This is a genomic window from Roseateles sp. (assembly GCF_036404855.1).
Classification (GTDB): Bacteria; Pseudomonadota; Gammaproteobacteria; order Burkholderiales; family Burkholderiaceae_C; genus Pelomonas.
Window position 1 is genome coordinate 1 of sequence record NZ_DASWYS010000071.1, and the last position, 45,718, is coordinate 45,718.

42 protein-coding genes and 1 pseudogene are annotated in these 45,718 nt (G+C 68.6%); 29 read left to right on the forward strand and 14 right to left on the reverse strand.

What is annotated here, in order from left to right; genetic code table 11:
* Positions 1-878 (forward strand): BON domain-containing protein (locus tag VGF12_RS04910; RefSeq protein WP_331174928.1); only part of this gene is annotated, 878 nt, incomplete at its 5' end.
* Between the two features lie 63 nt (positions 879-941).
* On the opposite strand, the gene VGF12_RS04915 is transcribed toward VGF12_RS04910, so the two are convergent.
* The 4 genes from VGF12_RS04915 to ttcA all read right to left on the reverse strand — a co-directional run bounded on the left by VGF12_RS04915 (position 942) and on the right by ttcA (position 4,517).
* Positions 942-1,370, reverse strand: a complete 429-nt coding sequence (locus VGF12_RS04915; RefSeq protein WP_331174929.1) for a hypothetical protein — start codon at positions 1,368-1,370, stop codon at positions 942-944.
* An 83-nt stretch (positions 1,371-1,453) separates the two neighbouring features.
* Positions 1,454-2,833: a bifunctional UDP-N-acetylglucosamine diphosphorylase/glucosamine-1-phosphate N-acetyltransferase GlmU gene (glmU, locus tag VGF12_RS04920; protein WP_331174930.1), complete on the reverse strand. Its 1,380-nt coding sequence runs from the start codon at positions 2,831-2,833 to the stop codon at positions 1,454-1,456.
* Positions 2,834-2,898: 65 nt separating this feature from the next.
* Positions 2,899-3,522 carry a DUF4136 domain-containing protein gene (locus tag VGF12_RS04925; protein WP_331174931.1) on the reverse strand — a complete coding sequence of 208 codons (624 nt, stop codon included), beginning with the start codon at positions 3,520-3,522 and terminating at the stop codon, positions 2,899-2,901.
* Between the two features lie 62 nt (positions 3,523-3,584).
* The gene (gene ttcA / locus VGF12_RS04930; RefSeq protein WP_414710001.1) at positions 3,585-4,517 is read right to left on the reverse strand and encodes a tRNA 2-thiocytidine(32) synthetase TtcA; all 933 of its coding nucleotides are present in this window, start codon (positions 4,515-4,517) and stop codon (positions 3,585-3,587) included.
* A gap of 186 nt (positions 4,518-4,703) precedes the next feature.
* On the opposite strand from ttcA, the gene VGF12_RS04935 reads away from it, so the two are divergent.
* From VGF12_RS04935 to VGF12_RS05060, 26 genes are all read left to right on the forward strand, one after another.
* Positions 4,704-4,991, forward strand: a complete 288-nt coding sequence (locus tag VGF12_RS04935; protein WP_331174932.1) for a DUF2249 domain-containing protein — start codon at positions 4,704-4,706, stop codon at positions 4,989-4,991.
* Positions 4,992-5,025: 34 nt separating this feature from the next.
* Complete coding sequence (locus VGF12_RS04940) at positions 5,026-7,302, forward strand: nitric-oxide reductase large subunit (RefSeq protein ID WP_331174933.1); 2,277 nt, start codon at positions 5,026-5,028, stop codon at positions 7,300-7,302.
* A gap of 18 nt (positions 7,303-7,320) precedes the next feature.
* A complete protein-coding gene (locus VGF12_RS04945) occupies positions 7,321-7,776 on the forward strand; it encodes an Rrf2 family transcriptional regulator (RefSeq protein ID WP_331174934.1) in 456 nt (151 codons plus the stop codon).
* Positions 7,773-8,105: a metal-sulfur cluster assembly factor gene (locus VGF12_RS04950; protein WP_331174935.1), complete on the forward strand. Its 333-nt coding sequence runs from the start codon at positions 7,773-7,775 to the stop codon at positions 8,103-8,105. Before VGF12_RS04945 ends, VGF12_RS04950 begins: the two co-directional genes overlap by 4 nt.
* 72 nt (positions 8,106-8,177) lie before the next feature.
* Positions 8,178-9,227, forward strand: coding sequence for a hypothetical protein (locus tag VGF12_RS04955; protein ID WP_331174936.1), 1,050 nt, complete (start codon positions 8,178-8,180; stop codon positions 9,225-9,227).
* Complete coding sequence (locus tag VGF12_RS04960; RefSeq protein ID WP_331174937.1) at positions 9,205-10,395, forward strand: NnrS family protein; 1,191 nt, start codon at positions 9,205-9,207, stop codon at positions 10,393-10,395. Before VGF12_RS04955 ends, VGF12_RS04960 begins: the two co-directional genes overlap by 23 nt.
* A 17-nt stretch (positions 10,396-10,412) precedes the next feature.
* Positions 10,413-11,051, forward strand: a complete 639-nt coding sequence (locus VGF12_RS04965) for a hypothetical protein (RefSeq protein ID WP_331174938.1) — start codon at positions 10,413-10,415, stop codon at positions 11,049-11,051.
* A 9-nt stretch (positions 11,052-11,060) separates the two neighbouring features.
* Entirely contained in the window at positions 11,061-11,282 is a 222-nt protein-coding gene (locus tag VGF12_RS04970; RefSeq protein WP_331174939.1) for a DUF3079 domain-containing protein, read from the forward strand.
* Between the two features lie 124 nt (positions 11,283-11,406).
* Entirely contained in the window at positions 11,407-13,263 is a 1,857-nt protein-coding gene (locus VGF12_RS04975) for a type IV pili methyl-accepting chemotaxis transducer N-terminal domain-containing protein (protein WP_331174940.1), read from the forward strand.
* On the forward strand, positions 13,260-13,916 hold the full coding sequence (locus VGF12_RS04980; RefSeq protein ID WP_331174941.1) for a response regulator: 657 nt from the start codon (positions 13,260-13,262) through the stop codon (positions 13,914-13,916). Before VGF12_RS04975 ends, VGF12_RS04980 begins: the two co-directional genes overlap by 4 nt.
* A gap of 232 nt (positions 13,917-14,148) precedes the next feature.
* Entirely contained in the window at positions 14,149-15,399 is a 1,251-nt protein-coding gene (locus VGF12_RS04985) for a nitrate/nitrite transporter (protein WP_331174942.1), read from the forward strand.
* A 54-nt stretch (positions 15,400-15,453) separates the two neighbouring features.
* Positions 15,454-17,067: an antiporter gene (locus tag VGF12_RS04990; RefSeq protein ID WP_331174943.1), complete on the forward strand. Its 1,614-nt coding sequence runs from the start codon at positions 15,454-15,456 to the stop codon at positions 17,065-17,067.
* A 112-nt stretch (positions 17,068-17,179) separates the two neighbouring features.
* Positions 17,180-18,517 carry an MFS transporter gene (locus VGF12_RS04995; protein ID WP_331174944.1) on the forward strand — a complete coding sequence of 446 codons (1,338 nt, stop codon included), beginning with the start codon at positions 17,180-17,182 and terminating at the stop codon, positions 18,515-18,517.
* Positions 18,518-18,528: 11 nt separating this feature from the next.
* On the forward strand, positions 18,529-22,320 hold the full coding sequence (locus tag VGF12_RS05000; protein WP_331174945.1) for a nitrate reductase subunit alpha: 3,792 nt from the start codon (positions 18,529-18,531) through the stop codon (positions 22,318-22,320).
* Between the two features lie 17 nt (positions 22,321-22,337).
* Complete coding sequence (narH, locus tag VGF12_RS05005) at positions 22,338-23,861, forward strand: nitrate reductase subunit beta (RefSeq protein ID WP_331174946.1); 1,524 nt, start codon at positions 22,338-22,340, stop codon at positions 23,859-23,861.
* Between the two features lie 11 nt (positions 23,862-23,872).
* Complete coding sequence (narJ, locus tag VGF12_RS05010) at positions 23,873-24,565, forward strand: nitrate reductase molybdenum cofactor assembly chaperone (RefSeq protein WP_331174947.1); 693 nt, start codon at positions 23,873-23,875, stop codon at positions 24,563-24,565.
* Positions 24,562-25,263, forward strand: coding sequence for a respiratory nitrate reductase subunit gamma (narI, locus tag VGF12_RS05015; RefSeq protein ID WP_331174948.1), 702 nt, complete (start codon positions 24,562-24,564; stop codon positions 25,261-25,263). The genes narJ and narI overlap by 4 nt, the downstream gene beginning before the upstream one ends.
* Position 25,264: 1 nt before the next feature.
* On the forward strand, positions 25,265-26,038 hold the full coding sequence (locus tag VGF12_RS05020; protein ID WP_331174949.1) for a peptidylprolyl isomerase: 774 nt from the start codon (positions 25,265-25,267) through the stop codon (positions 26,036-26,038).
* Positions 26,038-26,733, forward strand: a complete 696-nt coding sequence (locus VGF12_RS05025; RefSeq protein ID WP_331174950.1) for a carbonic anhydrase — start codon at positions 26,038-26,040, stop codon at positions 26,731-26,733. The genes VGF12_RS05020 and VGF12_RS05025 overlap by 1 nt, the downstream gene beginning before the upstream one ends.
* Before the next feature lie 46 nt (positions 26,734-26,779).
* Complete coding sequence (locus tag VGF12_RS05030; RefSeq protein WP_331174951.1) at positions 26,780-27,073, forward strand: DUF2249 domain-containing protein; 294 nt, start codon at positions 26,780-26,782, stop codon at positions 27,071-27,073.
* A gap of 1 nt (position 27,074) precedes the next feature.
* Positions 27,075-28,115, forward strand: a complete 1,041-nt coding sequence (gene ubiU / locus VGF12_RS05035) for a ubiquinone anaerobic biosynthesis protein UbiU (protein ID WP_331174952.1) — start codon at positions 27,075-27,077, stop codon at positions 28,113-28,115.
* Positions 28,112-29,023, forward strand: coding sequence for a U32 family peptidase (locus VGF12_RS05040; RefSeq protein ID WP_331174953.1), 912 nt, complete (start codon positions 28,112-28,114; stop codon positions 29,021-29,023). The genes ubiU and VGF12_RS05040 overlap by 4 nt, the downstream gene beginning before the upstream one ends.
* Positions 29,020-29,442 carry a ubiquinone anaerobic biosynthesis accessory factor UbiT gene (gene ubiT / locus VGF12_RS05045; RefSeq protein ID WP_331174954.1) on the forward strand — a complete coding sequence of 141 codons (423 nt, stop codon included), beginning with the start codon at positions 29,020-29,022 and terminating at the stop codon, positions 29,440-29,442. The genes VGF12_RS05040 and ubiT overlap by 4 nt, the downstream gene beginning before the upstream one ends.
* Positions 29,443-29,534: 92 nt before the next feature.
* Positions 29,535-31,544 carry a ribonucleoside triphosphate reductase gene (locus tag VGF12_RS05050; protein ID WP_331174955.1) on the forward strand — a complete coding sequence of 670 codons (2,010 nt, stop codon included), beginning with the start codon at positions 29,535-29,537 and terminating at the stop codon, positions 31,542-31,544.
* Between the two features lie 11 nt (positions 31,545-31,555).
* Positions 31,556-31,735, forward strand: a complete 180-nt coding sequence (nrdD, locus tag VGF12_RS05055; RefSeq protein WP_331174956.1) for an anaerobic ribonucleoside-triphosphate reductase — start codon at positions 31,556-31,558, stop codon at positions 31,733-31,735.
* Positions 31,736-31,782: 47 nt separating this feature from the next.
* Positions 31,783-32,559 carry an anaerobic ribonucleoside-triphosphate reductase activating protein gene (locus tag VGF12_RS05060; RefSeq protein WP_331174957.1) on the forward strand — a complete coding sequence of 259 codons (777 nt, stop codon included), beginning with the start codon at positions 31,783-31,785 and terminating at the stop codon, positions 32,557-32,559.
* Here VGF12_RS05060 and VGF12_RS05065 read toward each other — a convergent pair.
* Positions 32,528-32,989 carry a putative zinc-binding protein gene (locus VGF12_RS05065; protein WP_331174958.1) on the reverse strand — a complete coding sequence of 154 codons (462 nt, stop codon included), beginning with the start codon at positions 32,987-32,989 and terminating at the stop codon, positions 32,528-32,530. The two genes, VGF12_RS05060 and VGF12_RS05065, sit on opposite strands and share 32 nt — an antisense overlap.
* Positions 32,990-32,994: 5 nt before the next feature.
* On the reverse strand, positions 32,995-33,387 hold the full coding sequence (locus VGF12_RS05070) for a ribonucleotide reductase subunit alpha (protein ID WP_331174959.1): 393 nt from the start codon (positions 33,385-33,387) through the stop codon (positions 32,995-32,997).
* Between the two features lie 142 nt (positions 33,388-33,529).
* On the opposite strand from VGF12_RS05070, the gene moaA reads away from it, so the two are divergent.
* Together moaA and VGF12_RS05080 are read left to right on the forward strand one after the other, a co-directional pair.
* Positions 33,530-34,627 carry a GTP 3',8-cyclase MoaA gene (moaA, locus tag VGF12_RS05075; protein ID WP_331174960.1) on the forward strand — a complete coding sequence of 366 codons (1,098 nt, stop codon included), beginning with the start codon at positions 33,530-33,532 and terminating at the stop codon, positions 34,625-34,627.
* 87 nt (positions 34,628-34,714) lie between these two features.
* Positions 34,715-35,920 carry a nitronate monooxygenase family protein gene (locus VGF12_RS05080; protein WP_331174961.1) on the forward strand — a complete coding sequence of 402 codons (1,206 nt, stop codon included), beginning with the start codon at positions 34,715-34,717 and terminating at the stop codon, positions 35,918-35,920.
* A 14-nt stretch (positions 35,921-35,934) separates the two neighbouring features.
* On the opposite strand, the gene VGF12_RS05085 is transcribed toward VGF12_RS05080, so the two are convergent.
* The 8 genes and pseudogenes from VGF12_RS05085 to VGF12_RS05120 all read right to left on the reverse strand — a co-directional run.
* Positions 35,935-36,855, reverse strand: coding sequence for a hypothetical protein (locus VGF12_RS05085; protein ID WP_331174962.1), 921 nt, complete (start codon positions 36,853-36,855; stop codon positions 35,935-35,937).
* A 91-nt stretch (positions 36,856-36,946) separates the two neighbouring features.
* A complete protein-coding gene (locus VGF12_RS05090; RefSeq protein WP_331174968.1) occupies positions 36,947-37,342 on the reverse strand; it encodes a dihydroneopterin aldolase in 396 nt (131 codons plus the stop codon).
* Between the two features lie 312 nt (positions 37,343-37,654).
* Positions 37,655-38,194: pseudogene (locus VGF12_RS05095) on the reverse strand (FAD-dependent oxidoreductase); the annotation flags it as partial.
* A gap of 28 nt (positions 38,195-38,222) precedes the next feature.
* Positions 38,223-38,831, reverse strand: a complete 609-nt coding sequence (locus VGF12_RS05100; protein WP_331174963.1) for a protein-methionine-sulfoxide reductase heme-binding subunit MsrQ — start codon at positions 38,829-38,831, stop codon at positions 38,223-38,225.
* Positions 38,831-39,799, reverse strand: coding sequence for a protein-methionine-sulfoxide reductase catalytic subunit MsrP (gene msrP, locus VGF12_RS05105; RefSeq protein ID WP_331174964.1), 969 nt, complete (start codon positions 39,797-39,799; stop codon positions 38,831-38,833). Before msrP ends, VGF12_RS05100 begins: the two co-directional genes overlap by 1 nt.
* Positions 39,800-39,880: 81 nt before the next feature.
* A complete protein-coding gene (locus tag VGF12_RS05110) occupies positions 39,881-41,476 on the reverse strand; it encodes a glycosyltransferase family 39 protein (protein ID WP_331174965.1) in 1,596 nt (531 codons plus the stop codon).
* A complete protein-coding gene (locus VGF12_RS05115; protein ID WP_331174966.1) occupies positions 41,461-42,579 on the reverse strand; it encodes a glycosyltransferase family 2 protein in 1,119 nt (372 codons plus the stop codon). The genes VGF12_RS05110 and VGF12_RS05115 overlap by 16 nt, the downstream gene beginning before the upstream one ends.
* Before the next feature lie 91 nt (positions 42,580-42,670).
* Positions 42,671-45,718 (reverse strand): error-prone DNA polymerase (locus tag VGF12_RS05120; RefSeq protein WP_331174967.1); only part of this gene is annotated, 3,048 nt, incomplete at its 5' end.

Sequence of the window (45,718 nt, forward strand, 5' to 3'; positions counted from 1 at the left end):
TCGCCTCTGCCGTGCCGCCCGTGATGCGCACGCCGGCCACCGAAGCGCCGGCACGCACCGCAACACCCGCACCACGCTCCGGCGCCACGTCGTGGGTGGTGGGCGCGGGTGTGGGCATCGTGCTGGTCGGCCTTGCCGTCGTGATGTCGCGCAACCTGTCCAGCCCGGAAGCCGTTCCGCCAGCGGCCGTCGTGGGACAGGCCAGCCCCTCTGCGGAGGATGCGCAGTTGCAAGCCGCGCCTTCCGCCGCCGGACCTGATGTGGCCGCGTCCGAGCCCGCGCCGGCCGTGACGGCACCACCGCCCGTCGCCGAACCGCCGGTCGCCGTGGCCGTGGCGCCCAAGGCCGAACCGCCCGCGAACGTCGTGCGCGCTGCCCCGACGCCGGCGCCGGTGCCCAAGACGCTGGCGCCTCAGCCCGAGGTGCTGGCCCAGGCCTCGCCGCCGCCTGCCCAGTTGCGGGAGCCGGCCCTGCAGCCGCTCGCGCCGCCGGTAGTGACACAGGCCCCGACAGTGGTACCGCCTCAGGCCACGCCGGTCGCTCCGCCTGAGGCCACGCCGGTTGTCCCGTCTCAGGCCACGCCGGTCATTCCGCCGGTGGCCCAGCAGACGCCTCCGGCCACGCCCGACCCTGAGGACAGCGGCATCACGGTGAAGGTGCGTCTGGCCCTGGCGGCGGATGCGTCGCTGTCTGCCGTGCCCATCGCTGTCAGTACCGATCACGGCGTCGTGAGGCTCGAAGGTCAGGCTCCCGACGTCCAGGCCCGGGACCGCGCCACGGTAGTGGCCGCGTCCACGACGGGCGTCAAGGCGGTGGACAACCGGCTGACGCTGCCGCCCATGGCGTTGCTGGACAAGGCCGTGGGAAGCGGCGGCTGAGGAAGACGCCACGCCGCAATGAAAAAAGCGCCCTGTGGGGCGCTTTTGATTTGTGGGGAGCGTTCAGTGGCAATGCTGGGTGCGGGTCGGGGCCAGTTCGGCCTCGATCAGCGCGTCCTCGGTCACTTCGCGTGCAGCCTCGAGCTGCAGACAGAGTTCGGTGATGCCGTCGTCGCGGCCGCCGACGATCTCGGGGAGCGGTGCGGCGGCGATGTCACCCGGGAGGTCAGCCAGCGCGCCGATGAGCTGGAACAGCAGCTCCAGGCTTGCTTCGCCGTTCTGGGGCAGGTCGCGGGCGGCGCCGAGGCTGCGGGCCAGGTACCAGCAGGCGTCGGCGGCGTTGTCGCAGGCCTGCGCCTTCAGTTCCAGCGCGCGATGGCGAGCATCCTGTTCGTCGTGGCTTCGGCGGGCCTCGGTGATCTCAAACGCGCCCAGGTCAGCCGGGACGGCATCGTCAAGCGAGAGCGCGGCAAAGTCGAGTTCGTGAGCCATGGGTACTGCGGCATTAGGGCAGGGTTGCATCCTAACGGCCTCACGGGGTGATCTCAGGAACAAAGTCACGGGAAACGGCCAATTCAACGTTTCTTGGTCGGGCGGGTCCACCCGGGCAGGGCCACCTGTTTGCCCCGCGCCACGGCGAGGTCGCCAGGGTTGACATCTTTGGTGATCGTCGAGCCTCCACCGATGGTGGCGCCCTTGCCCAGCGTGACCGGGGCGACGAGCACGCAGTTGGAGCCCACGTGCACGTCGTCGGCGATGGTGGTGCGGTGCTTGTTGGCGCCGTCGTAGTTGGCCGTGATGGCACCGGCGCCATAGTTGACCCGCTCGCCCACCGTGGCATCGCCCAGGTAGGCGAGGTGGTTGGCCTTGGCACCCTTGGCCAGCGTGGAGTTCTTGACCTCGACGAAGTTGCCGATATGCACCTCGGCGCCCAGCTGCGCGCCGGGCCGAAGGCGGGCGAACGGCCCAATCAGCGCACCTTCGCCGATGCTGGCGCCGGCGGCCTCTCCGTCGATGTGGGTGAACTCATGGATGCGCGCGCCGGCGGCGATGCGGGCATTGCGGATCACACAGTTGGCGCCGACGCGAACGCCATCGCCCAACTCCACCTGGCCTTCGAAAACGCAGTTCACGTCAATCTCCACGTCCTGGCCGTGGGTCAGCGTGCCGCGCAGGTCGAAGCGGGCCGGGTCGGCCAGGCGCACGCCGGCGCGCATCAGGTGCTCGGCCTGGCGGGCCTGGAAGGCGCGCTCCAGCTGCGCCAACTGCACCGGGTCGTTGACGCCCAGCACTTCGATCTCGCTGTGGGCCTTGATGCCGAGCACCGGCAGGCCCTCGGCGACGGCCATGGCGACGATGTCGGTCAGGTAGTACTCGCCCTGCGCGTTGTCGTTGCTCAGCTGGCCCACCCAGCGCTTGAGCGCGCCAGTGGGGGCGGCCATCATGCCGCTGTAGCCCTCGTGGATGAGGCGCTGCTCGGGCGTGGCATCCTTGTGCTCGACGATGGCCAGCACGCCGTCGTCGTCAGGGTCCCGGATGATGCGGCCGTAGCCGGTGGGATCTGCGAGGTCGACCGTCAGCAGCACGAGGGCGTGGCCGGCGCAGGCGTCGATGAGGGCCTTGGCGGTGGCTGTCTCGATGAGGGGGACGTCGCCATTGAGGATCAGTGTCGTGCCTTCGCCCTGCAGCGCCGGCACGACCTGCTGGATGGCGTGGCCGGTGCCCAGTTGAGGCATCTGGCGCACAAATGCGAGGTCGGTTGCCTGCACGGCCGCCTCGACCTGGTCGGCGCCGTGGCCGGTGATGACGATCCGCGCCTGGGCCGCGAGCGGTTCGCAGCTCTTCAGCACATGGGCCAGCAGCGAGCGGCCAGCGAGCTTGTGCAACACCTTGGGCGTTGCGGACTTCATGCGGGTGCCCTTGCCCGCCGCCATGATCACGATGTTGAGCGCCATGCCTGCCCTTGCGACTGCGTTTTGACGAAGTCGCGATTATGGGCAGGCAGTGCCCGGGGCCGCCGCTAGCGCGTGACCTGTACCGACACGCGGTGCGACTTCGGGTCGACTTTGGGGAACTCGGCCAGGGCGGCGTCGAAGAGGCTGCCGATGAGGGCATCACTGCCGATGGACATGCCTTCGTTGCTGGCATGGGTCTCGAACAGGGCCTCGCCGGTCGCTCGGTCGCGGATCAGCAGCGCCACGGCGCGGTCGTAGCGGCGGTCGAAGAAGGGGTCCTGGCGCCACCCCCAGCCGCCCCAGCCGGTGGCGTAGCCATATCGCGGCGAGAACAGTCGGCCACGCCAGCGCCACCACAGCGGGTCGTCCCACGGCACGGGGTCATAGGCGGTGATGCGTGCGCCAAGGGTGACGAGGATGTCGGCGCTCTTCGCGTCGGCGGCAGGCCTGAAGCCTGCCTTTTCCAGGCCGGCCTTGGCGGCGTCCTCCAGCGAAGCCTGGCGCTTGGTGGCTTCCTCGCTCTGCTGCTGCGAGGGCAGGCGGTCGAAGGCATAGGTGCCCGGCTTGCGGTCGGCCGGCCAGTTGCCGTAGCTGGAGACGTCGGCGGAGACGGTGTAGGGACCGGCGCAGCCGGCGAGCGCGACCACCGAGGCGGCGGCGAGCGTGGTGAGGATCAGGCGGCGATTCATGGAACACCTCCATCGGGGGGGGATGGAGGCATTTTGACCTGCCTAGATTGCCCCCGTGTAAATCAGCGTTGCAGCGTGATGATTGAAGCCGGCGCAGGTGTCGCGCAGCTTTCATCGTCATCGAAGGCGATGTCGCCATCGGGCTCGGCCCGGCCCGTCGCGCGCATTGTCTCGAACGGGAAGAGCTTCTTGTCCATCATGTGCGAGGGCACGATGTTGCCCATGGCCGTGAAGATGTTGTCGATGCGCCCCGGATAGCGCTTCTCCCACTCGTTGATCATCGCCTTGACCTGCACGCGCTGCAGGTTCTCCTGGCTGCCGCACAGATTGCACGGGATGATGGGGAACTCACGGTGCTCGGCCCAGCGCACGAGGTCGGGTTCCTTCACATAGGCCAGCGGGCGGATGACGACGTTCTTGCCGTCGTCGCTGACCAGCTTCGGGGGCATGCCCTTCATGCGGCTGCCGAAGAACATGTTGAGGAACAGCGTCGTGACCATGTCGTCGCGGTGGTGGCCGAGCGCGATCTTGGTGGCGCCCAGGTCGCCGGCCACGCGATACAGGATGCCGCGGCGCAGGCGCGAGCACAGGCTGCAGGTCGTCTTGCCCTCGGGGACGAGCTTCTTGACGATGGAGTAGGTGTCCTGGTTCTCGATGTGGAAGTCCACGCCACGCGAGCGCAGATAGGCCGGCAGCACCTCCTCGGGGAAGCCGGGCTGCTTCTGGTCGAGGTTGACGGCGACCAGGCTGAACTTGATGGGGGCGCGCTGCTGCAGGTTGAGCAGGATGTCCAGCATCGCGTAGCTGTCCTTGCCACCCGACAGGCAGACCATGACCTTGTCGCCGTCTTCGATCATGTTGAAGTCGGTGATGGCCTGGCCCACCTGGCGGTGCAGGCGTTTGGAGAGCTTGTTGATCTCGTGCGCGGCCTTCTTGGCCGCGAGCTCTTCGGCGCTGGGCGTGGCAGTGGCGGTGGGGGCGAGGACTTCGGACATGGGGTTCAACGCACGCCCCGTTCGGGGCTGATGGCGACTTCGTGGTCGGGGGAGGGCAGGCTGCATTGTCCCAAACCACGCGGCCTGGGCGCCGGAGGGCCTTTTTCGGCACTTTGATGTACGTCAAATGGCACGTCGCGGGCGCCTTCTAATATTCATGCATCGCAAATGCATGTTTAAAACGCCATGGCACCGAGTACCAGTTCCTCTCAGATCGACCTGCGCGAAATCTCCCGCGAGACCCGGCCGGGCCGGGTGAGCGAGATCCTGCACGCGCTTGGCCCCGGCGAGTCGACGGAGTTGATCGACGACGCCGACCCCACCCCCCTGCTGGCCGGGCTGCGCAAGGTGCTGCCGGGGCAGTTCACCTGGGACATCGGCCCGGCGGGCCCGGGCCTGTGGTCCGTCCGGCTGGCCCGGCTGCCCGTGGGGCAGGGCGACGGGCGCTGCTGCGGCGCCTGCGGCGGATCCTGAGCCGTACATCAAGAGCATTCGAGAAGGAAACACCATGAAATCCACCAAAAGGCTCTGGCGCTGGCTGGGCCTGATCTTCGTCCTGTCGTTCGGTGCCCTGGGCTACCTGGGCTGGCAGATCTACCTCTCGGCCCCGCCCATCCCGAACCGGGTGGTCAGCGCCGATGGCGAGGTGCTGTTCACCGGCGAGCAGATTCAGCTCGGCCAGCAGGCCTGGATGTCGGCCGGTGGCCAGCAACTCGGCACCGTCTGGGGACATGGCGCCTACGTCGCGCCCGACTGGTCGGCCGACTGGCTGCACCGCGAGGCGGTGGCGCTGAAGGCACGCCGCATGGCCGAGCAACAGCAGGGCGGCCTGGCCGTGGGCGACGCGCAGCGCGCCGCGGTAGACCAGGGCGTGCGCGACGAGATGCGTCGCAACACCTATGACGAGGCGAGCGGCGAGGTGCGCATCACGGCCGCACGTGCCGACGCAATCCGCGAGGTCGCGTCTCACTATGACAGCCTGTTTGGCAGCGACCCCGCGCTGGAGACCCTGCGCGATCAGTACGCAATGACGGCCGACGCACTGCCCGTGGCCGAGCATCGCAAGGCGCTGGCGGCCTTCTTCTTCTGGTCGGCCTGGGCCGCCACGACGGACCGCCCGGGTGAGACCGGCCTGTCCTACACCAGCAACTGGCCGCACGAGCCGCTGGTGGGCAACACGATGAGCACCTCGGCCGCGATGTGGTCCATGGTCAGCGTCGTGCTGCTGCTGGCCGGCATCGCCGCGATGCTGTGGCTGCACAAGGGCGACGCCCATGAAGACGATGCGCAGGTGCCCGCGGCCGACCCGCTGCTGGGCGCCAAGGCGACCCCGTCGATGAAGGCGACGCGCAAGTACTTCTTCGTCGTCATCGGCCTGATGCTGCTGCAGATCGCCATGGGCGCCATCACGGCGCACTACGCGGTGGAGGGCCAGGCCTTCTTCGGCATTCCGCTGGCGCAGGTCCTGCCGTACACGGTCAGCCGCACCATTCACACGCAGATAGGCATCTTCTGGATCGCGACCGCTTGGCTGGCGACGGGCCTCTACGTCGCGCCGCTGCTGTCGGGCCGCGAACCCAAGCTTCAGAAGCTCGGCGTGGACGCGTTGTTCTGGGCTCTCATCGTCGTCGTGCTCGGCTCGACGATCACCGGCTGGCTGGGCACGCTGCAGCATCGCGGCATGGACTTCAGCTTCTGGTTCGGCAACCAGGGCCTGGAGTTCACCAGCATGGGTCGCTTCTGGCAGATCCTGCTGTTCGTGGGCCTGCTGTTCTGGGTGTTCCTGCTCGGCCGTGCACTGTGGCCGGCGCTGAAGAAGCCTTCTGAAACCCGCGGCCTCATCGCCATGGTCTTCCTGTCGGCGACCTGCATCGGCGGTTTCTACGCCACCTCGCTGACGTGGGGCCAGCACACCCACTATTCGATGGTCGAGTACTGGCGCTGGTGGCTGGTGCACCTGTGGGTGGAGGGCTTCTTCGAGGTCTTCGCCACCGCGGTCGTCGCGCTGATCTTCACCAACCTCGGCCTGGTGCGTCCGGCGTCGGCCAACCGTGCCATCGTCGCCGAGACCATCGTCTTCCTGTTCGGCGGCATCCTGGGCACGCTGCACCACCTGTACTGGACTGGCACGCCCACCTCGGTGATCGCCGTCGGCGCCGTGTTCTCGGCGCTCGAAGTGGTGCCGCTGACGTTGATCGGCCTGGAGGCGCTGCAAACCTATCGCCGCTCGAAGAACGTCGCCTGGCTGGGCGCCTACAAGTGGGTCATCCTGAGCTTCGTCGCCGTGGGCTTCTGGAACACCGTCGGTGCTGGCCTGCTCGGCTTCGCGATCAACCCGCCGGCCTCGCTGTACTACGTGCAGGGTCTGAACATGACGGCGGCCCACGGGCACGCGGCGCTGTTTGGCGTCTATGGGATGCTGGGCATCGGCCTGATGCTGTTCTGCCTGCGCGGCCTGTACGACCGCGCGCTGCACGCCGACAAGTTCCTCAAGCCTGCCTTCTGGAGCCTGAACATCGGCCTGGCCATGATGGTCTTCATGTCGCTGCTGCCGGCCGGCATTTACCAGGCCTACGAGAGCATCACCAAGGGCCTGTGGTACGCCCGCTCGCCCGAGGTCATCCACTCCAAGCTGATGGAGACTCTGGTATGGCTGCGCGTGCCGGGCGACATCGTGTTCGCCGCGGGCAGCGTCTTCTTGGCCGTGTATGCGCTTTGCCTGCTGCGCCGCCGCGTGGCAGACCGCCTGCCTGCGGCAGGCGCGGCGCCCGCTCGCGGCCGTTGAACCCAAGGAAAGTAAAGCATGCGCCTCACCGCCTTCACCGACTACAGCCTGCGCGTGCTGATGTACCTGGCCGCCGATCCCGATCGGCGGGCCACGGTGGCCGAGATCTGCGCGGCGTATGACGTCAAGGTCAATCACCTGACCAAGGTCGTGCACCATCTGGCCAAGCGAGGCTGGGTGTCCACGGTGCGCGGCAAGGGGGGCGGCCTGACTTTGGCGAAACCGGCTGCGCAGATCCGCGTCGGCGAGGTGGTGCGCGACACCGAGGGCCAGGCCTTGCCGGCCGAGTGCTTCTCGTCGGAGGGCAGCCGTTGCGCCATCGTCAGCCAGTGCCGGCTCAAGGGAGTGCTGGGCGAGGCAGTGGAGGCCTTCCACGCCGTGCTGGACCGCTACACGCTGGCCGATATCACGGCCAATCGGCAGCAACTGGTGCAGTTGCTACGCTTCATGGCGCCCGCCGAGACCGTGGAATGACCGACTCGCCCTATCCCTACGAAGGCCCCGATGAGCTTCGGGAGCCCATCCTCGCGGCGCTGCGCCGCGTGGTGGATCCGGAGGTGGCCATGTCCATCGTCGACGTGGGTCTGGTGTACGGCGTGACCGTGACGCCGGCCTGCGTGCAGGTGCTGATGACCATGACCTCGGCCGCCTGTCCGGTGGCTGACGTGATCGTCGACGACGCCTGCACGGAACTCGACCGCGCCGTGCCGCCCGGCCGGCGCATCGCCGTCGAGCTGGTGTGGGAACCTGCCTGGACGACCGACCGCATGAGCGATCGGGCCAAGGCCTTCATGGGTTGGTAGGGGCGGTCGATGCGCGGCGCTCGGGGACTGCTTCCGCGACTGGCCTTTGCGGGCCTGGTAGGGCTCTCCCTGGTGACCGGCATCGCGGGCGGCCTGGTGCGCGCGGGCGTGACCCTGCCTGTGGCAGGCGTGGCCGTGGCGGGTCATGCCTTCCTGATGGTCTGTGTCTTCATGGGTACCGTCATCGCCATCGAACGCGCGGTGGCGCTCAAGCATGTGGTGGCCTTCATCGGACCGCTGACGTCGGGGGGCGCGGGCTTGGCGCTGCTGGCCGGTGCGCCACAGGCCGCCGCCTGGCTGGCTGTGGCTGCCGCGCTGGCCTTCGTCGGCGTCAACCTCGTGGTGGTGCGGCGCCAGCCAGCCGCCCACACCGGGCTGCTGCTGGCCGGCGCCTTGGCGTGGTTCGCCGGCAGCGTCGCCCATGCGCTGAGGGTGCTGGACGGTGCCGTGGTGCCGCTGTGGTTTTGCTTCCTGGTGTTCACCATTGCCGCTGAGCGGCTGGAGATGACGCGGCTGATGCGACGCCACGTCGGCGCCGGCCCGGCGCTGCTGGGCATCCTGGCCGCAGCGGCCTGCGGCGCGCTGCTGTCCGGTTTCGCAGCTGGCTGGGGAGGCCTGCTCTACGGGCTCTCGCTGGCGGCGCTGGCCGCCTGGCTCGCGGTATTCGACATCGCGCGCCGCACCGTCCGCGCCGCCGGCCTGAGCCGCTACATGGCCCTGTGCCTGCTCACGGGCTATGCATGGTTGTTTGCCGCCGGCCTGGCCTGGGGCGCCACCGCCCTGGGCCTGCCCTGGCGCGACGCGGCCCTGCACGGGCTGGCGCTGGGTTTCGTCTTCAGCATGGTGTTGGGCCATGCGCCGGTCATCCTGCCTGCAGTCGCTCGCGTCAAGGTGGCGTTCGGCTGGCCTTTCTACCTGCCGCTGATGCTGCTGCATGTGTCGCTGGCGCTGCGGCTGCTGGGCGGCTATCTCGACCCCCGGCTGACGGCTGCGGGTGCTGCCGGTAACGCGCTGGCCATCGCGGCGTTCGCGCTCACGCTGGGCGCGTCGGCCATCGCCTGGCGTATCCAGCATGCGCCGTCTCAACGGAAACCACGACATGAAGCCCCTGCTGGCAATTGAAGAACCTCCTCGGCGCGGCCCTGCGGGCTTTGCGCTGTTCGCGCTCGGCTTCCGGCCGTTCTACCTGCTGGCCAGCGTGTTCGCGGCGCTGTCCGTGCCACTGTGGGCGTTGCAGTACGCGGGGCTTTTGGGCCATGCCTACCTGGCCGGTCCGGTCTGGCATGCCCACGAGATGCTGTTCGGCTTCACGCTGGCCGTCATCGTTGGCTTCCTGTTCACCGCCGGTCGCAACTGGACCAATCTGCCCACGCCCACCGGTTGGCGGCTCGGCGTGTTGGCCGCGTTGTGGGTGGTGGCCCGTGTGCTGGTGCTGACGCCATGGGGCGTGGCCGCCGCCGTCGCCAACGTCGCCTTCCCGCTGGCCGCCGCGTTGGCGCTGGCAGTGCCGTTCGTGAAGTCGCGCAATCGCCGCAACTACTTCTTCATTGGCCTGTTGGTGCTGCTGGCCGCCGCCGCAGGTTTCGTGCACCTGGCCCAACTCGGCGTCGTCACGGTGCCCCGCGGGCTGGGCATTCCGGTGGCGCTGGATGTGGTGCTCTTCATCCTCGCCGTCATGGGCGGGCGCGTCATCCCGATGTTCACGAACAACGGCGTGCCGGGGGCCGCTGCAACCCGCCGCCCCGGGGTCGAAAAGGCTGCCCTTGGCGGTGTGCTGGCCGTGCTGGTGGCCGACGCTGCGGGCCTGCAGGGCGGTCCGCTGGCGACCCTCGCGCTGGCAGCGGGGGTGGCCCAGGCCTGGCGCTGGGTGCTGTGGCAGCCCTGGCGCACGCTGCGCGTGCCGCTGGTTTGGGTGCTGCACCTGGCCTACCTGTGGGTGCCACTGCACCTGATGCTGCGCGGCGCGGCCGAGCTCGGCTGGCTGATGCCGTCGCTGGCCACGCATGCGCTGACGGTGGGCGCCGTCGGCGGCCTCGTCATCGGCATGATGACGCGTACGGCGCGGGGCCACACCGGCCGACCATTGCAGGCCGACCGCTACGAGGTTGCCTGCTATCTCATGGTCGCTTCCGCTGCCGCGGTGCGCGTGATCTTGCCGCTCGTCGCGCCCGCCCAGATCGTTCATGCAGCGCTCGTCTCGGCGCTGCTCTGGTCGGCAGGCTTCGGCCTCTATGCCGTGCGCTACTGGCCCGTGCTGTCCCGCCCTCGCGTCGACGGCCGCCCGGGTTGACCTCAGGAAAGCTCAGGATGATTCTGCCCCGCTACTTCGACGACGTTCCCCGCCTGCGCGTGCAGGACCCGCTGGCCCGCGTGTTGGGCTGCGCCGAGGACGGTGTTCTCGAGTATGACTTTGCCGACGCCGTGAGGCTGACGGGCCATGCCTGCGTGGCTGTCGCGTCGGCCTACTGGCTCACATGGCTCGCGCTGGAGCACCTCTACCCGGACAGCCTGCCGCAGCGCGGCGGCATCAAGGTGGAGTTCCGTGACGACGCGCGTTCAGGTGGTACCGGCGTCATCGCGACGGTGGTGCAGATGCTCACCGGCGCGGCGGGCAGCTCCGGCTTCAAGGGGCTGGGCGGGCGGTTCAGCCGTGCCGGACTCATCCGGACCAAGCCCGACTTGATGATGGCGTTGCGCTTCACGCGGCTGGACACCCACGCCGCGGTGGACGTGGGGGTCGACACGGCGTCGTTGCCCATGCCAGCGGAGCTGGACCGCCTCGTTGCGCTGCTGTCGGCCGGCAAGACGACGGCACAGCAGGAGGCCGAGCTGGGTGCGCTGTGGCAGGCGCGGGTGCGCACGCTGTTGCTGGAGCGAGGCCGCGACGGTGCCGTCTTCATGGTGCGGCCTGTGCAGCGGTTGCGCAGCGTGCCGGTGGCGGCGTAGGAGGGGCGGATGAGCAAGAAGTTCCCGATCATGCCCGCCAACCCGGGGCGCGTCTGCTGGGGCTGCGACCGCTACTGTCCGTCCGATGCGCTGCGCTGCGGCAATGGTTCGGTCGCCACGCCGCACCCCAGCGAGCTGTTCGGTGAAGACTGGATGAGCTGGGGGCTGGACGCCGCGCCGGCAGCCGATGCGGCACAACTACCCGGCCCGCCGCCGACGCTAACGGAGTGATTCGCTGCGAACCTTGCGCGATGTCAAGGCCTGTGCGGTGCGCGCTGCCCAGAATGCGTCGCATGAGTGCCGCGGGCCGCCTCAGGCGCGCTCGCCAGGATTGCGCAGCACGGAGACCAATCAATTGAGCAAGGGCTGGAGTCGCGCGCGTCTCGCCACCAAGGTCGGCATCCTGGGTGCGGCCCTACTGTGCATTGCGCTGGCCTCGATCGGGCTGACGCTGTGGATCGGATGGCAGCTGGAAGGCGGTGCGGCAGCAGTCAATGAGGCGGGGCGGCTGCGCATGCAGACCTGGCGCCTCGTCCACCAGGAGGCTGGCGAGCCGTTGCGGACCCTGGTGCGGGCTTACGACGCTTCCTTGCAGCTGCTAGTGGACGGCGATCCCGCGCGGCCGCTTTTTCTGCCCCGCGATGAGCCGACCGTGCTGGCCTACCGTGGAGTGCGCGAGGCATGGCAGCAGCTCAAGAGGGCCTCGTCCGATGGCCTGCCCGTGCCGACGGACGCTCAGGCCGAGGCGCTGGTGACGCACATCGACGTCCTCGTGAACGCCATTGAGGCGCGCATGGCGAGCTGGAGCTCGCTCCTGTCCAGCGTCCAGTTGGCCCTGGTGGGAATGGCGATCGCGGCGGCCATGATCTTTCTGTATGCCTCGCACCTGGTCGTGTTCGCGCCGGTCGATCGCCTGCGCCTGGGTCTGCAAGCGCTGGAGCGTGGCACGCTGGGCGCCCGCGTGGCCGAGGAGTCGCAAGACGAGTTCGGCGACCTGGCACGTGGCTTCAACCGCATGGCACAGCGGCTCGAGTCGGTCTATCGTGGCATGGAAGACGAGGTGCGTGCCAAGACAGTCGACCTGCGCCTGGAGCAGCAACGCTTGGCCACGCTCTACGAGGCGACGGCCTTTGCCGCGGGTGCATCGTCGCCGCGCGACCTGGCGGTCGGGTTCGCGGAACGCATGCGCCAGGCGGCCGGTGCCGACGCTGTGGCGCTACGCTGGCTGGACCCCAGCCAGCAGCGCATGGTGCTGCTGGCCGCCCAGGGCTTGCCGCCTGCAATGCTGGAGGCCGAGCGCTGCGTGGCACCTGGCGACTGCCACTGCGGCACCCCGGCCTCACAGGCGCGCGTGATCCCCATCGCCTCCGAGGCGCTACCAGCATCGCACTGCGCCAGGGCCGGTTTCGTCGCCGTGACGTCGGTGGGGCTGACGGTGCAGGGCCGCGTGATGGGCGAAGTTGACCTGCTGTTCCGCGACGTGCCGCGACCCACCAAGGCGGACCGGGAGCTGCTGGACAGCCTGGCCAGCCATCTGGCCAGTGCCATGGACGGCCTGCGCAGCGCCGCGCTGCAGCGCGAGGCGGCTGTCGCCGAGGAGCGCAGCATGCTGGCGCGCGAGTTGCACGACTCCATCGCGCAGAGTCTGGCTTTCATGAAGATCCAGCTGCAGCTGCTGAAAGACGCCCAGCAGGGCGGCAAGGCCGAAGCGGCCGGGCGCCTTGTCGACGAGTTGGCGCTGGGCTTGAAGGAGTGCACGGCTGACGTGCGGGCGCTGCTGATGCACTTCCGCACCCGCACCGACTGCGACGACCTGCTGCCCGCACTGCAGCAGACGCTGCAGAAGTTCCGGCTTCAAAGCGGCGTGTCTGCCGAGCTGGAGGTTGACGGCCACGGCGCGCCGCTGCCGGCGGACGTGCAGGTGCAGTTGCTGCACGTCGTGCAGGAGGCGCTGGCCAATGTGCGCAAGCATGCACAGGCCCGCCAGGTGCAGGTGCGCCTGACACACCAGCCGCACTGGCAGATCGACGTGCGCGACGATGGCCGCGGCTTCGACCCGGCCGCTGATGCGCCCGACGACAGCCACGTGGGCCTGCGCATCATGCGCGAGCGCGCAGCCAAGGTGGGCGCTGCGGTGGCGCTCGAGTCCCAACCGGGGCGGGGGACGCTGGTGCGCATCTCAATGCCCGAATCCGAAGCGGTGAACCCATGAGCGCTGAACCCATCCGCGTGCTCGTCGTCGACGACCACACCTTGTTCCGCCGCGGCCTGATCGCGCTGTTGGCGACCCAGGCGCAGCTGCAGGTCGTCGGCGAGGCGGGCGACGCCGGTGCGGCCGAGCGCCTGGCCGCGGAGCTGCGGCCGCAGGTCATCCTGCTGGACAACCATCTTCCCGGCGTCACCGGCGTACAGGCCCTGCCGGCGCTGAAGGCCGCCGCGCCCGGGGCGCAGGTGCTGATGCTCACGATGAGCGAGTCGGAGTCCGACCTCGGCGCAGCGCTGCGGGCAGGCGCCTGTGGGTACCTGCTGAAGACGGCGGACAACCAGGAGCTGACGCAGGCCATTGAGCGCGCTGCGCGTGGCGTCTCCAGTTTCAGCGCAGAGATGGCCGGCAAGCTGGCGACAGCCTTTCGCCACGAGGCCGACGCGGCCGCGCCACCGCCGCCCGACCCGCTGGGCATGCTGTCGCCTCGCGAGCGAGAAATCGTCGAGCTGATCGCCCGAGGCGATTCCAACAAGCAGATCGCCCGCGAGCTGGGCATCGCCGAGACGACCGTAAAGATCCACGTGCAACACCTGCTGCGCAAGCTGGACCTGGATTCACGTGTTCAGGCGGCGGTACTGGTGACGCAGCAGCGGGCCTAGGCTCTGCGACGGACAACGGTGCGAGCGTTGGGCCCGGCGCTTCGTGTCGCCCCGGTCCCATCCGGGTGCCGCAGAGGCTCTCATCGTTGCAAGCTCAAGACCTAGTTCTTTAGGAGGAGGCCCGCCCCGCCGCCGTCATCCCAGCGGGCGGTGCCATGCTGATCCTCAGGTGAATGTGCGGCGCGGCGCCTGCGCGGGACAGTGACCTCATCGTCACTGAGGAGGAATCTGCATGAGCGCAGTCCCCGTCGACCGCAGGGCCTGGTCGGTGCTGATCGTCAGCACACTGGCCTTCACGGTCTGTTTCATGGTGTGGATGATGTTCGGCGTCATCGGCATCCCGATCAAGAAGCAGCTTGGACTCAATGCCACCGAGTTCGGTTTGCTGACGGCCATGCCCGTGCTGACCGGATCGCTGGTGCGCGTGCCGCTGGGCATCTGGACGGATCGCTACGGCGGCCGCATCGTCATGGCGCTGCTGATGCTGGCGACCGTGCCGGCCATCTGGCTGATGGCCTATGCGACACAGTACTGGCACTTCCTCGCCATCGGCCTCTTCGTTGGCCTCGCGGGCGGATCCTTCTCGGTCGGCACGCCCTACGTCGCGCGCTGGTTCCCCAAGAGCCGCCAGGGCATGGCCATGGGTGTCTACGGCGCCGGCAACTCGGGCTCGGCCGTCAACAAGTTCGTCGCTCCGGTGCTGCTCGTCAGCTTCGGCTGGACCATGGTGCCTCAGGTCTATGCGGCCATCATGGCCGGCACCGTCGTGCTGTTCTGGCTGTTCAGCCACAGTGATCCTAAGCATCTCGTCACCAGCAACGCCAGCTTCCGCGACCAGCTCAAGGCGCTGAAGGATCCGCGCGTTCTGAAGTACTGCCAGTACTACAGCATCGTCTTCGGTGGTTACGTTGCGCTGGCGCTGTGGATGGTGCAGTACTACGTCGGCGAGTTCGGACTGGACATCCGCGTCGCGGCGCTGCTGGCAGCCTGCTTCAGCCTGCCCGGCGGGGTGTTGCGCGCCATCGGGGGGGTGCTCTCGGACAAGTTCGGCGCTCACAAGGTGACCTGGTGGGTCATGTGGGTGAGCTGGATCTGCCTGTTCCTGCTCAGCTATCCGCAGACCGATTTCACCGTCATGACGCTCGATGGCGCCAGGACCTTCCACCTCGGCCTCAATGTCTACGCCTTCACCGGGCTGATGGCCGTGCTGGGCGTGGCGTGGGCTTTCGGCAAGGCGTCGGTCTTCAAGTACATCAGCGACGACTACCCGCAGAACATTGGCGCCATCAGCGGCATCGTGGGTCTGGCCGGTGGCCTCGGTGGCTTCATCTTGCCCATCCTCTTCGGCGCCTTGCTCGACTTGACGGGCGTGCGTTCGAGCGCCTTCATGTTGATGTACGGCGTCGTCTGGGTCTCGCTGATCTGGATGTACTGGACCGAGGTGCGCCGCACCGACGTCATGGGTCATGGCGCCCACGCCTGAAGCCCCGGCCCGGTCCGGTGCTCGGCCCGGATTTCTGACCTTCGAGGACAACACATGAGCAAGAACGACATCGCGGACTGGCGCCCGGAAGAAGCGGCCTTCTGGGAGTCCACCGGCAAGCGCATTGCCTACCGCAACCTCTGGATCTCCATCCCGGCCCTGCTGTGCGGTTTCGCCGTCTGGGGCATGTGGGGCATCATCACCGTGCAGATGCTGAACTTGGGCTTCCCGTTCAGCCAGGCCGAACTGTTCACGCTGACCGCCATTGCCGGCATCGCCGGCGCGACGATGCGCATTCCAGCGTCGTTTCTGATCCGCCTCTCGGGCGGTCGCAACACCATCTTTCTGACCACGGCGATGCTGCTGGCGCCTGCCATCGGCACCGGCATCGTGCTGCAGCACAAGGATTGGCCGCTGTGGGCCTTCCAGCTGATGGCGCTGTGGTGTGGCGTGGGTGGCGGCAACTTCGCGTCGTCGATGTCCAACATCAGCACCTTCTTCCCCAAGCGGCTGCAGGGCACGGCACTGGGCCTGAACGCAGGCCTGGGCAACTTCGGCGTGACGACGATGCAGATCGTCATCCCGCTGGTGATGACGGTGGGCGTGTTCGGCGCTTTCGGCGGCGCGCCCGAGATTCTGCTGAAGGACAGCGGGTGGATCTTCGGCAAGATCGCCGCCGGCACGCCGACCTGGATTCAGAACGCTGGCTTCGCGTGGGTGCTGTCGCTGGTGCCGCTGGCCGCGCTGTGCTGGTTCGGCATGAACAATCTGAAGGCGGTGTCGCCCTCCACCGGCTCGCCAGTCGCCGCCTTCGCGAAGATCGTCTGGCTCTACACGCTGGCCTTCATCCCGTCCATCCTGGGCCTGTACCTCTATCTGCCCAAGCCCACCGGCCTCGGTCTGATCAGCATGTGGGTGGCGATCCCGCTGGACATCGTTGCCGCGCTGCTGATCATGAAGCTGGCCGCCTTCGGCACGATGAAGGACAACATCGCCAAGCAGTTCGCGATCTTCCGCAACAAGCACACCTGGAGCCTGACGGCGCTGTACATCGTCACGTTCGGTTCCTTCATCGGATTCTCGATGGCCCTGCCGCTGGCCATGAAGGTGATCTTCGGCGTCAGCCACGTGCCCGACGCCAACGGGGTCATGCAGCACAGTGCCCACAACCCGAACGCCCCCACCGTGCTGGCTTACGCCTGGATCGGTCCCTTCGTCGGTGCCGCGGTGCGGCCCATCGGCGGCTGGATCTCCGACAAGATCGGCGGCTCCATCGTCACGCAAGTGATCTCGGCCGTCATGGTGGCCGCGTCGGTGGCGGTGGGCTACGTGATGATGCAGGCATACGGCTCGGCGACGCCGGAGCAGTACTTCCCGGCCTTCCTTGGGCTGTTCATCCTGCTGTTCGCAGCGAGCGGCATCGGCAACGGCAGCACGTTCCGGACCATCGGCGTCCTGTTCGATCGCACCCAGGCCGGGCCCGTGCTGGGATGGACCTCGGCAGTGGCTGCCTACGGCGCCTTCATCGCGCCCATCGTGATCGGCGACCAGATCAAGGCCGGCACGCCGCAGTACGCCATGTACGGCTTCGCCGCCTTCTACGCGGTCTGCCTGGTGCTGAACTGGTGGTTCTATCTGCGCCGCGGTGCGGAAGTCCGCAACCCCTGATCCCTCGCCCGCCTCGTCCGAAAGAACGATGCCGATGCTGCCCAGCCTCGTCCTTCCGCGCCTGTCCCACCCGACCGGCGATGGATGGTCGGCGACAGCGCCGCGACGGAGCATGAGCCTCGTGTCCAAGCCACTGTCACTGCCACTGCCCTGGAACCCGGAGGATCCCCTCTTCTGGGGTGAGCAGGGGCGTGCGGTGGCGCTGCGCAACCTCGGTGTCGCGATTCCCGCGTTGGCGCTGTCGTTCTCGGTGTGGATGCTGTGGTCGGTGCTGGTCGTGTACCTGCCGTCGGCGGGCTTCCGCTACACCACGAACCAGCTGTTCTGGCTCAGCGCATTGCCGGCCCTGTGCGGCGCGACGCTGCGCGTCTTCTACGGCTTTGCCGTGCGCTGGGTGGGTGGGCGGCGCTGGACGACGTTCTCCACCGCCAGCCTGCTGTTGCCGACGGCCGGCATTGCGCTGGCCGTGCAGGACCCCGCCACACCCTATGAATGGATGGTCGTGCTGGCGTTGCTGTGCGGGCTGGGCGGCGCCAACTTCGCCAGTGGCATGGCCCACATCAGCGCCTGCTTCCCGGCGCGAGAGCAGGGCATGGCACTCGGCGTGGGTGCGGGCCTCGCGCACCTGGGCGTGAGCCTCGTGCAGTGGGCCGTGCCGGTCGTCATCGCGCTGGACCTCTTCGGCCTGCCGGCCCAGGGTGACGGCCAGTGGCTGGCCAATGCCGGCCTGGTCTGGCTGCCGCTGATCGCCGCCAGCTCCCTGGCCGCGTGGTTCGGCATGAACGACCTGCCTTCGACCGGCGTCGGCATGACGGAGCAGGCGCAGCTCTTCTCTCATCGCCACAGCTGGCTGATGAGCTGGCTCTACCTTGGCAGCTTCGGCAGCTTCATCGGCTTCGCAGCAGCCGGCCCGCTGCTGCTGCGCAGCCAGTTCCCCGACTTCGATGGCGCGCAGCAGCTGGTGTGGCTGGGCCCGCTGCTGGGCGCGATGGTGCGGCCGCTGGGCGGCTGGGTGGCCGACGACTTCGGCGGCGCGCGCGTCAGCCTGGCCTGCTTCGGCGGCCTGGCGCTTGGCGTCATCGGCGTGCTGGCTAGCCTGGGTCGGGACGGCGGCGCGTGGCTGTTTGCCGCCAGCTTCATGCTGCTCTTCATTGCCGCCGGCATCGCCAATGGCAGCACCTTCCGCATGGTGCCGCTGGGCTTCCTGCGCGAAGCCCAGCGTGGCCACGGTTCGCTGCGTGAGGCTCAGGCGCAGGGCGCCGCCGCGCTGGGTCTGTGCTCGGCCGTCGGGGCCTATGGCGGCTTTTTCATCCCCAAGAGTTTCGGCAGCGCTATCACGCTTGCCGGCGGCCCCGAGGCCGCGCTCTATTGCTTCTTGGCGTTCTACCTGAGCTGCATGGCCATCTGTTGGTGGTGCTACGGCCGGCGCAGCGCCCCCCTGTCCTGTTAACGGAGAATTCGATGTCCCACTTTCTGGATCGACTGACCGCCTTCCAGCTGCCGAAGGAAGTTTTCGCCGGCGGCCACGGCGTGAGCACCGGCGAGGATCGCACCTGGGAGGATGCCTACCGCAACCGCTGGGCACACGACAAGATCGTGCGCAGCACGCACGGCGTGAACTGCACTGGCTCCTGCTCGTGGAAGATCTACGTCAAGGGCGGCATCGTCACCTGGGAAACCCAGCAGACCGACTACCCGCGTACGCGCGCCGACCTGCCCAACCACGAGCCGCGCGGCTGCGCCCGCGGCGCAAGCTACAGCTGGTACCTCTACAGCGCCAACCGCGTGAAGTACCCCATGGTGCGCGGCCGGCTGCTCAAGCGCTGGCGCGAGGCGCTGGCGGTGGCCAAGAGCCCCGTTGACGCGTGGGCGCTGATCCAGAGTGACGAGTCGGCCCGACGCGACTATCAACAAGTGCGCGGCATGGGCGGCTTCGTGCGATCGACCTGGGACGAGGTCAACGAGCTGATTGCCGCGGCCAACGTCTACACGATCAAGCAGCACGGCCCGGACCGGGTCATCGGCTTCTCGCCCATCCCGGCGATGTCCATGGTCAGCTACGCCGCCGGCAGCCGGTATCTCAGCCTCATCGGCGGCGTCTGCATGAGCTTCTACGACTGGTACTGCGACCTGCCGCCGGCCAGCCCGCAGATCTGGGGCGAGCAGACCGACGTGCCCGAGTCGGCGGACTGGTACAACTCGAACTACATCATCGCCTGGGGCAGCAACGTGCCGCAGACGCGCACGCCGGACGCCCACTTCTTCACCGAGGTGCGCTACAAGGGTGCGAAAACGGTTGCGGTGACGCCCGACTATTCCGAGGTCGCCAAGCTGGCCGACCTGTGGCTGCACCCCAAGCAGGGCACCGACGCGGCGCTCGCGATGGCCATGGGTCACGTGGCCCTCAACGAGTTCTACTTCAAGCAGCGCAGCGCCTATTTCGACGACTACGCACGCCGCTATACCGACCTGCCGTTGCTGGTGCTGCTGGAGGAGCAGACGCTGCCCGACGGCCGCAAGGCCCGCGTGCCGACGCGCTACCTGCGCGCCAGCGATCTGCAGGGACAGATGGGCCAGAGCAACAACCCCGAGTGGAAGACGCTGGCCTACGACGCCACGGGCCGCCTCGTGCTGCCCAACGGTTCCATCGGTTTCCGCTGGGGCGCGGAAGGGCGCGACGACGCCGGCAAGTGGAACCTCGAGGCCAAGGAAGCCCAGGCCGACGGCAACGTGAAGCTCAAGCTCTCGCTGGTGGAGGATGGCGAGCAGGCGCATGAGATCGCCGACGTGGCCTTCCCCTACTTCGCCGGCAGCGCCAGCGAGCACTTCACGCCCAACCCGCAGCAGGACGGCGTCAGCCACTGCGCCCGCGTGCCGGCCACGCGACTGAAGACGCAGGACGGCGAGGCGCTGGTTGCCACCGTCTTCGACCTGCAGGCGGCGCAGTACGGCATCGATCGCGGCTTCGGCAGCGGTGCCCGCGACTACGACGACAACGCCCCCTACACGCCGGCCTGGCAGGAGGCCATCACCGGCGTGCCGCGCGCCCAGGTCATCCGCGTGGCGCGCGAGTTCGCCGAGAACGCGCACAAGACCCACGGCAAGTCGATGATCATCATCGGCGCCGCGATGAACCACTGGTACCACTGCGACATGAACTACCGCGGTGTCATCAACCTACTGATGATGTGCGGCTGCATCGGTCAGAGCGGTGGCGGCTGGGCGCACTACGTGGGCCAGGAGAAGCTGCGTCCGCAGACCGGCTGGACGGCGCTTGCCTTCGCACTGGACTGGGTGCGTCCGCCGCGCCAGCAAAACAGCACCAGCTTCTTCTACGCCCACACCGATCAATGGCGCTACGAGAAACTGGGCGTGGGCGAGGTGCTGTCGCCACTGGCCACGGCAGCGGAGCGCGCCGAGTTCAATGGCAGCATGATCGACTGCAACGTGCGCGCTGAACGCATGGGCTGGCTGCCCAGCGCACCGCAGCTCAAGACCAACCCGTTGCAGGTCGCCCGCGATGCCGCCGGTGCCGGCATGGCGCCCAAGGACTACGTCGTGCAGGGCCTGCGGGACGGCTCGCTGCAGATGAGCTGCGAGGACCCCGACGCGCCGCAGAATTGGCCGCGCAACATGTTCGTGTGGCGCTCCAACCTGCTGGGCTCCAGCGGCAAGGGCCACGAGTACTTCTGCAAGCATCTGCTGGGCACCGAGAACGGCGTTCAGGGCAAGGACCTGGGCGTCGACGACGCCAAGCCGCGCGAGGTGCGCTGGCATGCGCAGGCACCGCAGGGCAAGCTGGACCTGCTCGTGACGCTGGACTTCCGCATGAGCACGACCTGCCTCTACTCGGACATCGTGCTGCCCACGGCCAGCTGGTACGAGAAGAACGACCTCAATACCAGCGACATGCACCCCTTCATCCACCCGCTGTCTGCGGCCGTGGACCCGGTCTGGCAGTCGCGCTCCGACTGGGAGATCTACAAGGGCTTTGCCAAGGCCTTCAGCCGGGTCTGCATCGGCCACCTGGGCGTGGAGAAGGAAGTCGTCATGTCGCCGCTGATGCACGACACGCCGGCTGAACTGGCCCAGCCCTTTGGTGTGAAGGACTGGAAGAAGGGCGAATGCGAGCTGATCCCCGGCAAGACGGCGCCCAACATCGCCGTCGTCGAACGTGACTATCCGGCCACCTATGAGCGCTTTACGTCGCTGGGGCCCTTGCTGGAGAAGCTGGGCAACGGCGGCAAGGGCATCGGCTGGGACACCAAGACCGAGGTCGAACAGCTGGGTGAGCTCAACGGCGTGAACAGCGCTGGCCGGGCGCGCATCGTCAGCGACATCGATGCCTGCGAAGTCATCCTGCAGCTGGCGCCAGAGACCAATGGCCACGTTGCGGTCAAGGCCTGGGAGGCGCTGTCCAAGTTCACCGGCCGCGAGCACGAGCACCTGGCGCTGCACCGCGAGGACGAGAAGATCCGCTACCGCGACATCCAGGCGCAGCCGCGCAAGATCATCAGCTCTCCGACTTGGAGCGGTCTGGAGAGCGAGAAGGTGTCCTACAACGCCGGCTACACCAACGTGCACGAACTGATCCCATGGCGCACGCTGACCGGTCGCCAGCAGTTCTACCAGGACCACCCATGGATGCGCGCCTTTGGCGAAGGCTTCACGAGCTATCGCCCGCCGGTGGACTTGAAAACCACCGGGGAGATCCAGGGCATCAAGCCCAACGGCAACCGCGAGATCGTGCTGAACTTCATCACGCCGCACCAGAAGTGGGGCATCCACAGCACCTACAGCGACAACCTGCTGATGCTGACGCTCAACCGCGGCGGTCCGGTCATCTGGCTCAGCGAGGACGACGCCAAGCGCGCTGGGATCGAGGACAACGACTGGGTGGAGCTGTTCAACGTCAATGGCGCGATTGCGGCCCGTGCGGTCGTCAGCCAGCGCGTGAATCCCGGCATGACGCTGATGTACCACGCGCAGGAAAAGATCATCAACACGCCCGGCAGTGAGATCACCGGCGTGCGCGGCGGCATCCACAACTCGGTGACGCGCATCGTCACGAAGCCGACCCACATGATCGGTGGCTACGCCCAGTACAGCTACGGCTTCAACTACTACGGAACCATCGGCACCAATCGGGACGAGTTCGTCGTGGTGCGCAAGATGAACAAGGTGGACTGGCTCGACACGCCGCGTGACGACCACCTCGCCGCGGCCTACCAGTCGCAAGGCGAAAACCCCTGAATCGCGAGGAGCAAGCAATGAAGATTCGCGCACAGATCGGCATGGTGCTGAACCTGGACAAGTGCATTGGGTGCCACACCTGCTCGGTGACTTGCAAGAACGTCTGGACCAGTCGCCCCGGCGTCGAGTACGCCTGGTTCAACAACGTTGAGACCAAACCGGGCATCGGCTATCCCAAGGAGTGGGAGAACCAGGACAAGTGGAACGGCGGCTGGATACGCAAGGCCGACGGCAGCCTGGAGCCGCGCCAGGGCGGCAAATGGAAGCTCTTGATGAAGATCTTCGCCAACCCCAACCTGCCGGAGATCGACGACTACTACGAGCCCTTCACCTTCGACTACGACCACCTGCAGTCGGCCCCCGAAATGCGCCAGGCGCCCACCGCGCGCCCGCGCAGCCTCATCACCGGCCAGCGCATGGAGAAGATCGAGTGGGGTCCGAACTGGGAAGAGATCCTCGGCGGCGAGTTCAGCAAGCGCAGCAGGGACAAGAACTTCGACGATGTCCAGAAGGACATCTACGGTCAGTTCGAGAACACTTTCATGATGTACCTGCCCAGGCTGTGTGAGCACTGCCTGAATCCGGCATGCGTCGCGTCCTGCCCCTCGGGGTCGATCTACAAGCGCGAGGAAGACGGCATCGTGCTGATCGACCAGGACAAGTGCCGCGGCTGGCGCATGTGCGTGTCGGGCTGCCCCTACAAGAAGATCTACTACAACTGGAAGAGCGGCAAGGCCGAGAAGTGCATCTTCTGCTACCCCCGCATCGAGGCCGGTCAGCCCACCGTGTGCTCGGAGACCTGCGTGGGCCGCATCCGCTACCTCGGCGTGCTGCTGTATGACGCTGACCGCATCGCCGAGGCTGCTGCCACGCCCAACGACAAGGACCTCTACCAGGCCCAGCTCGATCTGTTCCTCGACCCCTTTGATCCCGCCGTCATCAAGCAGGCGCGCAAGGACGGCATTCCGGACAACTGGCTGGAGGCCGCGCGCAACAGCCCCGTCTATCGCATGGCCGTGGATTGGAAGGTCGCCCTGCCGCTGCACCCCGAGTACCGCACGCTGCCCATGGTCTGGTACGTGCCGCCGCTGTCGCCCATCAGCGCGGCCGCCAATGCCGGCCAACTCGGCGCCGTGGGAGAGCTGCCGGACGTGAACCAGCTGCGCATTCCCGTGCAATACCTCGCCAACCTGCTGACGGCCGGCGACACCGTGCCCGTCGTCGGTGCACTGGAGCGCATGCTGGCCATGCGGGCCTACCAGCGCGGTCTGCACGTGGACGGCGTGAAGAACCAGGCGGTGCTCGACCAGGCCGGCCTCAGCGAGGCCCAGGTGCAGGAGATGTACCGCGTGATGGCCATCGCCAACTACGAGGACCGCTTTGTGATCCCGACGACTCACCGCGAGTACGCCGAGAACGCCTTCAACGTGCGCGGCGGCTGCGGCTTCAGCTTCGGCAACGGCTGCTCCGAGGGCGTCACCGAGACCAGCCTGTTCGGCTCGGAGAAGAAACGCACCATCCCCATCAAGGCGACCCTCTGAGGAAGGCCCCCATGTTCAACAAGCCCACCCCCGCCCCCCACAGCCTGCGCGTGCTGGCGGCGCTGCTGCGCTACCCGGACGCCGAGTTCCGCGCCGCGGTGCCCGAGCTGCAGCAGGCCCTGGCCGCCGAGGCCGCGCTGCCCCCTGAGCGCATCGCCGAACTCTGCGCGCTGCTGCAGCGCCTGCACCAGTCCGACCCGTTCACGGTCGAGGCCGACTTCGTCGACCTCTTCGACCGCGGCCGCGGCACGGCCCTGCACCTGTTCGAGCACATCCACGGTGACTCGCGCGACCGTGGCCCGGCCATGATCGACTTGCTGCAGACCTATGAGCGCGCCGGGCTGTTCCTTGCGCCCGGCGAGCTGCCCGACCACCTGGCCGTCGTGCTGGAGTTCGCCAGCACTCAGCCGGTCCGGGAAGCGCGCGGCTTTCTCGCGGAGATCGCCCACATCACGCGGGCCATCTTCAGCGCGCTGCAGCGCCGCCAGAGCGCCTACGCCAGCGTCCTGGCCGCTGTGCTGGAACTGGCTGGTGAGCGTGCCGAGCGCGTGGACATCCCGCCCGAGCCGGAGCTTGACGAGGCCTGGGCCGAGCCCGAGGCCTTCGGCGGCTGCTCGTCCGCCGGTCAGTCGCGGCCCGAGCAGCCGCAACCCATCCACATCGTGCGCAAGCAAGCCGCGCATCAACCGGGAGCCTCCGCATGAACGCCGTGCACAACTTCCTGTTCGTCGTCTACCCCTACATCTGCCTGGCCGTCTTCCTGATGGGCAGCCTGGCCCGCTTCGACCGCGACCAGTACACCTGGAAAAGCGACAGCTCGCAGATGCTGCGCAGCCGAGGCATGCGATGGGCCAGCAACCTCTTCCATGCCGGCATCCTCTTTCTCTTCGTCGGGCACACGGTCGGCATGTTGACGCCGCATGCCGTCTACGAGCACTTCATCACTCCGGCCAACAAGCAGATGCTGGCCATCGTCGCCGGCGGCATCGCCGGCACGGCCTGCTTCATCGGCCTTTCGATGCTGATCTGGCGCCGCATGACGGACCCGCGCATCCGCCTCACCAGCCATCGCACGGACCTCGCCATTCTGTGGATCCTGTGGGTGCAGCTCAGCCTGGGCCTGATCACGCTGCCGTTCTCGTTGTCGCACGCGGACGGCACGGTCATGCTGGTGCTGTCCGACTGGGCGCAGCGCATCGTCACGTTCAACCCCGACGCCAGCGGCCTGGTGGCGCTGGCGTGGCCGTACAAGGTTCACATGGTGTTGGGCATGACCATCTTCCTGCTCTTCCCCTTCAGCCGCCTCGTGCACGTCTGGAGCGGCCTGGCCGCGGTGTTCTACGTTTTCCGGCCCTACCAGGTCGTGCGCTCGCGCAGGCTGAATCTTCCGAAGCGGGGTTGACATGACGCAGCCGTCCCGGCCCGTCGAGGCCTTCATCAACGACATCGAGATCGCCGCCGCCGGTGAGACGCTGGATGACGAAGTGCTGCGCCAGCGCGCCTGCACCGAGCTGCTGCGCCAGCGTGCCATCGAAGTGGGCCTGCTCGCCGCCGACGACCCCGCGCCGCGCGAGGGTGCCATCAGTGCGGCGGCCAGCCAGGCCATCGAGGCGCTGATCGCCCAGGAACTGGCCGGCCCCGAGCCCGACGAGGCAGCCTGTCGCCGTCACTACGACGCCAACGCCCGTCACTACGCGCAGGGTGAGCGCGTTCAGGTGCGCCACATCCTGTTTGCTGTCACGCCCGGCGTGGACGTGGGCCTGTTGCGCCAGCGCGCCGAGGGCCATCTGATCGCACTGCGAGCCAGTGACGTGGCTGCCTTCAACGAGGCGGCGAAGGAGTTGTCCAACTGTCCCAGCGGCGCGGACGGCGGGCAGCTCGGCTGGCTGACGGCGGACGACTGTGCGCCCGAGTTCGCCAAGGAGCTGTTCGGCCGCAGTGAGATTGGCGTGCTGCCGCGTCTGCTGCACAGCCGCTTCGGTTTGCACATCGCCGCCATCGACGCGCGCGAGCCGGGCCGGCTGCCAGACTTCGAGCAGGTGCGTGACGCGGTGGCCCAGCGCATGCGCCAGCTGCACCAGATCAGCGCGCTGCGCCAGTACCTGCAGACGCTGGCGGCGGACGCCCGGCTGCAAGGCGTCGAACTGCAGCAGGCCAGCTCACCGCTGGTCCAGTGATGCCCGACGAGCTGCTCGAACGCCTGCGTCGCTTCCAGACCGATGACTTCCCGCAGCAGCGGTCGCTGTTCCGGCATCTGGTCGATGATGGCCAGCATCCGCTGACCCTGTTCATCGGTTGCTCCGATTCGCGCCTCGTCCCCTATTTGCTGACGGGTGCCGGACCGGGCGAGCTCTTCCTCGTCCGAAACGTCGGCGCCTTCGTGCCGCCCTACGACCAGAGTCAGGGCTTTCACGGGACCGCGGCGGCCATCGAGTTCGCGGTGCTCAACCTGCAGGTGCGCCGCATCGTCGTCTGTGGCCATAGCCATTGCGGCGCCATCCGCGCGCTGTACGGTGAAGTGCCACCCGCCGCGCAGAACCTGGTGCGCTGGCTGGACCTGGGCCGCGAGGCGGCGCTGCCCGTCGCGGAGCCCGGTCCCGAGGCGCTACGCCGCACCGAGCAGCGTGCCATCGTGTTGCAGCTGGAGCGGCTGATGGACTACCCCATGGTGCGCGAGCAGGTCGAGGCGCGGGCTTTGACGCTGCACGGCTGGCACTACGTCATCGAGGACGGGGAGGTGCATGTCTTCGACGTCGACGTGGGCGCCTTCGTGCCGGCCTCGCGGGCCGGCAACGCCGGCACCGGCCCCTACCGTCTGTGCGGGGAAGAAGACGGCCTGGACGCCAGCGGCGTTCCGCTCGATTGCTCTTGAACCAGTTCAAGGCGCGCCGGGGTGGCCAGCCCTAGGCTGACGCTCTATGAACACAGCCCTCCACGACCTCCGCCCGCTCGCCCCGCCGCAGCGCCACCGCCTCGCCTTCCAGTGTTTCGACGCGCTAGCGCCGGGCGAGACCTTCGAGCTGGTCAACGACCATGAGCCACGTGGCCTACTGATGCAGTTCCGCGCCCATCACCCCGAAGCCTTCAGCTGGCAGGTCGTGCAGGCCGAGCCCGACTACTGGCGCATCCGTGTCGGCCGCCTCGTGGCCGGGACCGGCCAGGCGACGCCCGCCCCCGGCGGCTGCGGCTGCAGCTGCGGCGGCCAGGGCTGAGATGTCCCTCGAATCCTGCCCGCCGCCACGCAAGCCCCAACTGGTCTGCCCGGCCGGTTCGCTGCGCGCGCTGCAACTGGCGCTCGACGCTGGCGCTGACGCCGTCTACCTGGGTCTGAAGGACGCCACCAACGCGCGCAACTTCGCCGGGTTGAACTTCGATGCCGCTCAGGTGCGCGAGGGCGTGAGGCTGGCCCACTGCCTGGGCCGCCAGGTGCTGATGGCGCTGAACACGTTTGCCGACGCGCGTGACACCCGGCCTTGGCAGCGGGCCGTTGACCACGCGGCCGAGCTGGGCGCCGATGCCCTCATCGTGGCCGACAGCGCCGTGCTGGCAGATGCGCGTCGGCGCCATCCGCAGCTGCGCCTGCACCTCTCGGTGCAGGCCTCGGCCACCAACCACGAGGCCATCGCCTTTTACCGCCAGCGTTACGGCATCGAGCGCGCCGTGCTGCCGCGCGTGCTGACGCTGCAGCAGGTGCAGCAACTGCTCAAGCACTGCAGCGTTCCGGTCGAGGTCTTCGGCTTCGGCAGCCTGTGCGTGATGGTGGAGGGGCGCTGCGCGCTGTCCAGCTACGCCACGGGCCAGTCGCCCAACACGGCCGGCGTCTGCTCACCACCTGGCGCCGTGCGCTGGGACGAGGCGCCTGATGGTGTGCGCGCCCGCCTGGGCGGCGTGTTGATCGACCACTACCGACCCGGCGAGCCGCGCGGTTACCCGACGCTGTGCAAGGGCCGCTTCGAGGTCGGCGCGCTGGCGGGCGACTATGCGCTGGAGGAGCCCACCAGCCTCAACACGCTGGCCCTGCTGCCGCAGCTCATCGCCTCCGGCGTGGCCGCCATCAAGATCGAGGGGCGCCAGCGCAGCCCTGCCTACGTGGCCGAGGTCACCAAGGTCTGGCGCGCTGCCATCGACGCAGCCTGGGCCGCCCAGGAGGGGCGCGGCCGCTACAGCGTGCAGCCCGCCTGGGACGGGCAGCTCGCGCGCTGGGCCGAGGGCCAGCAGCACACCCTTGGCGCCTACGACAGACCCTGGAGATGATGAATACCCCCGCCATTCAACTGAGCGTCGGCCCATTGCTGTACTGGTGGCCGCGCGAGGCGCTGCTGAACTTCTATGCCGACCTTGCCGACTCGCCGGTGCAAAGCGTCGTGCTGGGCGAGCTGGTCTGCTCGCGGCGCAACGAGATCAAGTTCGACGACTGGCTGGCCATCGCCCGCGAGCTGCGCGCGGCCGGCAAGGACGTGCGCCTGGCGACCATGGCGCTGGTCATGAGCGAGGCGGAGCTTCGCACGCTGCGTCGCGTCTGCGAGCAAGATGAGTTCCCCGTCGAGGCCGGCGACGCCGCCGCGCTGCAGGTGTTGTCGCGCCTGCGCCGCCGCCCAATCACGCTTGGGCCCCATCTCAACATCTACAACGCCGACGCGCTGGGCGAGCACGCGGCACTCGGGGCAGACCGCTGGGTGGGGCCGGTCGAGCTGTCGCTGGACGCGGTAGCCTGCGTCAACCCGCCGCCCTCGGCGATCGTGACCGAGGTCTGGGGTTTCGGCCGCCTGCCGCTGGCCTTCTCGGCGCGTTGCTTCACGGCCCGCCATCATCGGCTGCAGAAGGACGACTGCCAGTTCCGCTGCCGCGACGATGCCGACGGCCTGATGCTGCGGACGGGGGAGGGCGAGGACTTCCTCGCGCTCAACGGCATCCAGACGCAGAGCGCGGCGCTGCAATGCCTGATCGCTCAGGGCGATGCCTTGCACCAGGCGGGCGTCGGGCTGCTGCGGCTGTCGCCCTGTGGCGCCCACTTCATGCGCGTCGTCGACCTCTTCGATGCAGTGTTCTCGCGGGGCGCCAATGCTCAGGAGGCGCTCACCGCAATGCGCGAACTGCCCCTGCCCGGCCGCCTGGTGGACGGTTTTGCACGCCGTCAGCCCGGCCTCGCGGAGGCGGCATGACCGCGCAGTTGCCGAGCCTGCCCCAACGCTGGCGCGAACGTGTCGCCCGCCTGCCCAGCCGTCCGCCCTCCATGCTGCTGGCGCTGCTGATGGACCGCCTGCTGTTGCCGCGCCTGGACCCCTCCCAGCGTCAGGCCTTGCAGGGCCAGACGGTGGAGATCGAGCTGCAGGAGCTGGGCGCCCGCGTGCGGCTGCGGCTGGGCGAACGCGGCTTTCAGGCTGCGGGCGAGCAGGGGGCGCCCCGTCTGCGCCTGCGCGCTCGCGCCGATGCCCTGTGGCGGCTGCTGCGCGGTGAGGACGACGCCGACCGCCTGTTCTTCGAGGGTGCCCTCGTCATGGAGGGCGACACGGAGTACGGCCTGGTGTTGAAGAACACGCTGGACGCCATCGGGCCGCTGTGGAACGTGGCCCCCTCTTGATCTGCTTCAAGGACGCCATCGAATCCGGCGACCACACTGCCTGCCACTACATGTAGTGCCTTGGTGGCGCTGCAAACACCATAGGTAGCGCAATGACCCTCTATCCTCAGCAGGTGGTGAAACGCGACGGCCGCATCGAGGCCTTCGACGCTGGCAAGATCGCCCAGGCCCTGGCGCGCGCGGGGCACGCCAGCGGCGAGTTCGGCGACGACGAGGCGCGCTGGCTGACCGACAACGGTGTGCTGCCCGAGCTGATGGCGCGCACGCTGCCCGGCATCGAGCAGATTCAGGACGCCGTCGAGTCCACGCTGTTCGGCGCTGGCTGGCGGCGCACGCTGCGGGCCTTCATCGTCTACCGCGAGCAGCACCGCCGCCTGCGCGATGCCCGCCAGACTCTCGTCGACGTGCAGGCCACGATGGACGAATACCTGCAGCAGCGCGACTGGCGTATCCAGGCCAATGCCAACCAGGGCTGGAGCCTGGGTGGGCTGATCCTCAATGTGTCGGGCAAGGTGGTGGCCAACTATTGGCTGGACCACGTCTACTCGCCTGAGATCGGACAGGCTCACCGAGAGGCCGACCTCCACATCCACGACCTCGACATGCTCAGCGGCTACTGCGCCGGCTGGAGCCTGCGCACGCTGTTGCACGAGGGGCTCAACGGCGTGCCGGGCAAGGTCGAGGCCGGGCCGCCGAAGCATCTGTCCAGCGCCGTCGGCCAGATCGTCAACTTCCTCGGAACGCTGCAGAACGAATGGGCCGGCGCCCAGGCCTTCTCCAGCTTCGACACCTACCTTGCGCCCTATGTCCGCAAGGATGGCCTCGGCTACGAGCAGGTGCGCCAGTGCCTGCAGGAGCTGATCTACAACCTCAACGTGCCCTCGCGCTGGGGCACGCAGACGCCGTTCACCAACCTCACCTTCGACTGGACCTGCCCGGCCGACCTTGCCGAGCAGGTGCCCGTCATCGCCGGCGAGGCGCAACCTTTCTGCTATGGCGAGCTGCAGGCCGAGATGGACCTGATCAACCGCGCCTACATCGACGTGATGACAGCCGGCGACGCCAAGGGCCGCGTCTTCACCTTCCCCATTCCGACCTACAACATCACCAAGGACTTCGACTGGGCCCACCCCAACACCGAGGCCTTGTTCGAGATGACGGCGCGCTACGGGCTGCCGTATTTCCAGAACTTCCTGAACTCCGACCTGGAGCCGCAGATGGTGCGCTCCATGTGCTGCCGGCTGCAGCTTGACCTGCGCGAGCTGCTCAAGCGGGGCAACGGCCTGTTCGGTTCGGCCGAGCAGACGGGTTCGGTGGGCGTCGTCACGGTCAACTGCGCGCGCCTGGGCTACCTGCATGCCGGCGACGAGGTCGGCCTGCTGGCGCGGCTGGATCGGCTGCTGGAGCTGGGCCGCGACAGCCTGGAGACCAAGCGCAAGCTGATCCAGCGCCTCATCGACCAGGGCCTCTTTCCCTACACGCGACGCTATCTCGGCACGCTGCGCAACCACTTCTCGACGCTGGGTGTGAATGGCATCAACGAGATGGTGCGCAACTTCACGCGCGGCGCGCACGACATCACGAGCGCCCAAGGCCACGCCTTCGCCGTGCGGCTGCTGGACCACGTGCGCGCCCGCATGGTGGAGTTTCAGGAGCAGACTGGCCACCTCTACAACCTGGAGGCCACGCCGGCCGAGGGCACGACCTACCGCTTCGCCAAGGAAGACCGTCGCCGCTGGCCCGGCATCCTGCAGGCCGGCAGCGACGCCAATCCCTACTACACCAACAGCTCCCAGCTGCCCGTCGGCTTCACTGACGACCCCTTCGAGGCGCTCGAGCGCCAGGAGGAGCTGCAGCGCAAGTACACCGGCGGCACGGTGCTGCACCTCTACATGAGCGAGCGCATCAGCTCGGCCCCGGCCTGCCGCGAGCTGGTGAAGCGCGCGCTGTCCCGCCACCGCCTGCCGTACATCACGGTGACGCCGACCTTCTCGATCTGCCCAACGCACGGCTATCTGGCAGGGCACCACGAGTTCTGCCCCAAGTGCGACGAAGAACGGCTGGCGCGAAAGCGTCGCGAATCCCAACCCCAACCCGCCTGAAAGAGATCCCCATGAACGCTGTCATCGAACGTCAGGAACAAGACATCACGCTGCGCGAAGAGGAACGCCAGCGCTGTGAAGTCTGGACCCGCGTGATGGGCTACCACCGCCCAGTCGCGTCCTTCAACATCGGCAAGCAGGGCGAGTTTGCCGAGCGTGTGCACTTCGAGGAGGGGCAAGCGGCGCCGTGAGCACCGCGTCCGACGCGTGCCCAGGCCGCTCCCTCGAGGGGGCGGTGATGCCAGCCGGCCCGCCCGGCAAGCACAACGCCCAGGCCGGCGGGCTCGGGAGCGTCCCAGCGCTCGGCCGGCCAGAACGGCGGGCTGAATCGCTGGCGGTCGCCGGGCTGCAGCCCTTCAGCAGTGTGGACTTCCCCGGCCGGCTCGCCGCCGTCGTCTTCCTGCAGGGGTGCCCCTGGCGCTGCGGTTACTGTCACAACCCCGGGCTGCAGTCGCGAGGTCCGGGTGCCGGGCCGCGTTGGCCCGAGCTGCGCGACTGGCTGGCCCGCCGCGTGGGCCGGCTCGACGGCGTCGTCTTCAGCGGTGGCGAGCCTTCGCTGGACCCGGCCTTGCCGGACGTGCTCGACGAGTTGCGTGCGATGGGCTATGCGCTGGGCCTGCACACCGCCGGCCTCGCGCCTCGCCGGCTCGCCGTGTTGCTGCCGCGGCTGGACTGGGTGGGGCTGGACATCAAGGCGGCGCCCACTGACGCGGCACTGCACGACCGCATCACCGGCCGGCGTGGCAGCGTGCGTGCCGTCCGCGAATCTCTCGCGTTGCTGCGGTCCGGCAGCGTGGACTTCGAGTGCCGCAGCACCGTCCACCCCGCATGGTTCACCGATGCCGATGTGCTGCGCCTCGTGAGCGAGCTGTCAAGCGTGCCCCGCCATGTGCTGCAGCTGGCGCGCCTGCCGGATGCATCGGGCACGGCGCGGGCGCCCATCGCGTGGCCGTCCGCGGCCCTGCTGGCCGAGGCGCGGGTGATCAGGCCGGATCTCCAGCTGCGCGCGGCCTGATCAGGTCGCGGCAATGCGCCAGCAGGATCTCTGCCTGAGCAGGGTCGAAGTCCCCATGCTGGACCTTGCGCACGCCGTGCTCATGCAGGCGAAGCTCGGCGCTCGCCGTCACGCCGACGCGGGCGAGACAGGCGCGCACGCAGGCCAGTGGGCAGCCGTCGATGGCGAGGATGGGCCGGCCCGTCTCGGCCGCGCGCTGCGCCGTTCGAACCAGCGCCTTGACGCCGCCGCCCACGCCGGCGATGCAGGACATTTCCACCTCGCCGCCACGGTCCAGCCGCACGGCCAGATGGTTGGCGAGCTGGGCAGCACTGGAGCAGCCCGAGCAAGCGTAGGCCAGGGGCAACTCGCTTGCCGACGCCTCCCTGGCATTGCGTGCCGCTCCGCTCGGCGGGAATGGCGCGTCTTCGGGCGGCCGTGCGTGGCCCATGGCCGTCAGCTGATGTAGACCGCTTCGCCGGCCGGGTTGAACGGTAGCAGGCCACCGAATTCGCCGGCCTCCACGCGCTTGACCAGCAGGTCCAGCATGCGCTGGATCTCGCTGCCGTCCGTGGGGCCGGACAGCGCCGCCGTGAATACCAACTGCCAGGCAGGTCCGGCTTGGCGGGCCTCCGCCGACAGGGCTGCGAAGTCAGCCAGGTCGGCGGGATCCTTGTCCACGCACATCAGCGGACGCAGGACGCCGCCGGCGCCGGCGGCGTGCGCGGCGCGCTGCTCGGGTGTCGCGTCGGGTTCGCACTCGGCCGTGGTGAAGACCATCAGCAGGCGTTGCGGCTCGGCTTGCGCACGGGCCATGGCCAGCAGGTCGTCGAAATGCTCGATGTTCATGGCGACAGCCTAAGGCCGCGGGGCGTGCCTGTTGCGCGCCCGACGGAGGAGGGCGGGGTAGCCCGAAGGGAGTAGGCATGGGGCGCCGGCCTCGTGCCAAGGCCGGATGGGCCGGGTCGGGTCGGCCGCCCAGAATCGCCGCATGGATGCGAGGACCGCCCCTTTGCTTTGGATCCCGCGCGCCGGCGTGGCCCGGTCGACGGATGGCGCGCTGCGCGACCGCCGCCAGCGCCCCTGGCGCGACCTGCGTATCTCCCTGACCGATCGTTGCAATTTCCGATGCAGCTATTGCATGCCGCGCAGCCGCTTCGGACCCGGTCACCGCTTCCTGCCTCAGGCGCAACTGCTGAACTTCGAGGAAATCGCCCAGGTCGGCCGCCAGGCCCTGGCCCTCGGTGTGCGCACGCTGCGCCTGACCGGCGGCGAGCCGCTTCTGCGCCGCGACCTGGCCCGATTGATCGGCCAGTTGGCCGCGCTGCGCACGCTGGAAGGCACACCGCCGGACCTGGCGCTCACCACCAATGGCAGCCTGCTGGCCGACCAGGCGGTCGCGCTGCGCGAGGCGGGCCTGAACCGGCTCACGGTCAGCCTGGACGCGCTGGATGATGCCGTGTTCCAACGCATGAACGACGTCGGCTTCCCCGTGGCCGAGGTGCTGCGCGGACTGGAGGCGGCGCAGCGCGCGGGCTTCGAGCGCATCAAGGTCAACATGGTGGTGCGCCGGGGCGTCAATGACGGCGAGGCCCTGGCACTGGCCGAGCACTTTCGCGAGAACTATGGGGGAGCCCTGGTGCTGCGCTTCATCGAGTTCATGGACGCCGGCTGCCACAACGGCTGGAAGATGGACGAGGTGCTGCCCAGCGACGAACTGCGCGCCCGCATCGCCGCGCGCTGGCCACTGCTGCCGCTGCCCGCCACACGCGGTGGCGAGACGGCGCAGCGTTGGCGTTACACCGACGGCGCGGGCGAGATCGGCTTCATCAGCAGCGTCAGCCACGCCTTCTGCGGGGACTGCACACGCGCCCGGCTGACGGCGGACGGCCGCCTCTTCACCTGCCTGTTCGCGCCCCAGGGCCACGACCTGCGCCCGCTGCTGCGTGGCGCCCAGGGCGGAGAGGCCGAACTGCGCGGGCGGCTGGCGGCGATCTGGGCTGGCCGCAGCGACGCCTATTCCGAGCAGCGGGAGGCGCTGCGCCTGCTGCAGCCCGAGCGCGCCGACATGCACGTGCTGGGCGGCTGACGAATCGTCCAGACCTTGCACCAGGTCAAAGCGCCGCGCGGCGCTTCGCCCCAGCATCGCCCCTTTCGCCCTTCAATTCCTGACGCCATGACCACTTCCTCGCTCCTCGAACGCATGGCGGCCGCCGGCCTGCGCCCCCTGCAATTCGCCGGCCGCCAGCTGTTGCCCGTCGTGCAGGGCGGCATGGGCGTGGGCATCTCGGCCCATCGCCTGGCCGGCAGCGTTGCCGCTCAGGGTGCCTGGGGCACGATCGCCTCGGTGGACCTGCGCCGCCATCATCCCGACCTGATGGCGCGCAGCGAAGGGATGCGAGACAGCGACGAGAGGAAGAAGACGGTCATCGAACAGGCCAACCAGGAGGCGCTGGCGCGTGAGATCCGGCAGGCCCGCGGGATCGCCGGCGACCGTGGCGTGTTGGCCGTCAACGTGATGCGCGCGGTGAGCGACTACGCGGCCTCGGTGCGCACGGCGCTGCAGGAGGGCGTGGATGCGCTGGTCGTCGGCGCCGGCCTGCCGCTGGACTTGCCTGAGCTGGCCCAGGACCACCCGGACACCGCCCTGGTGCCCATCTTGAGTGACGCCCGCGGCGTGGCCCTGCTGTGGCGCAAGTGGGAGCGCCGCCAGCGCATCCCGAGCGCCATCGTCATCGAGCACCCGGGCCATGCTGCCGGCCACCTGGGCGCGGCCCGCGTGGCCGACGTGGGCGATGCGCGCTTCGACTTCGAAACCGTGCTGCCGGCCGTGCGCCAGCACCTGCGCGATGCCGGCGTGGAGGGCCGGGTGCCGCTGATCGCCGCCGGTGGCGTGCGCCGCTGCGAGGACATTCAGCGCCTGCAGGCCCTGGGCGCCGACGCAGCCCAGCTGGGCACCGCCTTCGTCGTGACGGAGGAATGCGACGCGCATCCCAACTTCAAGCAGGTACTGGCCGAGGCGCGCGACGAGGACCTCGTCGAGTTCACCAGCGTGGCCGGTCTGCCCGCCCGCGCCGTGATGACGCCCTGGCTGAAGAAATACCTGAAGGCCGAGGAGCGCCTGCAGGCCGTGGCCCAGCTGAAGCAGCGCTGCACCATGGCCTTCGACTGCCTGAGCCAGTGCGGCCTGCGCGACGGCCTCAAGGGCTGGGGCCAGTTCTGCATCGACCAGCGGCTGGCGTCCGCGCTGCGCGGCGAGATGAACAAGGGCCTGTTCTTCCGTGGGCGTGGCGGGCTGCCCTTCGGCAGCCAGATCACCAGTGTGCGTCAGCTGCTGGAGCGGCTGATGACGCCGGGCGTTCCCGTCGGCACGCCAGCCTGATCTTGCAGCGCGGCTCAGGCCGCGGTGCGGAAGAGCAGGGCCTGATCGCGCGGTTGGTCGATCAGCAGCCGCACGCTGGTATCGGGCATCGTCAGGCCGGCATGGGCGACGATCTCGCGCAACTGGTCCAGGGCCAGTTGCGGTGCGGCGCGCAGGACCAGACTCAACCGCCACGGCCAGGCCGGTGTGCACGGGCTGCTGACGACGCGGTCCACGCCGCTGTGAGCCTGCAGCCTCGCCAGGCTTTCGGCCTTGGGTTCGGCGTCTCGCCACAGCGCCAGCAGGCCCGGCTGCGGTACACGCGTGGGCGGTGGCTTCAGGGCCAGGCCGGCAAGCTGGCCGCCGCGGCGCCAGGCGTGCAACTTGGCCAGTAGCCGGGACTCGCTGCAGCCCAGCTGCTTGGAGCACTGGGCAAAAGGCCGAGAGCACAGTAGCAGGCCCTCTTCGAGATGGCCGGCCATCTCGGGATCGTCGCAGGGCAGGGCTTGCGCGGACGCGGACGCGGACGGCAGCCGCAAGCGGGCCGCGGGCGCCGACGGCAGCCGCTGCAGCTGACGGACCAGGGTGTCGTCGTCCAGCGCTTCGATTTCGGCCCACACCGTCGCCAGGCCGGTCTGGGGCTCGGCGCGTTCGATGCGGAAGCAGCCCGGCAGCGCTGCCAGTGCGGCCACCAGCGTGGCCTCGTCGGTCGGCTCGAACGCAAAGCGCCAGCGTTCCCGACGCAGGCCCTCGCCCCAGCAAGGCTGGATGGCTTGCAGCGCGCCATTGCGGTGCAGCTCCTGACACAGGCTCAGAAGCTCGCGGGGCGTGGCGCCGCTGCGCGCTGCCATCTGCCGGAAGGGCGACGCATGCAGCGGGAATGTCTGCTGCCAGCCCTGCAGCAGGGTCTGGCGCAGGCTGGCGCAGCAACTGACGTGGGAGGAGGGGTGAGACATGGACGACCCGAATGCTCGGCGCGGCGGCCGGGTGCGTCCTTAATTTGCGTCAAGACCTCCGCTCGGCGGTTTGTCGCAGGTCAAGGAGGCGTCACCAGGCGCCGAGTTCGGTACTGATCGCGACCTCGCAGTCCGGGAAGATCTCGAGCTTGGTCAGCTTCAGGCGCACGCCAACGACGCCGGGGAGGCTCATCAGGCGGTTGCAGAGCTTGCCCAGCAGGGCTTCGACGAGGTCCGTGTGTTCCTGCGTGCACTCGTCGATGATGGCTGTGCGCACGCGGCGGTAGTCCAGCACATGGCCGATGTCGGCATCACGCGCCACGACCGGCAGCGCGCCGAGGTTGATCTCGGCATCGACCTGGATGGGCTGCGGGCCGGTGCGCTCGAAGTCCAGCACGCCGAGGTTGGCCCGGAAACGCAGTCCCTGCAGGTGGATGACCTGGCGGTTGTTGTAGCGCTGCGGCGCGGCGGCGACTTGCGGACGCAGCGCCAGCTCGATCTGCTTGGCGGCCTGCACGCCGTCAGCCAGCGCCGTCTGAACGCAGGGGTGCCAGCGGCGGCTGGCGTCGCCGGCGACGAAGGCGCGCTGGCGCGAAGCCTCGTCCAGCAAGGCAAAGGCCGAGGGCTCCGGCTCGAAGCCCAACAGGGCGGCGACGAAGTCAAAACGCTCGGTGCCGACGCTGACGCCGTGGTCATCGGGCAGCAGTGCCTCGGGCAGCGGCATGGCCAAGCGCACCGTGATGCGCGGGTGGGCCTCGACGCGCTCGGCCAGATGGATCTGCGCGCGCCAACTGCCACGCGACCACAACGTCACCTGCTGGCCCCGTTCGGCCAGGAAGAGGGCGTTCTCCGCGGCGTTGTCGCCAGCCCCCAGCAGCAGCACGTGGCCCGTGGGCAAGGCCTCGCGACGCGCGGTGAGCTGGGCGGCGTCCAGCACGCGTTCGTGCGGCACGGCGAAATAGCGTGCCGGGCGCAACAGGCGCAGGCCTGTGGCGACGAGCAGCGCGCGAGCCTGCACGTGCTCGCCGGTGGCCAACTGCAGCGTCCAGCTGCCGGCCGCGTGGCGGGCGGACTCGGCCCGCGTGCCAAGGCGCAGCGTCAGGCCTGGCGTGGCCTGCGCCTGTGCGGCGTAGTGCTCGCCCAGGGCGGCCAGCCGTGCGGCGGGCTCTCCCAGCACCCAGTCCTGGGCGAAGTTCAGGCCCGCCAGCGCGGCGCACAGGCGCGGTTCGCGCTCGACCAGCAACGCCGTCATGCCCATTTGGCACAGCCACGACGCGGCGCTGCAGCCGGCGGGGCCGCCGCCGAGGATGGCGACGTCGATGGAGGTGGGACTGGTCATGGCGCGGCCCGGGGGGCAAAGCCGCAAATTATCCGCGCAGCCTGTCCCACAGCCGCCAGCCTAGCAGCGCGGCCAGCACGGCGCCGTAGACGGCCGGCTCGGCAAAATTGTGCTTGCCGGCGCGCATCCAGATGAAGTGCAGCAGCGCGATGATGGCGATGGCGTAGACGGCCTTGTGCAGGGTCTGCCAGCGCTTTGCGCCGAGAAGCCGGATGGCCTTGTTGAAACTGGTGGCGGCCAGCGGCAGCATCAGCAGCCAGGCCGTGAAACCCATCAGGATGAAGGGGCGCTTGGCGATGTCGGCAGCGATGTCGCCGACCACCAGCCCCATGTCCAACCAGCCATAGGCGAGCAGGTGCAGACTGGCATAGCTGAAGCTGAACACCCCGAGCATGCGGCGAAAGCGCGCCAGTGCCGCCAGCCCGGTCAACTGGCGCAGCGGTGTGACGGCCAGCGTCACCATGAGGCCACGCAGCGTCCAGTCGCCCAGGCCGCGGATCAGCGCCTCAGCTGGGTTGGCGCCGAGCTGGTCGGCCGCTGCGCCATAGACCAGCCACGCCAGCGGCGCCAGGCACAGCAGGAACAGCACCGGCTTGGCGGCGCGGCTCAGCAGCGCGGCGGACAGGGCGCCGCGCATCAGAAGTTGCGTCGCAGGTCCATGCCGGCGTAGAGCTGCCCGACCTGGGCTTCGTAGCCGTTGAAGATCAGCGTGGGGCGCTTCTTCGCGAACAGCCCGTCCTCACCGATGCGCCGCTCGCTGGCCTGGCTCCAGCGCGGGTGGGGCACGCCCGGGTTCACGTTCGAGTAGAAGCCGTACTCCTGGGGCGCGGCCTGTTCCCAGCTGCTGCGCGGCTGCTTTTCGACGAAGCGGATCTTGACGATGCTCTTGGCCGACTTGAAGCCGTATTTCCAGGGCAGGACGATGCGTACAGGCGCGCCGTTCTGGTTGGGCAGCACCTCGCCGTACATGCCAAAGGTGAGTAGTGCCAGCGGATGCATGGCCTCGTCCATGCGCAGGCCCTCCACGTAGGGCCACTCCAGCACGGCCGAACGCAGGCCCGGCATCTGCGCGCGGTCGGCCAGCGTCGTGAACTCGACGAACTTGGCCTTGGATGTGGGCTCCGCCCGCTTGATCAGTTCAGACAGCGAATAGCCGATCCAGGGGATGACCATGCTCCAGCCCTCGACGCAGCGCAGGCGGTAGACGCGCTCCTCCAGGGCGCTCAGCTTGAGCAGCGCATCGAGGTCGTAGCGGCCTGGCTTGGCGCATTCGCCCTCCACGGCAACCGTCCAGGGGCGCGGCTTCAGCGTGTGGGCACGCTCGGCCGGGTCGGACTTGTCAGTGCCGAACTCGTAGAAGTTGTTGTACGAGGTGGCGTCGGCGTAGCGGGTGGGCTTGTCCAGCACCATCGCGCCGGCCACGGTGCCGGGCGTGGCAGCCAGCCGGGGCAGCTTGCCCCCGCCTGCGACGGACTGGGCCAGCAGCTCTGGTGCGGCGGCCATGAGAGCGAGGCCGGCCGTGACCTGGCGGCGGTTGAGATAGGCCTGGCGTGGCGTGATCTCGCTGGGGGCGGGATCGTTCGGAGAAGAGGATTGAATCAGCATGATGCACACGCAGTCGGACGTTGCGGGCGCGACCTTACACCCAGCGGATTGCCCCCGCCCGCAGCACGGCTTGGGCCGGCGTCAGCGAGCCGAATTGCAGGCGAACAGCTTGCCGGGATGGTTGCGCCCGTCGCTGAGGGGGGCCAGGAGGCGGCAGTGCTGTGCGAGATAGTCGTCGAAACCCGGCACGTCGGCATGCTGATGCGGCGAGGCCGCCGCTCGGGCATACGTGTCGATGATGGCAATGTAGGCGGGCGGGGTGCGCTCGAAATCCGCGTAGAGCCGGGCCAGGTTGCGTTGCTGCTGCGCGTGCAGCGGCGCGAAGACCGGGCTGTCGGGCGCTGGCGGGCGATAGGCCCAGGTGGCAGGTGTGTCCGGCAGGGCCCAGGGGAGCAGGATGCTGGAGGCGGGGATGAAGCCGCGCGCATACACCTGCGGCACCATGCCGAGGACGTAGGCGTAGCGACCCGCGGCCGGCTGCATCGCCTCGATGCCTTGCAGCGGCGCTTGCGATGGGCGGCCGTTGGACTGGAGCGTCACGCCCAGCGCCAGCAGCGTCGCGCCGAGCAGCGCCCCTGCCGCGAGGGCGCGGGCCGGCCCGGCGGCAGCGGTGCCCTGGGCGATCACGGCACCGCCCAGCGGACAGGCCAGCACCCAGAACGGGATGGCGTGATAGCTGAAGAGCATGGGTGACGCCAGCATGACGAGCAGCGCCAGACCCGCCCCCAGCAGCAGCGCCTGCCGCAGTCCGGCGGCCGCAGGGCCGCGCAACGGTGCGGCGAGGGCTGCGAGCACCAGCACGACATGGACCGGCGCGAGCTGGAGGAACTCGCTGGCGGTCGCGAACTTCCAGACCAGGCGCTTGGCCACGCCCGCTGACGTGGCGCTGCCGTAGACGGCGGGGTACAGGAAGGTTGTCGCGAGGAACTCCTGCAGCTTGCCGCTGGCAGCGTACAGGCCCGTCAGCGCCAGGGCCGGCAGCAGGCTGCCCATGCCGATGAGCAGCAGGTGCCGCCCCCCCTGTCGGAGCGTCATCCTGCTGCCGGTGCGCAGGGCCGCCCACAACACCATGGGGAGCATCAGCGCACAGGTCTGCCTGCTCATCACCGCCGCACCAAAGGCGGCCCCGATGGCCAGCGCGCGCGGCCACGCCAGGGCGTGTCCGGCGTCCGAGGCAAGGAGCAGGGCAAGCAGCAGCAGGCCGGTGCCCAGCAGCTCAGTCTTGACGGCGAGCATGGACGGGTTCGGCACCAGCGCGCAAATGAGCAGGAGGATCGCGGCGATGCCGGCGCTCGCGGGTTGCTCCGGCGCCGCGCGCCGTGCCAGCCGGTACACCAGGGCGGCGATGGCGGCCAGCATCGCTGCCGACAGCGCCTTCAGTGCGACGGCGTCATGGGGCGGGGCGATCTGCTGCAGCGTCGCATGCAGGAGATAGATGAGCGGAGCCTTGTTGTCGTGGCAGCCCGCCACGGCCGCCCAGCCTTCGACGAGGCCGCGGGCAGCGCAGGCGCCGAAATACAGCTCGTCGATCTGCAGCACCTGATGGCGCAACGGCCCGAGCTGTTGCCACACCACATAGGCCAGGCAGCACCCGGCCATGCCTGCCGCGACGACCCAGGCCAGCCAGGGGGCGTGCTGCGGCCCGGTGCCCGTCGCCGCCTTCAAGCGCGCTTCCACGTATAGACCGAGGTGATGGCGTAGTTCCAGACGGCACCCACGAGGATGCCGCTGATGGCGGACAACACCCAGTGGTTCTGGTGGTCAAACAGGTAGGAGGCGATGCCGACATTGGCGATGGCGCCCACGCTGCAGGCGATGGAGAAGGACAGCAGCCCGGTCCACCAGCGCCAGCCCTTGCGCCGGCGGTCGCGGTAGGTCATCGCATTGTTGATCGTGTAGTTGAACACCATCGCGCCGATGGTGGCGGCGGCCTGCGCCTGCTTGAACGGTAGCGCCATGAGCGACAGGCAGGTGCTGAGCAAGGCCATGTGCAGGAACACGCCGAGGCCGCCGATCAGGGCGAACGAGAGGAAGCGTACCGGGACGAGATGGCCCACGGTCTTGTCGGCCAGCAGCATCAGGTAGTCCCAGGCGACCTGGGAATCCAGCTTGCTCTCGCCGGCATGGCGGGTCCTGAAGGTGTAGGGCAGCTCGGCGAACTTCAGGGGTTTCGGGGACGAGGCGAACAGGTCGACGAGGATCTTGAATCCAACGCTCGAGAGCCTGCGGACGGCGCCCATGAAGCTGTCCCTGCGCATCATGAAGAAGCCGCTCATGGGATCCTTCAGGGTCTTGGGCAGCACCAGATGGCTCAGGCGGGTCGCCCAGCGGCTGATGGAGGCGCGCTGCTCGCTCCATTCCCCCAGCGAGCCGCCTTCGACATGGCGGCTGCCAACCACGATGTCGAGTTCCCTGTCGGACTGCAGCTTCTGCAGCATCGTCGGCAGCAGGGCCTCGTCGTGCTGAAGGTCGGCATCCATGACGGCCACGTAGGGGGCACTGGTGGAGAGCATGCCTTCCACGCAGGCGGAGGAGAGACCACGGCGCCCGATGCGCTGGATGCAGCGGACATTGGGGTGAATCAGGGACAGTTCACGAACCGACGAGGCGGTGCCGTCGTTCGAGTCGTCATCGACGAAGATGGCTTCCCACTTCAGGCCCGCGAGGCAGTCGACGAGGCGGCGGGTGAGCTCGGCGACGTTGCCGGCTTCGCGGAACGTGGGGATGATGATCGCCAGCTCGGCTGACTGGGAAAGTTGGTCTTTGGCGCCTTCGATCACGCGGTCCTCTCCTGCGTCGGCACTGGTTTTCCGACAGTATGCAAGCGCACGAACCGTGTTGTTATCCCCGCGGTTGGGGTGTTTGAGGCACCTAGCGGAAGTCGCGGCTTTCCGTTGTCAGCCGCCCCAACAGCGGATTCAGGTTGGTGAAGCCCTGCGCCAGCAGATGCCGCACGTCGCCGTCGCCGCGCTGCCAGATGCCCTCCACCGCCAGCAGCCGCGCGCCGAGGATGACGCTGCGGTGCGCCTCGTAGACCTTGTTCCAGACGATGACCTGCACGTTGCCGGTCTCGTCCTCCAGCGTGACGAAGAGCGTGCCCTTGGCGGTCTGCGGTTTCTGCCGGCCGGTCACGATGCCGCAGGCCTTGGCGCGGCGGCCGCTCTTGACGGCGTCCAGCTGCCTGGCGGTCAGCAGGCCCTGCCTGGCCAGGCGTGGGCGCAGCAGCGCGAGCGGGTGGCGGCGCAGCGTGAGGCCGGTGGCGGCGTAGTCCCACAGGACCTCCTCGCCCTCGGCGGCGGCGGGCAGTTCGAGGTCGTCCTCGGGCAGCAGGCTGCCCTGCAGCAGTGCCGGCATTGCGTGCAGGGCCGAGGCCTGCCAGACCTGCTGGCGGCGGTGACCGGCGAGCGAGGTCAAGGCGTCGGCGGCGGCGAGGTGCTGCATGTCGGCCTGCGTGAGTTGTGCGCGATGGGCGAGGTCCTGCGGATGGGCGAAGAGGCCATCGCGGGCACGTGCGGCTTCCATGCGGTTGGCCGCGTCATCCCCCAGTCCGCTGACGAGGCGCAGGCCCAGGCGCACGGCGGGCTGGGGGTGTCCGCGGCGCAGCTCCAGCGTGCTGTCCCTGTCGCTGCGGTTCACGTCGATGGCTCGCACCTCAACCTCGTGCCGGCGCGCGTCCTGCACGAGTTGGGCCGGCGTGTAGAAGCCCAGCGGCTGGGAGTTCAGCAGCGCGCAGAGGAAGGCCGCGGGTTCGTGGCACTTGAGCCAGGAGCTGACGTATGTCAGAAGGGCGAAGCTGGCGGCGTGGGATTCGGGGAAGCCGTAGGAGGAGAAACCCTTGATCTGCCGGAATATTCGCTCCGCGAATTCGTCTTCGTAGCCGTTCCTGCGCATGCCGAGGATGACCTTGTCGTAGTACTTCTCCAGCACGCCGGGGCGCTTCCATGAGGCCATGGCACGACGCAGTTCATCGGCCTCCCCGGCGGAGAAGCCGGCCGCGATCATCGCGATCTGCATTACCTGCTCCTGGAAGATGGGAACGCCGCAGGTGCGGCCAAGCGCCTCCTCCAGCTCTGGCTTGGGGTACTTGATCTCGTTGTGGGGCAGCAGCCGATTCTTGAGGTAGGGGTGGACCATGCCGCCTTCGATAGGGCCCGGCCGCACGATGGCGACCTCGACGACGAGGTCGTAGTACTTGCGGGGCCGCAGCCGAGGCAGCATGGACATCTGCGCCCGGCTCTCGATCTGGAAGACGCCGATGGTGTCGGCTGCGCAGATCATGTCGTAGGTGGCCGTGTCGTCTTGCGGGATGGTGGCCAGCTCGTAGGTCTTGCCGCGCATCGGTTGGAGCAGGTCGAAGCAGCGCCTGATGGCCGTGAGCATGCCCAGTGCCAACACATCGACCTTCATCATCCGAAGCTCGTCGATGTCGTCCTTGTCCCATTCGATGACGCTGCGATTCGCCATCGTCGCGTTCTCGATGGGCACCAGGCGTTCCAGGGGGCCTTCGGTCAGCACGAAGCCGCCCACGTGCTGGCTCAGATGCCGTGGCAGTCCATTGAGTTGGCGACCCAGCGCGATGAGCTGCTGCAGGCGTGGATCGTCTTCGGGCAGGCCCAGCTGCTGGAGCAGTGCGACGCGGTGCTCCTCGGGTAGCACCTGGCCGGGCCAGCCACTGTGGTCCTTGCTCATGATGTCGAGCTGTGCCTCGCTGAAGCCCAGCGCCTTGCCGACGTCGCGGATGGCGCTCTTGGGCCGGTAGCAGGTGACGACGGCCGTCAGTGCTGCACGGTCGCGGCCGTACTTGTCGTAGAGGTGCTGGATGACCTCCTCGCGACGCGTGTGCTCGAAGTCGACATCGATGTCGGGTGGCTCATTGCGCTCGCGGCTGATGAAGCGCTCGAACAGAAGCGTGCTCTCTTTCGGGTCGACCGACGTGATCTGCAGGCAGTAGCACACGACGCTGTTGGCCGCCGAACCGCGCCCCTGGCACAGGATGCCGATGCTGCGTGCGAACTGCACGGTGTCGGCGACGGTCAGGAAGTAATGCTCGTAGCCGAGGTCTTCGATCAGCAGAAGTTCGCGCTCGATGCGATCACGCCATTCGTCGGGCAGGCCGTCGGGCCAGCGCAGCGCCGCACCTTCATAGGTCAGGGCGCGCAGGTGCTGGCTGGCCGTGCGCCCGGCGGGCACGACCTCGCTGGGGTAGCGATAGCTGATTTCATCGAGCCGGAACGTGCAGCGCGCGGCCACGTTCAGCGTCTCGGCCATCAGCTCCAAGGTGCATAGCTGCGAGATTCGATAGCGGCTGCGCAGATGCCGCTCGGCATTGGGTTGCAGGTCGAAGCCGCATTCGGCCACCGTGCGGCCCAGCCGCGTGGCCGTCATGACGTCCTGCAGCGCCTTGCGCGAGCGCACATGGAAGTGCACGTCGCCTGCGGCGACGAGAGGCAGGGCCGTCTCTTCGGACAGCGTCTGCAGGCGTTGCAGCCACAGTGCGTCGCTGGCCTCGCGCAACAGTTCCACGGCAATCCAGGTCCGACCGGCGAAGTGCTGCAGCGCCCATTGCGCCGGAGCCAGCAGCTCCGCGTCGGCGGCCTCGCGTGGCAGCACGAGCAGGGCCAGGCAGTCGGCCAGCTTCTCGGGTGCGATCTGGCGCCAGTGCAGCGTGTACTCGCCCTTGACGGGGCTGGCCCGGCGCAGCCGGGTGATGAACTGGCTGAGGTTGCCGTAGCCGTGAAGGTTCTGCGCGATCAGCACGAGCTTGAAGCGCGGCGTGCCAGCGTCGTCGCGGACGAGAAATTCGCTGCCAATCAGCAGCTTCATCAGCTGGGGTTGCGTGATGCAGTCTTCGGGTTCGCCGGCCAGTCGCGCCTCGGCCTTCGCCGCGTGATGTGCCGCTTCGCGCATCTCGCGGAGCTG

What these genes read in the sequence shown, in the direction of transcription:
- VGF12_RS04915 (WP_331174929.1), bottom strand. Translation starts at nt 1,370, where the DNA reads ATGGCTCACGAACTCGACTTTGCCGCGCTCTCGCTTGACGATGCCGTC.
- glmU (WP_331174930.1), bottom strand. Translation starts at nt 2,833, where the DNA reads ATGGCGCTCAACATCGTGATCATGGCGGCGGGCAAGGGCACCCGCATG.
- VGF12_RS04925 (WP_331174931.1), bottom strand. Translation starts at nt 3,522, where the DNA reads ATGAATCGCCGCCTGATCCTCACCACGCTCGCCGCCGCCTCGGTGGTC.
- ttcA (WP_414710001.1), bottom strand. Translation starts at nt 4,517, where the DNA reads ATGTCCGAAGTCCTCGCCCCCACCGCCACTGCCACGCCCAGCGCCGAA.
- VGF12_RS04935 (WP_331174932.1), top strand. Translation starts at nt 4,704, where the DNA reads ATGGCACCGAGTACCAGTTCCTCTCAGATCGACCTGCGCGAAATCTCC.
- VGF12_RS04940 (WP_331174933.1), top strand. Translation starts at nt 5,026, where the DNA reads ATGAAATCCACCAAAAGGCTCTGGCGCTGGCTGGGCCTGATCTTCGTC.
- VGF12_RS04945 (WP_331174934.1), top strand. Translation starts at nt 7,321, where the DNA reads ATGCGCCTCACCGCCTTCACCGACTACAGCCTGCGCGTGCTGATGTAC.
- VGF12_RS04950 (WP_331174935.1), top strand. Translation starts at nt 7,773, where the DNA reads ATGACCGACTCGCCCTATCCCTACGAAGGCCCCGATGAGCTTCGGGAG.
- VGF12_RS04960 (WP_331174937.1), top strand. Translation starts at nt 9,205, where the DNA reads ATGAAGCCCCTGCTGGCAATTGAAGAACCTCCTCGGCGCGGCCCTGCG.
- VGF12_RS04965 (WP_331174938.1), top strand. Translation starts at nt 10,413, where the DNA reads ATGATTCTGCCCCGCTACTTCGACGACGTTCCCCGCCTGCGCGTGCAG.
- VGF12_RS04970 (WP_331174939.1), top strand. Translation starts at nt 11,061, where the DNA reads ATGAGCAAGAAGTTCCCGATCATGCCCGCCAACCCGGGGCGCGTCTGC.
- VGF12_RS04980 (WP_331174941.1), top strand. Translation starts at nt 13,260, where the DNA reads ATGAGCGCTGAACCCATCCGCGTGCTCGTCGTCGACGACCACACCTTG.
- VGF12_RS04985 (WP_331174942.1), top strand. Translation starts at nt 14,149, where the DNA reads ATGAGCGCAGTCCCCGTCGACCGCAGGGCCTGGTCGGTGCTGATCGTC.
- VGF12_RS04990 (WP_331174943.1), top strand. Translation starts at nt 15,454, where the DNA reads ATGAGCAAGAACGACATCGCGGACTGGCGCCCGGAAGAAGCGGCCTTC.
- VGF12_RS04995 (WP_331174944.1), top strand. Translation starts at nt 17,180, where the DNA reads ATGAGCCTCGTGTCCAAGCCACTGTCACTGCCACTGCCCTGGAACCCG.
- VGF12_RS05000 (WP_331174945.1), top strand. Translation starts at nt 18,529, where the DNA reads ATGTCCCACTTTCTGGATCGACTGACCGCCTTCCAGCTGCCGAAGGAA.
- narH (WP_331174946.1), top strand. Translation starts at nt 22,338, where the DNA reads ATGAAGATTCGCGCACAGATCGGCATGGTGCTGAACCTGGACAAGTGC.
- narJ (WP_331174947.1), top strand. Translation starts at nt 23,873, where the DNA reads ATGTTCAACAAGCCCACCCCCGCCCCCCACAGCCTGCGCGTGCTGGCG.
- narI (WP_331174948.1), top strand. Translation starts at nt 24,562, where the DNA reads ATGAACGCCGTGCACAACTTCCTGTTCGTCGTCTACCCCTACATCTGC.
- VGF12_RS05020 (WP_331174949.1), top strand. Translation starts at nt 25,265, where the DNA reads ATGACGCAGCCGTCCCGGCCCGTCGAGGCCTTCATCAACGACATCGAG.
- VGF12_RS05025 (WP_331174950.1), top strand. Translation starts at nt 26,038, where the DNA reads ATGCCCGACGAGCTGCTCGAACGCCTGCGTCGCTTCCAGACCGATGAC.
- VGF12_RS05030 (WP_331174951.1), top strand. Translation starts at nt 26,780, where the DNA reads ATGAACACAGCCCTCCACGACCTCCGCCCGCTCGCCCCGCCGCAGCGC.
- ubiU (WP_331174952.1), top strand. Translation starts at nt 27,075, where the DNA reads ATGTCCCTCGAATCCTGCCCGCCGCCACGCAAGCCCCAACTGGTCTGC.
- VGF12_RS05040 (WP_331174953.1), top strand. Translation starts at nt 28,112, where the DNA reads ATGATGAATACCCCCGCCATTCAACTGAGCGTCGGCCCATTGCTGTAC.
- ubiT (WP_331174954.1), top strand. Translation starts at nt 29,020, where the DNA reads ATGACCGCGCAGTTGCCGAGCCTGCCCCAACGCTGGCGCGAACGTGTC.
- VGF12_RS05050 (WP_331174955.1), top strand. Translation starts at nt 29,535, where the DNA reads ATGACCCTCTATCCTCAGCAGGTGGTGAAACGCGACGGCCGCATCGAG.
- nrdD (WP_331174956.1), top strand. Translation starts at nt 31,556, where the DNA reads ATGAACGCTGTCATCGAACGTCAGGAACAAGACATCACGCTGCGCGAA.
- VGF12_RS05060 (WP_331174957.1), top strand. Translation starts at nt 31,783, where the DNA reads ATGCCAGCCGGCCCGCCCGGCAAGCACAACGCCCAGGCCGGCGGGCTC.
- VGF12_RS05065 (WP_331174958.1), bottom strand. Translation starts at nt 32,989, where the DNA reads ATGGGCCACGCACGGCCGCCCGAAGACGCGCCATTCCCGCCGAGCGGA.
- VGF12_RS05070 (WP_331174959.1), bottom strand. Translation starts at nt 33,387, where the DNA reads ATGAACATCGAGCATTTCGACGACCTGCTGGCCATGGCCCGTGCGCAA.
- moaA (WP_331174960.1), top strand. Translation starts at nt 33,530, where the DNA reads ATGGATGCGAGGACCGCCCCTTTGCTTTGGATCCCGCGCGCCGGCGTG.
- VGF12_RS05080 (WP_331174961.1), top strand. Translation starts at nt 34,715, where the DNA reads ATGACCACTTCCTCGCTCCTCGAACGCATGGCGGCCGCCGGCCTGCGC.
- VGF12_RS05085 (WP_331174962.1), bottom strand. Translation starts at nt 36,855, where the DNA reads ATGTCTCACCCCTCCTCCCACGTCAGTTGCTGCGCCAGCCTGCGCCAG.
- VGF12_RS05100 (WP_331174963.1), bottom strand. Translation starts at nt 38,831, where the DNA reads ATGCGCGGCGCCCTGTCCGCCGCGCTGCTGAGCCGCGCCGCCAAGCCG.
- msrP (WP_331174964.1), bottom strand. Translation starts at nt 39,799, where the DNA reads ATGCTGATTCAATCCTCTTCTCCGAACGATCCCGCCCCCAGCGAGATC.